This window comes from Pseudothauera rhizosphaerae (assembly GCF_004801305.1).
Lineage (GTDB): Bacteria > Pseudomonadota > Gammaproteobacteria > Burkholderiales > Rhodocyclaceae > Pseudothauera > Pseudothauera rhizosphaerae.
The window spans coordinates 55,308-102,294 of record NZ_SSOD01000018.1 but is presented as its reverse complement, the minus strand read 5'-3'; the positions used below and the strand labels follow the sequence as shown (position 1 = coordinate 102,294).

At 69.0% G+C, this 46,987-nt stretch carries 48 protein-coding genes and 1 pseudogene (1 of these 49 running past the window's edge); 31 read left to right on the top strand and 18 right to left on the bottom strand.

Going from position 1 to position 46,987, the window contains the following annotated elements; genetic code table 11:
• The first annotated feature begins 168 nt into the window (after nt 1-168).
• Nucleotides 169-987: an IS5 family transposase gene (locus E6O51_RS18505; RefSeq protein ID WP_136386494.1), complete on the top strand. Its 819-nt coding sequence runs from the start codon at nt 169-171 to the stop codon at nt 985-987.
• 167 nt (nt 988-1,154) lie between these two features.
• On the opposite strand, the gene sctV is transcribed toward E6O51_RS18505, so the two are convergent.
• The 7 genes from sctV to sctW all read right to left on the bottom strand — a co-directional run bounded on the left by sctV (nt 1,155) and on the right by sctW (nt 9,577).
• A complete protein-coding gene (gene sctV, locus E6O51_RS18500; RefSeq protein ID WP_136386493.1) occupies nt 1,155-3,281 on the bottom strand; it encodes a type III secretion system export apparatus subunit SctV in 2,127 nt (708 codons plus the stop codon).
• Nucleotides 3,278-3,628: a type III secretion apparatus assembly chaperone SctY gene (gene sctY / locus E6O51_RS18495; RefSeq protein ID WP_168735330.1), complete on the bottom strand. Its 351-nt coding sequence runs from the start codon at nt 3,626-3,628 to the stop codon at nt 3,278-3,280. Before sctY ends, sctV begins: the two co-directional genes overlap by 4 nt.
• 180 nt (nt 3,629-3,808) lie before the next feature.
• Entirely contained in the window at nt 3,809-4,255 is a 447-nt protein-coding gene (locus tag E6O51_RS18490; protein WP_136386491.1) for a type III secretion system chaperone, read from the bottom strand.
• A 43-nt stretch (nt 4,256-4,298) separates the two neighbouring features.
• Nucleotides 4,299-7,580: a hypothetical protein gene (locus E6O51_RS18485; RefSeq protein WP_136386490.1), complete on the bottom strand. Its 3,282-nt coding sequence runs from the start codon at nt 7,578-7,580 to the stop codon at nt 4,299-4,301.
• Nucleotides 7,581-7,656: 76 nt separating this feature from the next.
• On the bottom strand, nt 7,657-8,052 hold the full coding sequence (gene sctX, locus E6O51_RS18480; protein ID WP_136386489.1) for a type III secretion apparatus assembly protein SctX: 396 nt from the start codon (nt 8,050-8,052) through the stop codon (nt 7,657-7,659).
• A gap of 20 nt (nt 8,053-8,072) precedes the next feature.
• Nucleotides 8,073-8,444, bottom strand: coding sequence for a type III secretion chaperone SycN (gene sycN / locus E6O51_RS18475; RefSeq protein ID WP_136386488.1), 372 nt, complete (start codon nt 8,442-8,444; stop codon nt 8,073-8,075).
• On the bottom strand, nt 8,441-9,577 hold the full coding sequence (sctW, locus tag E6O51_RS18470; RefSeq protein ID WP_168735329.1) for a type III secretion system gatekeeper subunit SctW: 1,137 nt from the start codon (nt 9,575-9,577) through the stop codon (nt 8,441-8,443). Before sctW ends, sycN begins: the two co-directional genes overlap by 4 nt.
• 506 nt (nt 9,578-10,083) lie before the next feature.
• On the opposite strand from sctW, the gene E6O51_RS18465 reads away from it, so the two are divergent.
• The 23 genes from E6O51_RS18465 (at nt 10,084) to sctC (ending at nt 28,761) form a co-directional block, all read left to right on the top strand.
• Nucleotides 10,084-10,380, top strand: a complete 297-nt coding sequence (locus E6O51_RS18465; protein WP_136386486.1) for a hypothetical protein — start codon at nt 10,084-10,086, stop codon at nt 10,378-10,380.
• A gap of 38 nt (nt 10,381-10,418) precedes the next feature.
• On the top strand, nt 10,419-10,973 hold the full coding sequence (locus tag E6O51_RS18460) for a hypothetical protein (protein ID WP_136386485.1): 555 nt from the start codon (nt 10,419-10,421) through the stop codon (nt 10,971-10,973).
• Nucleotides 10,974-11,059: 86 nt separating this feature from the next.
• Nucleotides 11,060-11,533 carry a SycD/LcrH family type III secretion system chaperone gene (locus E6O51_RS18455; RefSeq protein ID WP_136386484.1) on the top strand — a complete coding sequence of 158 codons (474 nt, stop codon included), beginning with the start codon at nt 11,060-11,062 and terminating at the stop codon, nt 11,531-11,533.
• Between the two features lie 14 nt (nt 11,534-11,547).
• Nucleotides 11,548-12,666 carry a type III secretion system translocon subunit SctE gene (sctE, locus tag E6O51_RS18450; RefSeq protein ID WP_168735328.1) on the top strand — a complete coding sequence of 373 codons (1,119 nt, stop codon included), beginning with the start codon at nt 11,548-11,550 and terminating at the stop codon, nt 12,664-12,666.
• Between the two features lie 27 nt (nt 12,667-12,693).
• The gene (gene sctB, locus E6O51_RS18445) at nt 12,694-13,479 is read left to right on the top strand and encodes a type III secretion system translocon subunit SctB (protein ID WP_136386482.1); all 786 of its coding nucleotides are present in this window, start codon (nt 12,694-12,696) and stop codon (nt 13,477-13,479) included.
• Between the two features lie 10 nt (nt 13,480-13,489).
• The gene (locus tag E6O51_RS18440; RefSeq protein WP_136386481.1) at nt 13,490-13,930 is read left to right on the top strand and encodes a tetratricopeptide repeat protein; all 441 of its coding nucleotides are present in this window, start codon (nt 13,490-13,492) and stop codon (nt 13,928-13,930) included.
• A 69-nt stretch (nt 13,931-13,999) separates the two neighbouring features.
• The gene (locus E6O51_RS18435; RefSeq protein WP_136386480.1) at nt 14,000-16,579 is read left to right on the top strand and encodes an inositol phosphate phosphatase SopB; all 2,580 of its coding nucleotides are present in this window, start codon (nt 14,000-14,002) and stop codon (nt 16,577-16,579) included.
• A 28-nt stretch (nt 16,580-16,607) separates the two neighbouring features.
• Entirely contained in the window at nt 16,608-17,054 is a 447-nt protein-coding gene (locus E6O51_RS18430) for a type III secretion system chaperone (protein WP_136386479.1), read from the top strand.
• A complete protein-coding gene (locus E6O51_RS18425) occupies nt 17,051-17,449 on the top strand; it encodes a tetratricopeptide repeat protein (protein WP_136386478.1) in 399 nt (132 codons plus the stop codon). The genes E6O51_RS18430 and E6O51_RS18425 overlap by 4 nt, the downstream gene beginning before the upstream one ends.
• Before the next feature lie 107 nt (nt 17,450-17,556).
• Nucleotides 17,557-17,991, top strand: coding sequence for an EscI/YscI/HrpB family type III secretion system inner rod protein (locus E6O51_RS18420; RefSeq protein WP_136386477.1), 435 nt, complete (start codon nt 17,557-17,559; stop codon nt 17,989-17,991).
• Nucleotides 17,992-18,010: 19 nt separating this feature from the next.
• On the top strand, nt 18,011-18,808 hold the full coding sequence (gene sctJ, locus E6O51_RS18415; RefSeq protein ID WP_136386476.1) for a type III secretion system inner membrane ring lipoprotein SctJ: 798 nt from the start codon (nt 18,011-18,013) through the stop codon (nt 18,806-18,808).
• Complete coding sequence (locus tag E6O51_RS18410; RefSeq protein ID WP_136386475.1) at nt 18,801-19,451, top strand: hypothetical protein; 651 nt, start codon at nt 18,801-18,803, stop codon at nt 19,449-19,451. Before sctJ ends, E6O51_RS18410 begins: the two co-directional genes overlap by 8 nt.
• Nucleotides 19,418-20,041 carry an HrpE/YscL family type III secretion apparatus protein gene (locus E6O51_RS18405; RefSeq protein WP_136386474.1) on the top strand — a complete coding sequence of 208 codons (624 nt, stop codon included), beginning with the start codon at nt 19,418-19,420 and terminating at the stop codon, nt 20,039-20,041. The genes E6O51_RS18410 and E6O51_RS18405 overlap by 34 nt, the downstream gene beginning before the upstream one ends.
• A 12-nt stretch (nt 20,042-20,053) precedes the next feature.
• Nucleotides 20,054-21,385 (top strand): type III secretion system ATPase SctN, encoded by a 1,332-nt coding sequence (gene sctN, locus E6O51_RS18400; protein WP_136386473.1) that lies wholly within the window; start codon nt 20,054-20,056, stop codon nt 21,383-21,385.
• Nucleotides 21,382-21,879 (top strand): type III secretion system stalk subunit SctO, encoded by a 498-nt coding sequence (gene sctO, locus E6O51_RS18395; protein WP_136386472.1) that lies wholly within the window; start codon nt 21,382-21,384, stop codon nt 21,877-21,879. The genes sctN and sctO overlap by 4 nt, the downstream gene beginning before the upstream one ends.
• Nucleotides 21,872-22,618, top strand: coding sequence for a hypothetical protein (locus tag E6O51_RS18390; protein ID WP_136386471.1), 747 nt, complete (start codon nt 21,872-21,874; stop codon nt 22,616-22,618). Before sctO ends, E6O51_RS18390 begins: the two co-directional genes overlap by 8 nt.
• The gene (gene sctQ / locus E6O51_RS18385; protein WP_136386470.1) at nt 22,615-23,676 is read left to right on the top strand and encodes a type III secretion system cytoplasmic ring protein SctQ; all 1,062 of its coding nucleotides are present in this window, start codon (nt 22,615-22,617) and stop codon (nt 23,674-23,676) included. The genes E6O51_RS18390 and sctQ overlap by 4 nt, the downstream gene beginning before the upstream one ends.
• A 37-nt stretch (nt 23,677-23,713) precedes the next feature.
• Entirely contained in the window at nt 23,714-24,361 is a 648-nt protein-coding gene (sctR, locus tag E6O51_RS18380; protein ID WP_136386469.1) for a type III secretion system export apparatus subunit SctR, read from the top strand.
• Between the two features lie 7 nt (nt 24,362-24,368).
• Nucleotides 24,369-24,638, top strand: a complete 270-nt coding sequence (gene sctS, locus E6O51_RS18375; protein WP_136386468.1) for a type III secretion system export apparatus subunit SctS — start codon at nt 24,369-24,371, stop codon at nt 24,636-24,638.
• Between the two features lie 8 nt (nt 24,639-24,646).
• A complete protein-coding gene (gene sctT / locus E6O51_RS18370) occupies nt 24,647-25,444 on the top strand; it encodes a type III secretion system export apparatus subunit SctT (protein WP_136386467.1) in 798 nt (265 codons plus the stop codon).
• On the top strand, nt 25,441-26,505 hold the full coding sequence (sctU, locus tag E6O51_RS18365; RefSeq protein WP_136386466.1) for a type III secretion system export apparatus subunit SctU: 1,065 nt from the start codon (nt 25,441-25,443) through the stop codon (nt 26,503-26,505). The genes sctT and sctU overlap by 4 nt, the downstream gene beginning before the upstream one ends.
• A 70-nt stretch (nt 26,506-26,575) precedes the next feature.
• Complete coding sequence (locus E6O51_RS18360) at nt 26,576-26,977, top strand: CesT family type III secretion system chaperone (RefSeq protein ID WP_168735327.1); 402 nt, start codon at nt 26,576-26,578, stop codon at nt 26,975-26,977.
• Nucleotides 26,974-28,761 (top strand): type III secretion system outer membrane ring subunit SctC, encoded by a 1,788-nt coding sequence (gene sctC / locus E6O51_RS18355; RefSeq protein ID WP_136386464.1) that lies wholly within the window; start codon nt 26,974-26,976, stop codon nt 28,759-28,761. The genes E6O51_RS18360 and sctC overlap by 4 nt, the downstream gene beginning before the upstream one ends.
• A 27-nt stretch (nt 28,762-28,788) precedes the next feature.
• Here the strand turns inward: sctC and E6O51_RS18350 are convergent, their stop codons facing one another.
• The 3 genes from E6O51_RS18350 to E6O51_RS18340 all read right to left on the bottom strand — a co-directional run bounded on the left by E6O51_RS18350 (nt 28,789) and on the right by E6O51_RS18340 (nt 30,416).
• The gene (locus E6O51_RS18350; RefSeq protein ID WP_211091458.1) at nt 28,789-29,343 is read right to left on the bottom strand and encodes a sigma-70 family RNA polymerase sigma factor; all 555 of its coding nucleotides are present in this window, start codon (nt 29,341-29,343) and stop codon (nt 28,789-28,791) included.
• A gap of 8 nt (nt 29,344-29,351) precedes the next feature.
• Nucleotides 29,352-29,969, bottom strand: coding sequence for a BspR family type III secretion system anti-sigma factor (locus E6O51_RS18345; RefSeq protein ID WP_136386462.1), 618 nt, complete (start codon nt 29,967-29,969; stop codon nt 29,352-29,354).
• 108 nt (nt 29,970-30,077) lie between these two features.
• A complete protein-coding gene (locus tag E6O51_RS18340; protein ID WP_168735326.1) occupies nt 30,078-30,416 on the bottom strand; it encodes an STAS domain-containing protein in 339 nt (112 codons plus the stop codon).
• 284 nt (nt 30,417-30,700) lie between these two features.
• Here E6O51_RS18340 and E6O51_RS18335 point away from each other — a divergent pair, with 284 nt between their 5' ends.
• Together E6O51_RS18335 and E6O51_RS18330 are read left to right on the top strand one after the other, a co-directional pair.
• Nucleotides 30,701-31,126 (top strand): ATP-binding protein, encoded by a 426-nt coding sequence (locus tag E6O51_RS18335; RefSeq protein ID WP_168735325.1) that lies wholly within the window; start codon nt 30,701-30,703, stop codon nt 31,124-31,126.
• The gene (locus E6O51_RS18330; RefSeq protein ID WP_168735324.1) at nt 31,123-31,578 is read left to right on the top strand and encodes a type III secretion system chaperone; all 456 of its coding nucleotides are present in this window, start codon (nt 31,123-31,125) and stop codon (nt 31,576-31,578) included. The genes E6O51_RS18335 and E6O51_RS18330 overlap by 4 nt, the downstream gene beginning before the upstream one ends.
• 54 nt (nt 31,579-31,632) lie before the next feature.
• Here the strand turns inward: E6O51_RS18330 and E6O51_RS18325 are convergent, their stop codons facing one another.
• The 4 genes from E6O51_RS18325 to E6O51_RS18310 form a co-directional block, all read right to left on the bottom strand.
• Complete coding sequence (locus E6O51_RS18325) at nt 31,633-31,866, bottom strand: EscF/YscF/HrpA family type III secretion system needle major subunit (RefSeq protein ID WP_136386459.1); 234 nt, start codon at nt 31,864-31,866, stop codon at nt 31,633-31,635.
• 76 nt (nt 31,867-31,942) lie between these two features.
• Nucleotides 31,943-32,149: a hypothetical protein gene (locus tag E6O51_RS18320; RefSeq protein ID WP_136386458.1), complete on the bottom strand. Its 207-nt coding sequence runs from the start codon at nt 32,147-32,149 to the stop codon at nt 31,943-31,945.
• Nucleotides 32,146-33,429 (bottom strand): type III secretion system inner membrane ring subunit SctD, encoded by a 1,284-nt coding sequence (sctD, locus tag E6O51_RS18315; RefSeq protein ID WP_136386457.1) that lies wholly within the window; start codon nt 33,427-33,429, stop codon nt 32,146-32,148. Before sctD ends, E6O51_RS18320 begins: the two co-directional genes overlap by 4 nt.
• The gene (locus E6O51_RS18310) at nt 33,426-33,836 is read right to left on the bottom strand and encodes a hypothetical protein (protein ID WP_136386456.1); all 411 of its coding nucleotides are present in this window, start codon (nt 33,834-33,836) and stop codon (nt 33,426-33,428) included. Before E6O51_RS18310 ends, sctD begins: the two co-directional genes overlap by 4 nt.
• 478 nt (nt 33,837-34,314) lie before the next feature.
• On the opposite strand from E6O51_RS18310, the gene E6O51_RS18305 reads away from it, so the two are divergent.
• Genes E6O51_RS18305 through E6O51_RS18290 form a run of 4 tightly spaced genes read left to right on the top strand, consistent with a single transcriptional unit; the run spans nt 34,315 to nt 41,561 of the window.
• The gene (locus E6O51_RS18305; protein WP_136386455.1) at nt 34,315-35,844 is read left to right on the top strand and encodes a glutamate-cysteine ligase family protein; all 1,530 of its coding nucleotides are present in this window, start codon (nt 34,315-34,317) and stop codon (nt 35,842-35,844) included.
• A gap of 12 nt (nt 35,845-35,856) precedes the next feature.
• On the top strand, nt 35,857-37,884 hold the full coding sequence (locus E6O51_RS18300; protein ID WP_136386454.1) for a SpoIIE family protein phosphatase: 2,028 nt from the start codon (nt 35,857-35,859) through the stop codon (nt 37,882-37,884).
• Nucleotides 37,885-37,889: 5 nt separating this feature from the next.
• The gene (locus E6O51_RS18295; protein WP_211091457.1) at nt 37,890-39,059 is read left to right on the top strand and encodes an ABC transporter substrate-binding protein; all 1,170 of its coding nucleotides are present in this window, start codon (nt 37,890-37,892) and stop codon (nt 39,057-39,059) included.
• 33 nt (nt 39,060-39,092) lie between these two features.
• On the top strand, nt 39,093-41,561 hold the full coding sequence (locus E6O51_RS18290; protein WP_136386452.1) for an MFS transporter: 2,469 nt from the start codon (nt 39,093-39,095) through the stop codon (nt 41,559-41,561).
• On the opposite strand, the gene E6O51_RS18285 is transcribed toward E6O51_RS18290, so the two are convergent.
• Nucleotides 41,558-42,208 (bottom strand): dioxygenase family protein, encoded by a 651-nt coding sequence (locus E6O51_RS18285; protein WP_168735323.1) that lies wholly within the window; start codon nt 42,206-42,208, stop codon nt 41,558-41,560. The two genes, E6O51_RS18290 and E6O51_RS18285, sit on opposite strands and share 4 nt — an antisense overlap.
• A gap of 172 nt (nt 42,209-42,380) precedes the next feature.
• Here E6O51_RS18285 and E6O51_RS18280 point away from each other — a divergent pair, with 172 nt between their 5' ends.
• Nucleotides 42,381-44,285: a PhoX family protein gene (locus tag E6O51_RS18280; RefSeq protein ID WP_136386450.1), complete on the top strand. Its 1,905-nt coding sequence runs from the start codon at nt 42,381-42,383 to the stop codon at nt 44,283-44,285.
• A gap of 89 nt (nt 44,286-44,374) precedes the next feature.
• Here E6O51_RS18280 and E6O51_RS22315 read toward each other — a convergent pair.
• The 3 genes and pseudogenes from E6O51_RS22315 to hppD all read right to left on the bottom strand — a co-directional run.
• Nucleotides 44,375-44,695 (bottom strand): annotated as a pseudogene (locus E6O51_RS22315) (YqaA family protein); the annotation flags it as partial.
• An 88-nt stretch (nt 44,696-44,783) separates the two neighbouring features.
• Nucleotides 44,784-45,998, bottom strand: coding sequence for a chromate efflux transporter (gene chrA, locus E6O51_RS18270; RefSeq protein ID WP_136386449.1), 1,215 nt, complete (start codon nt 45,996-45,998; stop codon nt 44,784-44,786).
• Between the two features lie 139 nt (nt 45,999-46,137).
• Nucleotides 46,138-46,987 carry the 3' portion of a 4-hydroxyphenylpyruvate dioxygenase gene (gene hppD / locus E6O51_RS18265; RefSeq protein ID WP_136386448.1) on the bottom strand. 230 nt of this gene lie beyond the right edge of the window, so 850 of the gene's 1,080 nt are visible here — the last part of the coding sequence; the start codon falls outside the window, past its right edge; its stop codon occupies nt 46,138-46,140.

The following is a 46,987-nucleotide window of genomic DNA, read 5'->3' as shown; positions in this document are numbered from 1 at the left end:
GCAAAAACGGAGGGCAACAGCCCGAGGACGACCCGATCGGAAGCGAAAAACGCCATCAAAGTCGAAAGCCCGTCACTGATACGCGCTCGAAATCGGTCCGCGGGCATTTGTTCAGCACTTCCCTAGAGGATGTTCTGAACCATGCCATAGCCGTAAGATTGCGTGGCTATGGCAGAACGCAAACCCTACCCGACAGACGTCAGCGACGAAGAATGGGCCTTCGTTGCACCTTATTTGATCCTTTTTCCGCTCGATGCCGGCCAGCGTCGGCACGACCTACGCGAAGTATTCAACGCCTTACGCTATGTGGTGCGTACCGGTTGCCCGTGGCGGATGCTACCCAACGATCTGCCACCGTGGTCGCGTGTGCATCAGCAGATGCAGCGCTGGTTCAGGGCGGGCTGTTTCGAAGCCATCGTGCTTGACCTGCGTATGCTGTTGCGCTTGGCTGACGGGCGCACGCCTCATCCGTCGGCGGCCATCCTGGATAGCCGGACGCTCCAATCGACGCCCACCAGCGGTGGCCGTGCCGGCTACGATGGGGCCAAGCGCAAGAAAGGGTCCAAAGTTCATGTCGCCGTCGATACCCTGGGGCATTTGCTGGCCTTGCACGTCGCGCCGGCCAACGAACAGGACCGTGATCAGGTCGGCCAGTTGGCCCAAGCGGTGCAAGAGGTCAGTGACCAGGAAGTGACGCTCGCTTATGTCGATCAGGGCTACACCGGCCAAAAGGCTGCTCACGCGGCGCTTGAGCAAGGAATCGCCCTCGAAGTCGTTAAGCTGCCTCAGGCCAAGCGTGGCTTCGTACTACTGCCGCGCCGCTGGGTCGTTGAGCGCAGTTTTGGTTGGGCCGCGCGCTTTCGTCGTCTCGCCCGGGACTATGAGCGGCTGCCCGAAACTTTGGCCGGATTGCACTACTTGGCCTTTGCTTGCCTCATGTTGCCTCACCTCAAAGATGCCATGAACATCATTCAGAACATGCTCTAGCCTCCGTCCGGGGGGCGGGCGGAAAAAACGACGCCGCTCAGGAGTGCGGCGTGATGGTGCGTTCTGGGGGGTGTAGGAGCGGGCTTGCCCGCGATGCGGTGCCATTCGCACCCCCAACCGCCGCATCGCGGGCAAGCCCGCTCCCACAGGGTGGTCTTCAGGGCATATCAGGCCAGCTCGATGCGCGCCAGGGGCTGGATGTTGATCTCCTGCGTGAGCTCCTGGTAGGAGATCACCGGCAGATCGTAGAGGTCCTGCTCGATCATCTTGCGCACGTAGCGGCGGATGTCCATGGAGGTGAGCAGCACCGGGCGCTGGGCGGCGGCGGAGATGTCGCCCACGGTGCGCTTGATGCTGTCGAGCAGGCGGCGGGAGACGTTGGGGTCCAGCGCCAGGTAGCTGCCCGCCGAGGTCTGGCGGATGGCGCCGCGGATGGTGTCTTCCACGTTGGGCGCGAACAGGAAGGCCGGCAGCAGGTTCTGCCCGGCGGAATACTTGTACGACAGGTGGCGCTTGAGGGCGGCGCGGATGTATTCGGTGAGCAGCACCGAATCCTTCTCCTTCTGGCCCCAGTCGATGAGCGCTTCCAGGATGGTGCGCAGGTTGCGGATGGAGACGTCCTCCGACACCAGGCGCTGCAGGATCTCGGCGATCTTCTGGATGGCCATGACGCGCTGCACTTCCTTGACCAGGTCGGGGAAGCGGTCTTCCATGGCCGAGAGCAGGAACTTGGTCTCCTGGATGCCGACGAAGTCGGCGGCGTACTTCTTGAGCACGAAGGCCAGGTGGTAGGTGAGCACCTGGGTGGGTTCCATGACGCTGGTGCCGGCCTGGGCGAGCAGGCTGCGCAGCTTTTCCGGCGCCCAGATGGTGGGCAGGTTGGGGAGGAATTTCTTGTCCTTCTCGAATTCCACCCCCAGCGCCTTCAGGGTGTCCTCGCTTTCCCGCACGAAGAGCCAGCCGGGGCGCAACTGGCCCTGGGAGACGGGCACCTCGTGCAGCATGATGGCGTAGCTGCCCGGCGGCAGGTGGTCGTTGAAGCGCAGGTTGATGCCGGGGAAGGGCACGCCCAGGTCGAAGTACAGCGCGCGGCGGATTTTCAGCAGTTCGTCGTTGAGCACGTCGGCCTTGAAGCTGGCCGAGAGGCCGGCGGCCACGTCCATCAGCAGCGGCACGGTGGGGGCGAATTCGTTGCCCGGCTCGGAGCTGGGGCGCTGGGGCTTGGCCTGGCCGGCGGCGGCCATGGCGGGCACTTCGTTGAAATCCTCGCCGCCGCCCGCGCCGGCCAGGGCCATCGCCGGCTGGGTGGCGCTGCGGTGCAGGACGAAGCCCACCGTGCCGACGATGAAGAACAGGGTGATGAATACGGCCGTGGGCATGCCGGGCACCAGTGCGAAGCCGAGCATGACCACCGCGGCGATCATGAAGGCGCGGGGCTGGGACAGCACCTGGCGGCCGATGTCGCGGCCGATGTTGGACGGCGTGCCGTCGTCGTCCGAGACGCGGGTGACGATCATGCCCGCGCAGATGGAGATGAACAGCGCCGGAATCTGCGAGATGAGGCCGTCGCCCACGGTGAGGATGGAGTACTTCTGCAGCGCGTCGCCGGCCGTCATGCCGCGCTGCATGGTGCCGATCATCACGCCGCCGAGGATGTTCACCGCGACGATGATGAGGCCGGCGATGGCGTCGCCCTTGACGAACTTCATGGCGCCGTCCATGGCGCCGTAGAGCTGGCTTTCCTTTTCCACGATGCCGCGGCGGCGGCGCGCCTCGTCCATGTCGATGACGCCGGCGCGCATGTCGCCGTCGATGGACATCTGCTTGCCGGGCATGGCGTCCAGGGAGAAGCGCGCGCCCACTTCGGCGACCCGCTCCGCGCCCTTGGTGATGACCACGAACTGGACGATGGTGAGGATCAGGAACACCACCAGGCCCACCACCAGGTTGCCGCCGACGACGAAGTTGCCGAAGGTCTCGATGATGTGGCCGGCGTCGGCCTGCAGCAGGATCAGCCGCGTGGTGGCGATGGACAGGCCCAGGCGGAACAGGGTGGTGATCAGCAGCACCGTGGGGAAGGCGGAGAAGGACAGCGGCGACGGGATGTACATCGACACCATCAGCAGCACCGCCGACAGGCACATGTTCACGCCGATGAGCACGTCCACCAGCGTGGTGGGCAGCGGCAGCACCATCATGAAGATGACCGCCACCACGATGACCGCCAGCACGATGTCCGTGCGGTTGGCGGCCATCATGATCCACCGGGTGAGCTTCTGGTTCAGCGCATTCATGGGCGGCGGGGCTCCACGGGTTTGGCGGCGGCATCGCGCAGGGCGAGGAAGGCGCGCATGGCCACCTGCGCGTCGTCGTTCTGGTCGAGGCGGGCGAAGGCGCGGGCGCGCAGCAGTTGCACCACCGCGCCGGGCTCGCCGGGGCCGACGATGGTGTCCAGCACCTTGAGCGCGGCCTGCGGCTTGTCCGCTTCCAGGTGCGCCCAGGCCAGGCCCTTGGCGGCGTCGCGGTCGTCCGCGTCCAGCGCGCGCAGCGCGGCGAACAGCGCCACGGCCTTCTCGGGCATGCCGTTATGGAGATAGACGTAGGCGAGGAGGCGCATCAGCGCCCGGTCGTCATGCTGCACCGTGAGGGCTCCGCACAGGGGACGGCGGATTGTAGCAACCCCTCGTCCCATCTTCGTCAAGCTTTGCGCATGGATCGACTACCCCGTGACGGTAGGAGCGGGCTTGCCCGCGATGCGGCGGTTCCGGGTGCCGATGAGGCCGCATCGCGGGCAAGCCCGCTCCCACGGGGGCGGCGGCGCTCATGCGCGCAGCACCGCGGCCAGTTCGGGGGGCAGCGCGGAGGACGCCGGACTCGTGGCTCCGTTGCCGGCCAGCCGGCTACGCCAGTACGTGGCCTGGGTGACCAGGTCGCCGAGGGCGGCCAGGGCGTCCTGGACGTCGGTGCCGTCGTCGAAGGCCAGCCACAGCAGCAGTTCGCCGCGGGTGGAGTCCAGCGCCGGCGAGGCCCGCCCGGTTTCGGCGCCGAACAGGTTGGCGGCCAGCAGTTCGGCGAACAGCGCCTCGCGCCCGCCGCCGGGGGGCGTGCCGATCACCGCATAGGCCAGCAGGCGGTCCTGCCCGGCGTCGAGTTCGAAGTCGAGGGTGAGCTGGCCGTCCACGATGAGGCGGGCGAGGCCGGCATCGTCGAGGGCGAGCGGCACGCCCAGATGGCGGCCGAGTTCTTCGGTGAGGTGGCGGGGATGCATGGAGGAGGGGCTCCGGTGGCAGGAGGGATCGGAAGCGGGGCGGTCAGAAGCGGCCTTCGTTCACCGCGGCGGTCATGGCGGGCAGGATGTCCTGCTCCACGCGTTGGCACAGCACCCGGTTCGGGTCGTCGAACAGGGTCGGGGCCAGCGGCGTGTCGCGGATCTCGTCCAGGCGTTCGCGGATCGTGTCGCGGGTGGAATTGTCCAGGTTGAGCGTGTCGGACGGGGTTGCATCCACGTCGAACAGGCCGCCCTGGGGCGCGGGCTTGATGAAGCGTTCGAACAGCGCCTCGGCGCCTTCGAAGCCGGGCGCCAGGGCGAATTCCTGCAGCGCGCGCTTGAAGGCGATCATCTCCGGCGCGCGGGTGGGGTGGGCGATGTGGTTGTGCAGGGCTTCGATGGCCTGCTGGTTGCCGCTCTGCAGCAGGTCGCGGTAGGTCGGCGGCGGCTGGAAGCCGGCCGGCCAGCCGGGGAGGCTGCTCAGGGTGTGCTCGCGGCCGTTGTAGTAGTTGTCCTGGATCAGGCCGTCGATGTGCGTCAGCGTATCGTCGAAGGCCGCCACCAGGGCCTGGCGGGCGAGGGCGGCGGCCTGGTCCACGGTGTCGCGGATGCCGTCCGTGCCGGGCAGGCCGCCCACTTCGCCGGGGGCGCCGGGGCGCAGGTGCTGGTCCACCACTTTCAGCGCGCGTAGCAGCGTGGGCTGGGCGCGGAATTCGTCCATGGCGTACTGGGCCTGCACGAGCTGGCCGGACTGGATGCCCCGGGCGAAGTCCAGCACGTCGCCGCGCAGCGCCGTCTTCTTCGGGTCGCGCACGTCGTCCAGGGTGGGCGGGGCGTAGGGCTTCTGGAAGCGGCTGGGGTTCAGGGACAGGTCGTAGCTCGGCGCGCCGGCGAAGCTCAGCGTGCCGTCCTCGCCCAGGGCGGCGCGGTAGCGGTAGCTCATGCGGCTGGTTTCCGGGTCCAGCCAGACCATGCCGCCGTCCATGGTCTGCAGCATGCCGCCCTGCACGACCAGGCTGAAGTCGATCTGCGGGCGGCCGTTGCCGTCGCGCACGAAGCTCACCATGGGCACGTACTGGAAGTGGCCGGGCCAGCCCTGATCGACGATGCCGCTGCGGCCGTCGGGCAGGCGCACCGGATTGTCGTCCGGGTTCTGCACGCAGGCGCCAAAGAAGCCCGCGGCCAGGCCCTGGTGGGCGTGGCGGGTGAGCAGCAGGGCCATGTCCCCGTCGCCCTCGCAGAATTCCACCAGGCGCTGGAAGCCGCTTTCGATGCGGGCCTTGCGCTCGGTTTCGCCCAGGGTTTCCCAGTCGCCGTAGTCGATCAGCGACTCGCCGCCGGGCAGACGGAATTCGAAACAGCGCATCGCATCCTTGTAGAACTGTTCGCTGACCACCGCGCCGCCGGGCAGGGCGACGATTTCGGTGGTGGGCTGCTTCAGGATGCCTTCCATGGTGTTGCGCAGTTCGCCGCGCACGGTGCCCCGGTTGAGGCGGCCCGTGTCCCGGCCTTCGCCCAGTTCCACGGAGAGCAGGTCGCGAAAGACCTGGCGGGCGGCGGGGGTGAGGTTGCCCAGGGAGGGGCGTTCGCCGGAGGAGGGCAGCAGCAGGCGGCCGCTGTCGTCCCGGGGCAGGCTCACGCCGCGCTTTTCCAGTTCGGTGGCGACCTGGCCCAGGGTTTCTTCCAGGTAGGCGCCCATGACGTTGAGCTGGACGCCGTAGTTGTCCTGGCCGGCGCGGTCGGAGATTTCGCCGGCCACGTAGAGGCCTTCCAGCAGGGCCTTGTTCTCCGGCTTCTGCAGGGCGGCAAAGACTTCCATGAGTTCCTGGTCGGACAGCCCGGCCAGCGCCTCGCCGGTCAGCTTCTCCCGCAGGCGGGCCACTTCCGGCGCGCCCACCATGTCACGCACCAGGTCGTTGCGCAGGTTCTTGAGGCTGGAGAAGTTCGCTTCCATGTCCCGCAGGCCGGCCAGCACGCGGGCGGGGTCGCCGCTGCGCAGGCCGTCCAGCATGGCCCTGGCGGACTGGCGGTAGGCGGTTTCCTGCGGAGCCAGGCGGGTTTCGATCTCCTTCTGGATCGGGCCGTTGGCGCGCTCGATGCCGAGCAGCTTGAGGCTCTTGGCGAAGATGCCCAGGCGCTCGTTGGAAAGTTCGCCCAGGTTCAGGTTGCCCGGGCGCAGCAGTTCTTCCCCGTGGCCCATGATCTTCGCCAGCAGTTCGTCGGTGCGGGGCGGCAAGGGCAGGTTGTGGGTCTTGCAGTGGTCCCGCAGCAGTTGCAGGGCTTCGGCCAGGTCGGTGAGAGACCTGGCGAAGTTCACCGGATCGTGGAGGGGGCCGCTGGGGTCTTCCACGGCCTTGGCCGGATCGTGGGAGAGGAATTTGGCGCAGCCTTCTTCGTAGCGCGCCGTCAGGCGTTCGGTACGGGCGGCGATCTCCTTGTCCAGCGCGCCCGCCACGGCGCCTTCCGGGCCGGCCAGGGCGAGCCGGCGCAACTCGTCGGTGGGCGTCTTCTGCAGCAGTCGGTCGAGCTTGTCCTGGGGCAGGCGGGACAGGCTGTCCTGCACGGTGCGGGCCACTTCCCGGTCCACTTCCTTGTCGTCCAGCCCGCTGACGCCGCTGCTGCGCAGGCTGCCCAGTTCGTTGGTGGCGGGGTGGAAGGCGGCCTGCATGAGCCCGGCGATGCGCCCGTCGGATTCCCCCTTGTCCAGGGCTTCGAGGGCCTGGTCCACGACCCGGTCGGTGCCGCGGGTCATCTCGGTGCGGGCGCGGTCGCCCAGTTCGCGCACCACGGCGGTCTCGATGCGCATCAGCAACTGCTCGGCTTCCGGGTGTCCGCCCAGGTTGACCTGGGCCTGGGCCACGTTGTCGCCCCGCAGGGCCTTGGCCAGGGTGCGCAGTTCCTGGGTGGACATCTGCCCCAGGCGCTCGCCGAGCCGCTCGCCCAGCGCCCGTTCGCCGTCGCCGCCCGCGCCGGCGAGCTGAGCCTGCGCCCGCTCCAGCCTGTACAGGTTCACCCCCACTTCGCCGGATTGCTTGCGGGACAGGCCGCCCAGCAGTTCTCCCAGCCGGCCGTCGAGCTTGGCCACGGCCCGCTGCTCCGCCGCCTGCGCCCGCCCCGGACCGGGCTGGGCCGGGGTGAACACGCGGGCGATGGCGTGGCCGATGTCCGACAGGGCCTTGAGGACGGGATTGCGCGGGGCGCCGGGCTGGGCCACGCCGAGCTGGCGGCCGCCGAGGCCGACCGGGTTCTGCCCGCCGACGGGCTGGTTCTGTTGCGTGGGCTGCACGCCCTGGGGGCGGTGGCCGCCGATGATGGGTCCGGGCATCGTGTGTCTCCCTGGTATGAGGCGCCGCGCACAAGGCACGGCTCGCCGGTTGGGTAACCGGACGGCGGCGAAAGGTTCAGCCCTGGTAGAGCACGCTGCGGTACATGTTGAGCAGGTCGCGCAGATTGGCTTCCTCGCTGAGCACGCGGGCGGCCTTGCCGAGCAGCTTGGCGGTGTCGGCATCCACGCTGCCGTCCTCGGCTCGCTGGCGCAGTTCGGTCAGCGCGTCCTGCAGGGCGCGCTGGAAGCCCTGGGGGGTCAGCAGATCCTTGTTGTCGATGTCCGGCTTCAGCGTTTCGGACAGGAAATCGCCGAGATTGGGCAGGGCCAGCAGCTTTTCCAGTTCGGGGCGGCTGATGGCGTCCGAGGGCGCGAGCTGGCCGGCCTGGGGCAGGGGCACGCTGGTCTGGTCGTTGCGGATGATGCGGTCGATGCCGCGGTCGAAGGAAAAGCCGTCGAGTTTCATGGACATGGCGCTCTCCAGGGGGAGGTTCAGGCGCGCGCCTGCTCGTGCAGGCGGCGCAGTTGTTCGTAGGCCTGCTCCAGCAGCGGCAGGCGGAATTCCCGCGCCGGCAGGCGCAGGGTGAACACGAGCTGGCCGTCTTTCGTCAGTCCGGCCCGCGCCGGCAGGCTCCAGCCGTGGCGGCTGTGGCACAGGTCCAGCGCCTTGAGCTTTGCGGCCAGCCCGTCGCCGGGGGGCAGGGGCTGGGCGAGCAGTATCAACACGGCCTCCTCGCCCACCTGGAAGGCCAGCCGGCCGTCGGCGCCCAGGCGCAGGGACAGGCCGCCGCCGGCACCGGTGCGCAGGGGACCCACGCCGATGGCGCGGCCGAATTCCTCGAAGGTCTGGTCGATCCAGCTCATTCTTCCTCCTGGGCGATGATGTCATCCAGCGCTTCCTGGATGGCGCCGACGACGTTGAAACGGCTTTCCGGGTCCACGAATACCTTGACCGGCATCTCGCGGGCCAGCACTTTCACCGTGGTCAGGAAGTTGATCTGGGCGGTGAGGTCCCGCACGCCGTGCTTTTCGGCGATGGACACGAAGCGCCCGCCGGTGGTCCAGCGTTCCCCGGTGGCGGCCACCAGGTCCTGCATCAGTGCGCCGGGGTCGATGGGGCCGATGCCGTGCTCCTTGTGCATGCGCTCGGAGAGTTCGCGGCAACTGTCGAGCACGGTGGACAGCACTTCCAGCAGGTAGAGGTCCTGCAGCACGGCGTTGAGCCGGGTGGGCTCCGCGGAGGAGCCCTGCATGGCGGCGAGGTCGTCGCCCAGGGCGCGGATCATGTGCTCCACGGCGCGGCCGAAGTCCTGTTCGCCGAAGTGCTCCAGCGTCGCCCGCAGCATGCCGGAGAGGTTCTCGCCGCCCAGCACCGAATCCCGGTAGCCGGCCTGGAAACGCTCGGTCTCGCCGGGGTCGCCGCGGCCGAACTCGCCGGCCACGCCCACGGTGTTGAGATCCGCGCGGATGTGGCCGCCGAAGTCGTCGGAGAGGTCTTCCAGGTCTTCGCGGATGCGGTCCACGAGCTTCTCGTGGCCGCCCTCCCGGGACAGTTCCTCCACCGCGAAGGACAGCGCCAGGAACTGCTCGGTGACGTTGCCGAACTGGCGCCGCGCTTCCTCCCGCGGGCTGGCGCCGCCGCCTCCGCCGCCACCCTGGCCGTCGCGCTCGCGGTTCTTCAGCGTGGCGACGAAGTCCTGCAGCTTGTATTGCTGGCCGCCCTTGCCGACCTTCTCCAGGTACTGCTGGATCTGCTCGATGCGCGGCAGCATCAGGGAAGGCCGGTTGGAAATCTTGCGCTCATTGAGCTTCTTCGATTCCGCCTTCTCCGACTGGGACATGGTGATCTCTTCGGCCGCGTCGGTGAGGATGTCGCAGCCGTCGCCGGACACCTGCACCGACTCGCCGCGCCAGGCGCCGGTCTGGACCTGCGCGCGCACCTGCTGCCCGCCCATGTCCTGGGGGAGCGGCGTGGAGTTGAGGCCGTCGATCCGCATCGTCAAGAACCCGTGAAAGATGAAAGGACTGTGCTGCCAGCGGCGAAGGAGCGCGGAACCCGTCCGCGCCGTTCGCCCCTTGTGCTGACATGGTAACGAAGGGGTGGTGGAAAGTTCATTTCCCCGCCCCGGGGCGGCCTTCCTCCCCGTTGCCGCGCGGCCTATGCCGAAAGCCCTGCGGAACATACTTCTTTTCTGCGCTGGACGGAAAGTATCTGTTCAGAGACTATGCCTGCGCTCATACACCCGCTAGCATCGCCCGTCGGGCCGCTGCCGGTGGACGGGCCCGCAGGAGCAGCCTGGTGCGAACGCCGAGGAAAAAAGCGGACAGGAGGCAAGGTTGTCACAGGGAGCGCTGCAGGAAGCCTATACGATTCAGAGGTTTGCAGACATGCGCGGGCCCCCCGGAAAAATTTGTGCAAGGCCCGCGAACTTTTTTTCGCCCCCCCGTTACACAGCGGGTGTGGCGAGTCCGAACCGCCCATACCAGATCAAGGAGATACCCGATGAGCACTAGCCCCGAAGAGCAAAGCGTCAAGATCGTCGCCGAAGCCGAAGCGCTGTTGAAGAAGGCGCAGGAGTCCATCGACGACTCGTATGCGGCGATGCGCGCTGCCGGCATGGAGCCGGAGGCGTTTGCGAAATCCGTCGATGAGATGCTCGACGGCCTGCCGTCCGACAAGCGCGAGGAACTGATCCGCCAGGGCAAGGAAGCCGCCGAAGCCGATCTGGCCGATCTGAAGCATCTTGCGGTGCCGACCTCGACGACGGTCAAGCCCAAGAACGCGCATCGGATGATCTGAACCGCAACATCCTATTCAACTGATCAAGGGAGTCGAACATGGTAAGCAGCGTCGGGAATTCGAGCGGAATCAACTTCGTCACCAGCGTTGACATCAAGAACCTGGATATCGAGTCGGCGATGATGCTGGTGCAGTCGCAGCGCGCCCAGTTGCTGGAAGGCCAGTTGAAAACCCAGATGGAAGACGTGTCCAACCGCAACAAGGAGATCGCCAAGCTCAACGACCTGCTCGACAAGCTGCGGACGCAGCGTCCGGGCGGCACCGATCCGGAGAAGTGGGGCAACATGGGCGCGGACAAGGCTGCCGGCCGGGAGATTTACGCCGCGGTGAAGGAGGCAGGCCTGACCATGCCGACCGGCGACGACGAGGTCAATGAACCGGGCACCGGCATCTACGACGCCAAGCAGAAGACCTACGACACCTGGATCGAGGGCATCAAGGGAAAGATCGACAGCCTCAACTCCACCCAGCAACTGGACATGATCCGCCTGCAGAGCCTCACCAACAAACGCAACGAGGCCTTCGAGATCATGACCAACTTCATCTCGAAGATGAGCAAGTCGCGCGAATCCATCGTCGGCAACATGCGCTGAGCACGTCCGCCGCCGGATCGCCGTCCCGCCCGCAGCGCCCTGGGCGGGGCGGCCCGGTACCCGCACCGCATCAAGGGAGACTCCCCATGTCGCAAACCACTCCGCGCGACCTTAGCGGCGACATCGCCGAAGTCGTCGATTTCGTCGCCGACGGCGGCACGCTCGCCCAGGTCCTCCACATCGATGCCAAGGAGATGGAGGCCGTCTATGCCATGGCATACGGCTACTACCGCCAGGCCCGCTGGCAGGAGGCCCTGAAGGCCTTCACCTTCCTGGTGGCCCACGACCAGTGGGAGAAGCGCTACCTGGTGGGCCGCGCGGCCTGCCTGCAGATGCTCAAGCAGTACGACGCCGCCCTCAAGGCCTACGGCCTGGCCTACGTGCTGGACGCCACCGACGTGGATGTGCTGCTGCACATGGCCGAATGCCTGATCGGCCAGGGCAAGAAGGAAGAAGCCCTCGGCCTGCTGGAAAGCGTGGGCGAACTGGCCGAAGGCAAGCCCCAGTTCACCGGGCAGGCCCTGCGTGCCAAGGCCATGGCGGCCCTGCTGGTTTCCTGAGGGAGGACAGGATCATGGTGGATACGAGTTTCACGACCGGCAACAACTACGGCAACTACAACCTGGGCACGGGCGACAACTCCGGGGTGAACGAAAAGTTCACCAGGGAGATGCTGGAGCTGTACAAGGGTGCCGGCATCACCGAGGCCGATGCCACCCGGATGCTGGGCGAGGTTGCCAAGCTGATGGGCGAACTGGTGGGCGAATACAAGACCGGCGGCACGGGCGGCAAGAACACGCCCCAGGGGGCGCCGGTCCTGTCCGAGCCGGAGAGGGCGTTCTCCCCCGACGAGCTCGCCCTGATCATCGGGTCGATGCAGAACAAGATCACGGAACTGCAGGCCCAGAGCGCCAAGGAAGGCATCAAGCTTTCCGACACCCAGAAGCAGGAAGCCCACCAGAAGGCCATCGAGAAGATCGAGGAGGCCGCCAAGAAGATGGCCGAGGCCAACGAGAAGAACGGCCTGCTGAAGGTGTTCAAGATCATCGGCCTGATCCTGGCCGCGGTGGCCGCCATCGCCCTCACCGTCCTGACCGCGGGCGCCGCTTCCGGCGTGCTGGGGGTGGTCGCGGTGGCCTTCGCGGCCTATGCGGTGGCCGATTCGGTGATGAGCATCGCCAGCGAGATCAGCCAGGCCTGCGGCGGGCCGGACATCTCCATCAACGCCGGGCTGACCAAGATGTTCGAGGAGATCGCCCTGGCGTCCGGCATGAACAAGGAAGACGCGGAGAAGTTCGGCCAGATCGCCGCCATGGTCACCCAGATCGTCATCGCCGTGGCCGGTTGCGCGGTGGGCGGCGCGGCCCTGTTCAAGGCCGCGGACGTGGCGACCAAGGTCACCAAGATGGCCCAGATCGTGAATACCTGCGCCACCATCGCCGGCGGGGTGAATTCGGTCGGTTCGGGCGTCACCACCATGGCCAAGGCCGAGGACGTGAAGGCGGCGGAAATGGCCAAGGCGGACAAGGCCGAACTGGACAAGGTGATCCTGCAACTGATGAAGGCCATGGAAGACGACCGGGAGCGCATCAAGGAACTGGTGGCGAAGCTCGACGAGGCCATGCAGCAGTTGTCCTCCCTGATCGCCGCCGGCAGCGAAACCCGCCTGCAGCAGATCAAGAACATCGTCTGACGAAAGAAGAATACTTAGGAGATTCCCATGGTTGACGGCGTCAACAATCAATCCTCGCTGAACTTCAACATCCTGCGCCAGGGCGGCGATGCGGCGCTGGAAGAAATCCGCAGCAAGCTCTTCAGCGACATCGCGGACCCCGCCCTGGCCCAGAAGCTGGCCCAGCGGACGCTGGCGGAACTGGAAGCTTCCGGCGTGCTGAAGCTGGATCCGCCCAAGGGCGGATTCGGCTCCGGCGACGTGAGTGGCCTCGGCGGCTCCCTGAGCGGCGCGGGGGACAACCTGAGCACGGACATGCAGGCGGTGATGCTCCTTTTCGCCAAGATGGCCCAGTCCATGCGCGAAGTCTCCCGCAACCAGCGCCAGGCGGAACTGGGCGCCCAGGTGGAGGCGATGGGGGATGCGGCGCAGAAGATCCGCGATGCTGCGGAAAAGCGGTTCGCGGCAGCCATGGTGCAGGGGGCCTGCCAGATCGGTTCCGGGGTGGCGAGCATCGGCGGCGCGGCGGGCGGCATGATCAAGGGCGGCGACGCGGCCATGATCAGTGCCCGCACGCAGATCGGGTCGGGGACCGGCAACATCATCAGCGGCATCGGCACGATGGCTTCCGGCAGCCTGGAACGGGATGCCGGGCTGATCGACGCCGAAAAGGCCGAACTGGACAAGCTGGCCACGACGCACGAGAAGGCGCGGGAGTCGGACAACGACATGATGCAGAACATGCAGGACATCATCCGCGACATCAAGGACAAGCTCGCCGCCATCGCCCAGTCCCAGATCGAAACCAACCGCGGCATCGCCCGCAACATCTGAGGAGCGACGAATGACCGCCATCCCCGAAGCCATCACCGCCTTCCAGGCCGAATTCGCCGGCACCGACGTCGCCCGCCGCTTCACCGACGACGAACTGGAGCTGATCTATAGCCTGGCCTACAACCTCTACACCCAGGGCAAGTACGAGGAAGCGGTGCGCTACTTCAGCTTCCTCACCGTGTACCGGCCCACCAGCACGCGCTTCCTCAAGGGGCTGGGCGCCGCCCAGTTCATGGGCAAGCGCTACGTGGAGGCGACCGCCACCTACTCCTTCGTGATCCTGCTGGACCCGGCCGATGCGGAGGCCCTGTGCCTGAACGGCCAGGCCCTGCTGATGAGCGGCGAACTGGAAGACGCCCGCGCCTGCCTGGAATTCGCCACCCAGGTGCCGGGGGGCAAGCCGGAGTTCGCCGCCAAGGCGAAGGCGCTGCTGGAACTGATTTCGGCCTGACGTTACAGAAGCGGTGAATACGCGGCGCGCAAACGCCGCACCCCGCAAACGGACGCCCCGGAGACCCCCATGCCCCACCTGAACATCGGCACCCACCGCAGCCTGCTGCAGCCGACCACGCTGACCCCGAACAAGGATACGGATCTCACCACCGGGGACAAGCGCTGGAAAAGCCTCGGCCCCACGCCGCTGGGCAACCACAAGGTGGGGCTGTCTACGCCGCAGGGCGCGCCGGGCCGGATCGGCGGCGGCGACAACGGCGTGCGCAGGCTCTCCGAACTCAAGCTCGATTCCGTGCCGCCGGGGCAGATCGGCGGCAAGCGCGACCAGAGCGTGGGGCAGATCAACAAGATCATCAACGCCATCGAGGTCGAGCGCGGCGAGGACGGCAAGCTGAGCCCCAGGGGCGAGGCGTTGCGGGAGCAACTGGCCACCATTTCCGAAGCCTTCGACCTGCTCGGCGCCGGACCCATGGTGGGCGACAAGCTGACCGCGCAGATGGAAAGCCTGGGTGAAACCGCCCGGGACCTGAAGGAGCTGCTGAAGCCGGAGAACCTGGACAAGCTGCCCGAGGGCGTGCGCGCGCAGGTGAAGGAACTGGCCCAGAGCGTGCTGGCCCAGGTGGAGGACCGCGGCACCTACCTGGGCCACAGCGTGGTGGATTCGCCCTTCTCCATGTCGAAGATGTACGAGAGCAAGGCCCAGTTCTCGGAAGGCGCGATGCGCGTCATCGACAAGGAACTGGAACGCACCGACCTCACCACCGGGCAGCGCGCCAAGCTCGAACAGGCGCGCGACGAGATCTTCAAGGCGCGTTCCGAGCAGATGCACGGCAAGGCGCGCGACCACTTCGGCGAAATGGGCGATCCCAAGGAAGTCATCGGCAAGAAGTTCACGGGCGGCCTGGGCGGGCTCATCAGCGGGCAGACCAAGGCGCTCAAGGAGCACGTGAAGGACCTGGTGCAGGGCTTCGGCGGCCATCACCGGACGCCCGCCGAAACGCCCAAGGTGGACGAGCAGACCATCATCGAGGAGACCCTGAAGGCGGTCTTCAAGGAGGCCGGGCTGTCCAGCAAGCACGTGGGCCACGATTTCCACCAGGCCATGAACGACGTGCTGAACAATGGCCAGGAGTGGAAGCCCATCGTCAAGGAGATCCAGATCCAGTCCGGCTCCGAGACCCTGCTGACCTACAGCGAGACCACGCCGGCGGGCAATTTCATCGAGTCCTACCAGGGCAAGGGCTTCAACTCCCACAGCAGCACGGAGTACGAGCACTCGGTGAACCTGGCCCAGACCCGGCTGGTGGACGGCCAGGGCAAGGTGATGTTTTCCGGCATGCGCCACGGCGTGATCTCGGCCTTCGGCATCGTGCCCAAGGAAGTCGCCAAGATGGGCGACGAGGAACTGGGCCGGATGATCCAGGACCTGCTGCCCAAGGAACACTGGGTCAAGGAAGGCGAACGCCTGCAGCAACTGAACGACAGCCTGCAGAACCTGGGCCTGGGCACCGTGGTGGAGGGCGAGGTGAGCGTGGGCGAACCCAGCCTCGGCGAGACCATCCGGGAAGTGCGCAACAACCCCGAACTGGTGGACATCATGCGCGCCCAGGCCAACAAGAACCGCGCCATGGAAACCGTGCAGTCCACGCTGCTGACGGATGAAACCCTGCTGCGGGCCGCCCTCGACGGCGAGACGGTGCGCCTGGACATCCTGTCCATCTCGCTGCTGACGCCGGACCACGTGCGCAAGGGCACCAACTCCAACGAGCAGATGATGGTCAAGGACCAGGTCAAGGCGTGGAAGGACGTGTCCGGCATCCAGACCTTCCAGGTCAGGGACCCGGAAACCGGCCAGATGAAGGAAGTGAAGGTGGACGTGCGCCCGATCCCCTGCAACTACGGCGTCAACGAAGGCGCGGTGAAGGGCAAGTTCGGCCTTTCGTCGAGCAGCAGCCTCGGCTCCTCGGTCATGGGCTGGAACAACGTGGCGGGCCTCAACGGCGAAGCCATCGGCAAGCTGCTCGGCACCGACATGGACGGGCTGTTGCGGGGCGAGGTGCCGGGCGGGCTGATCGGCGAGGGCATCCACAAGCTGGAAGGTGAAGTCGCCAACGATCGGGGCTACCTCCGCCTGGTGGACCCGGACGGCACCAACGAACAATATGCCCCCATCCGGGCGCGGCTTTCCTCCAACGAAACCAAGCTCGCCCAGGCCCGCGAACTGGTCCAGCAGATCGTCCACATCCACCAGGACGAGAGCTACAAGGTGGCCGGCAAGGAACCCTACAAGATGCCGACGCGGCTGGCGGTGCTGGGCGACATGTTCGGCGTCAAGGTGATGTGGAACTGCAAGAGCGGCAAGGACCGCACCGGCGAGCTGGATGCGGAGATCAAGCACTTCAGGCTGCAGATGGCGCTCACCGGCCAGGTGCCCCACTACGAGCGCACCCGCTCGCCGTCGGAGATCACCCAGTTCCACGAAGTGGTCACCCACAGCGGCAACTTCGAGATGCAGCGCCTGAACACCGGCTTTGCCGGCTTCAAGCTCAAGGGTGTGGACGAGGTGTACGAGCAGTTCGGCGGCGTCAACAAGCACGACGAGATCAGCCAGAACTACCTGGGCCTGTCCGGCTACACCGCGAGCTGAAACGAACTTCGAACGGAGAGAACGTGCAATGAACGTACGTGAACAGGCAGGCGCCCTGTTGCGCGCCGTGGGCGGCGGCCTGGGGCTGGACCTGGCGCTGGATGGGGACGGCGCCTGCGGGCTGCGCATCGACGACCGCCTCGACCTGACCCTGCGCGTGGAGGCCGAACCGCCGGCCCTGCTGGCCTACGCCGTGGCCGGAACCTTGCCCGCGGAAGGGCGCGAAGCGGTGCTGCGCCGCCTGCTCGCCGCCAACCACCTGTGGGAATCCAGCCGCGGCGCCACCTGGGCGCTGAACGGGGACGACGTGGTGCTGGAGAAGCTGATTCCGCTCGCCGGCCTCGAGCCCGAAACCCTGGCGGGCGAGCTGGCGCGGTTCATCGACGTGGCTCGTGCCGAGCAGGAAGCCCTGGCCGGCGCCGCCTTCGTGCCGACCCTCGGCGGCGGGCTGCCGCCGGGGATGATCGCCGCATGATGACCGCGCTCCGGGAGAGCCCCGAGCTGGGCGCCGAGGAGGTCCGCAGCCTGGTGGCGATCGGCTTCCACGGCGCGCTCAACGGCAAGCCCCAGGCGGCCCTGCGGCTGTTCGAGGCGCTGGCGGAACTGCGCCCGGAACAGCCCTTCCCGCTCATCGGCCAGGCCCTCGCGCTGATAGGCGAAGGCAAGCCCGAAACCGCGGTCCAGTTGCTGGAGCGCTCCCCCCCGGAACTGGCGAAACATCATGATACTATTTCCGTGTTTCTGGGCCTGGCCCTGCGCCTGGCGCGGCGGGAACACCAGGCGCGCAGCGTGTTGACGGCGGTCGCCGAAGGGGAGGGCGACGAACAGGCCCGGCGCCTGGCCCGGCAACTGCTGGACCAGGCATCCTGAACATGAAACCCGTCGAACGATCGTCCGCGGGACGCCTCGAGGCCGGATGCGTCCCGGCAGACGAGTGCGCGGCGGATGGGTACGAGGCATAGGCAAGGCGGAATCCGATGGAAATCCACAGCAATCAGTTCCTGATCCTCGCACTGGCGCCGAACACCGTGGTGGCGCCCGATCCGGCGGGTGCCGCGGCAGCGGTCGACGCCACCCAGGCCGAACGTTTCCGCACCCTGGTGCAGGGGGAGGCCGTCGCTCCCGCCGCGGCCGAAGGCCACATGGCGGTGGGCATGCCCCCGCCGCCGCCCGGGCCGCCGGCCAACATGGGCGAGGCCATCCTGAAGGGGATGGACGAACTGCGCGCGGATTTCCGCAACACCTGGGAATCGGTCACCAAGCTGGGCGGACCGGAGCAGCCGGCGGTGAGCCCCCACGAGCTGTTCCAGTTCCAGCTCAAGGTGATCGAATCCAGCTTCCACTATGAAATGGTCGGCAAGGTCGTCTCCAAGGCCGAGCAGAACCTCGAACAGATCGTCAAGATGCAATGAGGCCGGCGGCCCAGCCTTCATGAACCTCTCCTCTCTCCTCCCCTTTCTGCCGGCCTTGCGCCGGTTCGTGCTGGCGGCTGCCGCCGGCCTCGTGCTGACCGCCTGCGGCGGCCAGGTGGAACTGCTGTCGCAGGTCTCCGAATCCCAGGCCAACGAGGTGCTGGCGGCCCTGCTCAAGCAGGGCATCGCCGCGCAAAAGATTCCTGGCAAGGAAGGCATGGTTTCGGTGAACGTGCCCCAGTCCGGGGTGGCGCAGGCCATCGAGATCATGCAGGCGCAGGGGCTGCCGCGCGAACCCCACGTGCGCATGGGCGACGTGTTCAAGAAGGAAGGGCTGATCTCCTCGCCGCTGGAAGAGCGCGCGCGGCTGATCTTCGCCCTGTCCCAGGAACTGGCCGGGACCATCTCGAAGATCGACGGCGTGATCCACGCCCAGGTGCACGTGGTGCTGCCCGAGCGCGGCAACTTCGGCGAGGCCGGCAACCCCTCGTCGGCGGCGGTGTTCATCAAGCACCAGGACACGGTGAATCTGGACGGCGTGCTGCCGCAGATCCGCCGCCTGGTGGCCAACAGCATTCCGGGGCTGAGCTTCGACAAGGTCTCGGTGGTGCTGGTGCCGTCGGCCGCCCAGGTGGAGGCCGCGGCGCCGGCGCAGAACCTGGAAGCGGTGTGGGGGCTGGAAGTGGCGCCGGATTCGGCGGCCGGGCTGCGCGTGCTGCTGGCGGGGCTGGTCTTCGCCCTGCTGGCGGCGCTGGCGGGTGCGGCCTTCCTGTTCTGGCAAGGCCGCCGCGCACGGCCCGGCAACGCCGATGCCTGAGCTGGCCGCGCCCGTCCCCCGGGAGGAGGCCCTGGGGGCTGCCCGCCTGCGCGAGGAAGGCGCGCTGTGGCCGTGGATCGCCCGTTTCCTGTGGGCGCCGGCGCTGGACCTGCATCCTTCCCGGCGCGCCTTGCTGACCCCGGGCTGGCCCGAGGAAGCCTGGCGGGGGCCGGCCAGCCTGCGCCACCTGTCGCGCCACCTGCTACTGGACGCCGGCCTCACCGACGTGCCGCGCTGGCATAGCGGCGCCACCGCCTTCCGCCTCGCCCTGCTGCCGGCCGAACCGCTGGCCGTGCTGGCGCGGCGCATGGCGCTGGCGCTGGCCGGGAACGGCTGGGCGGCGCGGGAAGGCGAACTGGACGAGGCGGAGACGCACTTTCTGGCCGAACGCGCGCCCCTGTACTGGCAGGACGCGGCACCGCTCGCGGCGGACGATCCGCTGCTGGCGGGGTGGAGCGCGCTGCGTACCGCCCTGGCCGGCCAGCCCGAGGCGATCCGCCGCCGTTTCGCGTGGAAGACGCCGCAGGAGTGCGACGCCGCCGCGCCCGGAACCGCCGCCGAGGCACTGCTGGCGCTGAGCCAGCGCATCCTGAGGGAATCCGAGGAACCATGGTCCTCTTTGTTCGCCAGTCCGGTCCACTGAGCCGCCCCGACCCGTCCGCCCGGGTGATCCCGGCCGCCGACCACCAGATCTGGCTGGAGGCCGGCGCGCTGATCGACGCCGCCCGCGCCGAGGCCGAGGCCATCCGCGAGCAGGCGCGTCAGGCGTACCAAGCGGAGAAGGAACGCGGCTACCAGGACGGCCTGGAGGAAGCCCGCCTGGAAGCGGCCGAGCAGATGATCGAGAACGTCAGCCGCACCATCGACTACTTCGGCAAGGTCGAGGAGCGCATGGTGGACCTGGTGGTGCAGGCCATGCGCCGCATCGTGGCCGAATACGACGACCGCGACCGCGTGGTGATGGTGGTCAAGGGTGCTCTGGGCGCGGTGCGCAACCAGAAGCAGGTCACGCTGCGGGTGGCGCCCGACCGCCTGGACATGGTCAAGCAGGCCACCAACGAGATCCTCGCCGCCTATCCGGGCATCGGCTACCTGGACCTGGTGGGCGACGCCCGCCTGAAGGGGGACGGCTGCATCCTGGAGACCGAGATCGGCATCGTCGAGGCCTCCCTGGACGGGCAGGTCGAGGCCCTGCGCCGCGCCTTCTCCAAGATTCTCGGCAGCCGCAAGTAAGAAGCCGACCCCATGCGCCAGTTCGACTACATCACCGACATGATGAGCCTGGCCCTGCAGGAGACCCCGACGCTCGCGGTGCGCGGCCGGGTGACGCAGGTCATCGGCACCATCATCAAGGCGGTGATCCCGTCGGTGAAGGTGGGCGAGGTGTGCATCCTGAAGAACCCCGGCGAAGCCTTCGAGATGCAGGCCGAGGTGGTGGGCTTCGCCCGCGACGCCGCGCTGCTCACCCCCATCGGCGACATGTACGGCATCTCCAACGCCACCGAGGTCATGCCCACCGGGCGCTCCCACATGGTGCCGGTGGGCTACGGCCTGCTCGGCCGCGTGCTCGACGGCCTGGGCCGGCCCATCGACCGGGACACCCAGGGGCCGCTGGAGGCCGACCAGTTCTACCCGGTGTTCGCCGAGGCGCCCGACCCGCTCACCCGGCGCCTGATCCATCAGCCGCTGGCGCTGGGCGTGCGCGCGCTGGATTCCATGCTGACCTGCGGCGAAGGCCAGCGCATGGGCATCTTCGCCGCGGCCGGCGGCGGCAAGTCCACGCTGATGGGCATGCTGGTCAAGGGCGCGGACGTGGACGTCACCGTGGTGGCGCTGATCGGCGAGCGTGGCCGCGAGGTGCGCGAATTCCTCGAACACGAACTGGGCGAGGAGGGGCGGCGCAAGTCCATCATCGTCTGCGCCACCTCGGACAAGTCCTCCATGGAGCGCGCCAAGGCGGCCTATGTGGCCACCGCCATCGCCGAGTATTTCCGCGACCAGGGCAAGAAGGTGCTGTTCCTGATGGATTCGGTGACCCGCTTCGCCCGCGCCCAGCGCGAGATCGGCCTGGCCGCGGGCGAACCGCCCACCCGGCGCGGCTTTCCCCCCAGCGTGTTCGCCACCCTGCCCAAGCTGATGGAGCGCGTGGGCATGAACGACAAGGGTTCCATCACCGCGCTGTACACCGTGCTGGTGGAAGGCGACGACATGACCGAACCCATCGCCGACGAGACCCGCTCCATCCTGGACGGCCACATCGTGCTGTCGCGCAAGCTCGCCGCGGCCAACCACTACCCGGCCATCGACGTGCTGGCTTCGGCCAGCCGGGTCATGAACGCCGTCGTCGCCAAGGAACACAAGGCCGCCGCGGGGCGCCTGCGCGAACTGATGGCCAAGTACGCCGAGGTGGAACTGCTGGTCAAGATCGGCGAGTACAAGCGCGGCGGCGACCAGACCACCGACGAGGCCATCGACAAGATCGACGCCATCCGCGCCTTCCTGCGCCAGCGCACCGACGAGCGGGTCGGCTTCGACGACACCCTGCAGGCCATGATCAAGCTGGCGGGCCGGGGATGAGCATGCTGCACGAACTGCTCCGCCTCAAGGAGCACCGGGAGAACAAGGCCGAGATGGCGGTCTCGGGCTGCCGCATGGCGCTCGCCGAGGCGGTGCAGCAGGAAGAGACGGCACGCGGCTCCCTGGTGGAATACCGCCACTGGAGCGTGGAGCAGGAGCGCGGCATGTACGCCGCCGTCTGCCGCCGCGTGGTGCGCGCCCGCGACCTGGAATGGCTGCGGGAAGACGTGCTGATGCTGCGCGTGAAGGAACGCGACCTGGAAGACGTGCTGCACCAGCGCGAGAAGCAGCGTGACGAGGCCGACCACCGCCTGCAGGACGCGCGCGAGGTGCACCGGCTGGCGAGCCGGGTCAAGGAAAAGTTCATCCAGCTCGTCGAGGTGCAGTCGGAGGAAATCCGCCTGGAGAGCGAGCGCAAGGAAGACGTGGAGATGGAAGACCTGTACGCGGTCCGCAAGGAGCGGGAAGACTGGGGAGGGGGCGGCGATGACTGATCGTCCGGTCCGGCTGAACCTGGATCTGCCCCGCATGGGCGGCGAACCCGCCGGCAGCCAGAACGGCGGCGGCCAGCCCGGCGCGGCGCGCGACGACGACGTGGCGCGCTTCCGCCAGGCCCTCGGCCGCGACGGGCAGCAGCCCGCCGCGGAAGGGGGGACGGGGCAGGGCGGCGAACGCCCGCAGGAGGAGGAGAAATCCTCGCCCTTCGGCCTGTTCGGCCGCTTGTCGGGTGGAGCTCAGGAGCGCGCGGATGCCGCGGCGGCGGGCCTGCCCGGTTTCCCGTCGCCTTTCCTGCCCGGCACGTCCGCCGCCGGCGCGGCCGAACCCGCCGCCCCTGCGGCGCCACTGCCGCGCGCGGCGGCCGAAGTGGTGGGCGCGGTGGCCGAACGCATCCTGGTATCCGCCGACGGCGGCCAGGAAATCCGCGTCCTGATCCGCAACGAGGTGCTGCCCGGCGTCGAGGTGCGCATCGTGCAGGAGCAGGGGCGCTGGGTGATGGACTTCGCCGTGGGCAACGCCGGCAGCCTGGCCCTGCTGCAGGGGGCGGGCGCCCGCCTGGCCGCCGAACTGTCGCGCCGCCTGCGGCGCGAGGTGGAGGTGCGCGTGGGCGATCCGCAGCGCGCGGACGAGGAAGGCGAAGCGCAGGTCTTCGTCGAGGATCGCAGCGGCGAGGCCACGCCGCTCGCCGGGCTGCCGTCCATCACGCTGGCCGACGAAGGGAGCAGGGAAGAATGAGCCAGGCGGTCTCCGAACGCATACAGCCGCTGGCCCTGCGCGCCATGAGCGGCGACACCGCCGGGCATCTGGATCTGGTCGCCGCCCGCCTGGGCAGCGGCGGCTTCGAACTCGGCGGTGGGGCCTGGCAGTTCGCCCTGGAGCCCGCCGCCGCGTCCGCGCCGTGGCCGGCGCAGGCCTTCGTGGTGACCCTGGAATGGGGCGGCGCGCCCTTCCGCCTGGTGAGCAGTCCGGCGCTGCTGGCGCTGCTGTACGCCCACCGCTTCCCGGAAACCGACCTCGCGCTGCTGCCCGAGGAACTGGCCCTGGCCGGCTTCGAGCTGGCTTGGGAGGAGGTGGCGGCGAACCTGGAACAGTTGTCCGGCCGGCGCGTGCGCCTGGTGTCCGCCGGGCACGCGGCCGAGGACGCGGCCCACGGCGAATACGCCTTCCGCGTGATGCTCGCGAGCGAGCGGGCCGCCGACGGCGTGTCCGGCCTGCTGCTCACCGACGCCCCCGGCCTGGCGCTGCTCGCCATTCTGGCCCGCCGCCGGCCGGCCGCCCCGGCCGCTGAACCCGATCCGCAAACCCCCGTGCGCCTGCGCCTGGAACTGGGCGAAACCCGCCTCAGCGTGGCGCAGTTGCGCGCCTTGGCCCTGCACGACGTGATCGTGCTCGACACCGCCCTGGACCCGGCCGACGCCGCGCTGATCCTGCGCACCGACGCCCGCCATGCCGTGCGCGCCCGCCTGCGCGACCACGTGCTGACGCTCGAATCCGCCCTGGAGAACATCCCCATGTCCGCGCCCGCCTCCCCACCCGAGAACGCCACTCCGGACGAAAGCCCGGTGAGTCTCGACGAAGTGGAAATCCGCCTGAGCTTCGATCTCGGCGACAAGACCCTGACCCTGGGCGAACTGGCCGCCCTGCAGCCCGGCCAGACCTTCACCCTGGACGCCCCGCCTGCGCGGCTGGTGGCCATCCGCGCCAACGGCCGGCTGGTCGGCCGCGGCGAACTGGTGCGCATCGACGATGCGGCCGGGGTGCGGGTGCTGGAACTGGCGGCGAGGGACGCATGAGGCACCGGCAGCCGCGCTGCGCGGGGGGAGGGCGCCGATGAAGGCGTTCGATCCGCTCAATCTGGCCTTTGCGCTGGCGCTGCTGGCGCTGGTGCCCATCCTGGTGGTGGTCACCACGTCCTTCGTCAAGATCGCGGTGGTGCTGTCGCTGGTGAGGAACGCCCTGGGCGTGCAGCAGATTCCGCCCAACATGGCGCTGTACGGCCTGGCGGCCATCCTGTCCTTCTACATCATGGCGCCGGTGGGCCAGCACATGTACGAGACGCTGCAGGCCCAGTCGGCCAGCATCGAATCCACCGGGGATTTCGCCCGCGTGGTGGTGGACGGGGCCGAGCCCCTGCGCGGCTTCCTGCTCAAGCACAGCCGCCCGCAGTTGCGCGAGTTCTTCCTGCAGACCGCCCACCGGCTGTGGGACCAGAAGCTGGTGGCGGATCTCTCCCACCAGCACTTCATCGTCCTGATGCCGGCCTTCCTGGTGTCGGAGCTGACCTCGGCCTTCGAGATCGGCTTCCTGCTCTACCTGCCCTTCATCGTCATCGACCTCATCGTCTCCAACATCCTGCTGGCGATGGGGATGATGATGGTGTCGCCGGTGACCATCTCCCTGCCGCTCAAGCTGTTCCTGTTCGTCATGGTGGACGGCTGGTCGCGGCTGATCCGCGGCCTGGTGCTGACCTACGTGTGAGGGCGCGATGACCGAGACCGATTTCGTCGGCTACATGAACCAGGGCCTGCTGCTGGTGCTGCTGCTGTCCATGCCGCCCATCATCGTCGCCTCGGTGGTGGGGGTGATCTTCTCGCTGCTGCAGGCGCTCACGCAGATCCAGGAACAGACCCTGTCCTTCGCGGTGAAGCTGATCGCGGTGGGCATCACCATGCTGCTGTCGGCGCGCTGGATCGGCGGCGAGATCTTCAACTACGCGGTGGTCCTCTTCGAGGCCTTCCCCTACACCGGACGCTGAGCGCCGCGATGGAACTGGAAACCGCCTTCTTCGCCGATGCCAAGCGCCTGCTGATGGCGCTGCTGCTGGCGACGGTGCGCATCCAGGCCGCGCTGGTGGTGATTCCGCTCTTCAGCAAGCAGGTGGTGCCGGGCATGATCCGCACCGCGCTCGGGGTGTGCCTGGCGGTGGTGCTGGTGCCGCCCATCGACGCGGCCATGGCTGCGGAACCGCCGGCCGCGGTGCCCTTCTTCCTCATCGTGGTCAAGGAAGCGCTGCTGGGCTTCCTGCTCGGCTATGCGGTGGCGGTGCTGTTCTGGGCGGTGGAGGCGGTGGGCTTCTTCATCGACAACCAGCGCGGCGCTAGCATCGCCAGCACGCTGAACCCGCTCACGGGCAACGACACCTCGCCGCTGGGCATCATGTTCAACCAGGCCTTCGTCGTGTATTTCCTGGTCGCGGGCGGCTTCCTGCTGTTCATGACGACGATCTACGAAAGCCACCGCCTGTGGCCGGTGCTGAGCTTCTTCCCGACCCTGCCGGAGCAGGGTGCCATGGTGTTCGGCGGGTTCTTCGCGGGCTTGATCCGCCTCGGCCTGCTGCTGTCGGCACCGGCCATCCTGGCCATGCTGCTGGCGGAGGTCGGCCTCGCCCTGGTGAGCCGCTTCGCGCCGCAACTGCAGGTGTTCTTCCTGGCCATGCCGGTCAAGAGCGGGCTGGCCTTCTTCGTGCTGGTGATCTATCTGCCCACCCTGTTCACCTACGTGCACAGCGAGATCGGGCGCCTGCCCGAACTGCTGGGCGCCGTGTCGGGAGCGGTGAAATGAGCGGCGAAAAGACCGAACAGCCCACACACAAGAAGCTGATGGATGCCCGCAAAAAGGGGCAGGTGGCCTACAGCAAGGATTTCACCCAGACCATCCTGATCCTGGCCATGTTCGGCTACATGATCGGCGGCGCCCAGGGCATCGTCGAATCCATCGGCCGGCTGATGCTGCTGCCCATGGATTTCATCCACCAGCCCTTCCAGGCCTCGCTCGATGCGGTGCTGCTGCCGCTGATGAAGGACGGCATCACCGTGCTGCTGCCCTTCGTGCTGATCGTGCTCGGCATCGGCATCTTCGCCGACGCGCTGCAGGTGGGCATCATGTTCGCCTTCGAGGCGGTCAAGCCCAGTGCCAAGAAGCTCAATGCGCTGGCCAACGCCAAGAACATGGTGTCGAAGAAGAACATGGTGGAGTTCCTCAAGAACTGCATCAAGGTGGGCTTCCTCACCGCGCTGCTGTTCATCGTGCTGCGGGACGAGATCCCGCGCCTGCTCACGCTGCCCCTGGCCGGCATCGTTGGCGTGGGAACGGCCATCGGCTCGCTGCTGTACGTGGTCATCGTCAACGTGGCCATGGTGTACGTGGTGCTGGCGCTGGCGGACTTCGTCTGGCAGCGCTTCAACCACAAGAAGCAGTTGATGATGAGCAAGGACGAGGTCAAGCGCGAATACAAGGAAGCCGAGGGTGACCCGCACATCAAGGGCGCGCGCAAGCAACTGCACCAGGAAATGATGATGTCCGGCATGGTGGAGAAGACCCGCAAGGCCTCCGTGGTGGTCACCAACCCCACCCATGTGGCGATCGCGCTGTACTACGACGAGGACAAGACCCCGCTGCCGGTGGTGCTGGCCAAGGGCACCGACCTGGTGGCCAAGCGCATCGTCGCCGTGGCCAGGGAAGAGGGCATCCCGGTGATGGAGAACGTGCCGCTGGCCCGTGCGCTGCTGGAGCAAGCACAGTTGGACCAGTACATCCCCTCGGACCTGCTCGAACCGGTGGCCGAAGTGCTGCGCCTGGTCGGGCAACTGGCCGAAGGCAAGCTGCCGGGAGAACCGCAATGAACCCCGTGGCACGCCAGGTTACCCATACGCAAGGGCGCCGCAACCCGCGGCGCGCATGGAGTCATCCCCGATGAGTACCGTTTCCCTGCCGGCCGGACTGGCCGCGCTGAGCACCCGTTTTGCGATCGATCCCGGCGACTGGGAGGCCAGCGGCCGGCTCGAACTGCGGGTGGACCGCTATCCCCGCGTCAGCCTGCGCCGCGGCCCCGCCCGCCAGATCGAGTTGGAAGCCCGCCTGGCGGCGCTGCCCGCCCTGGCCCAGGAGCGCGAAGCCCTGGTGGACCGGCTGATGCTGCGCGTGACCGCCGGCGCGGCGCGCCAGATCGGCGTGCCGGTGCTGGCACCGGACGGCGGCCACCTGCTGCTGCAGGCCGCCCTGGACGGCGAGGACGCACGCGCCTTCGAAGACGGCCTGGAAGCCTTCCTGAACGACCTGGACTACTGGGCGGCGGCACTCGGGGAGCGTTCATGAGGCGTTGCACACCCTTCCTGCGCGGCCTGGCCGCCATCCTCGTGCTGTCCGCGGCCGGCCTGGCCGCCGCCGCGCCGGCCCCGTGGCCGGAGGTCCCGTTCCAATACTTCGCCAGGCAGTTTCCGCTGCCCCGGGTGCTGGGCGATTTCGCCGGCGCCTTCGGGCTGAAGCTGGAACTGAGCCCGCTGGTGGGCGGCCAGCTCAACGGCAACTACTCGGCCGCCACGCCGACCCAGTTCCTCGATACCCTGGCCTCCAGCTACGGGCTGACGTGGTACTACCACGGCGGCGTGCTGCACGTGGCCAAGGCATCGGAATCCATCAGCCGCACGCTGCGGGTCGGCGCGAGCGACGTGGGGGCGCTCAAGGCCGCGCTGAACAACCTGGGCATCTTCGATGCGCGCTACGGCTGGGGCGAGTTCGCCGACCGCGGGGTGGTGATCCTGTCCGGACCGCCGGCCTACGTGGACCTGGTCATGGGCACCGTGGCCGAACTGGGCTCCGGCCCCAGCGGCGGGCGCGAGATCCGCGTCTTCCCGCTCAAGCACGCCCGCGCGGAGGACCGCAGCTTCAGCTACCGCGACCAGCAGGTGACCACGCCCGGCGTGGCGAGCATCCTGCGCGGCCTGGTGGCCGACCAGGAGACGGCAGGGGGCACGTCCTCCCTGACCACCACGCCGGCCGGCGGAACGGCGCCGTCGGCGCTGGGCGCGGACGCCCCCGCCGCGGCGGAACGGCCACCGGTGCGCGCGGCGGCCAACGCCCGCCGTGCGGTGATCGAGGCCGACCAGCGGCTCAACGCGGTCATCGTGCATGACGCGCCGGAACACATGGCCGCCTACGAATCCCTGATCCGCCAGCTCGACGTACCGACGCCCCTGATCGAGATCGAGGCGATGATCATGGACATCAACACCGACCGCCTCGATTCGCTGGGCGTCGCCTGGGCGGGGCGCACCGGCGACTTCACCTTCGGCTTCGGCGACACCTCGCCCGATCCGGGCACGTCCACGGTGACCATCGGGGCCGGGGACAACATCAACAAGACCACCATCCTGTCCAACACCACCAGCTTCTTCGTGGCCCAGGTCAACGCCCTGGCCTCGGACGGGGACGCGCGCATCCTGGCGCGGCCCTCGGTGCTGACCGTGGACAACCTGGTGGCCGTGCTCGACCTGTCGGAAACCTTCTACGTGCGCGTGACCGGCGAAAGGGTCGCCGAACTGGTCCCCATCTCCACCGGCACCCTGCTCAAGGTCACCCCGCGCCTGATCGAGGAAAACGGCCTGCGCATGGTGCAACTGGTGGTGGACATCGAGGACGGCAAGATCCAGCCCGGCCGCCAGGTGGACACCCTGCCCACGGTCCTGCAGAGCAACATCAGCACCCAGGCCGTGGTGCGCGAGAACGACAGCCTGCTGATCGGCGGCTATTTCCTCGACTCGGAGACCAGCAGCGAGGACCGGGTGCCGCTGCTGGGCGACGTGCCGGTGCTGGGCCTGCTGTTCCGCAACAGCCAGGCCGAACGCCAGCGCCGCGAGCGCCTGTTCATGATCCGCCCGCGCATCATCGACAACCCCTCCGTCTCCGCCGCCCGCACCCCGCCGGCCGCGGTGCCCCTCGCCGCAGCCGTACCGGGCGCTGCGGCGGCGGTCGTGCCGGCCCAGCCGTCCGTCGCGGCCGGGGTCGAGCCGGAAGCCACGCCGAAGGCGGCGGCGGAACAGCCGCCGGCGCCGGTCAGGGAGGTGGCGTGGCCCAAGGAACTGGAATTCGTGTCGAACTGAGAGCCGGCGCAGCGCACCGGACGCCCTTCAGTCCTTCAGCAGCTCCCGCAGTTCCGGACAGCGGGTCTTGATCGCGTCGCGGGCGCGGAACAGACGGCTGCGCACCGTGCCGACCGGGATTTCCAGCATCACCGCGGCCTCGTCGTAGGACAGGCCGTCGATGGCCACCAGCATGAAGATCTGCTGCAGTTCGGCCGGCAGTTGCTCCACCAGCCCGGCCAGTTGCGTCATCACCTGGGCGCGCCCGGTGAGCGCCTCGGGACCGTCGCCGCCGTCGGGCATGCTTTCCAGCACCTCGTCGGATTCGTACTCGCGCACCCGGTGCGGCGCGCGGTTGAGGTAGTTGCGCACCAGGTTCATGGCGATGCCGTACAGCCAGGTGGACAGCTCGGATTCGCCGCGAAAGCTGGCCATGGCGCGGTAGGCCTCGACGAAGGCCTGCTGGGCGATGTCCTCGGCGTCCGAATGGTTGCCGATGTTGCGCAGCACGAAGCGGTACAGACGGCTCTGGTGCTGCCGGACCAGCAGGCCGAAGCGTTGTTCGAGCCCGTCCTGGCGTCCAGCCGGGACGGCTTCACCCATGCCCTCGCTCATTGTCCGGACCCGCCTGCCGGACGGCCGTCGCGCACCCAGCCATCGAGCACCTGGCGCAGCAGGCGCTCACCCTGTTCGGGCGGCAGCGGCTCGTTGTTGGACGACGAAGCCTCGGCCAGCGCGGCGTGGAAGCGCTGGTCCAGGGACTTCAGGGTGTCCCGCCCCAGCGTGTCGGGGTTTATGCCGAGTTCCGTGCAGGCAGCGCGGAAAGCCGGCGTGCGGGCTTCGGCCGAGCAGTGCAGTTCGAGGAAGAAGTTGATGCCCGAGAACACCTCGCGCTCGGTCTCGGCCATGTGTACCGCACGCTCGACGGTGCGCGTGTCGAGGCCGCCGGAGGTGCGCTCCAGCCCCAGTTCGCGGGCGATGGAACTGGTGATGCGGGGGCCGAACTCCTCCGACACCGATTCCAGGAAACGCTCCACCACCTGGCTGGTGTGCACATCCTCGCTGCCCGGCCGCAGCCATTGGACCTCGCGTCCCGTGCTCGAGCGGCCGGTGGCGATGACCTGCGGCTGGCCGTCGTTGCCCTGGACGATATCGACCTTGCCTTCCTGTCCTTCGACCTTGCGGAAGGCATCCAGGGGAATGGAATGAGTGCCGTCTAGACGTATCACGGGCTTCCTCTTCGTTGGGGGGCATGCCGGCCTCGGGCCGGGAGCCTGCGGACTCTCTACCCGGTGAGTGGACGCGAGGCCGGAAAAAGTTCGCGGCCGGACGCCGGTTCACTCGAACTGGCGCAGGGCCGCATCCAGGTCCGCCGTGATCGCGAAGATCGCCAGGAAGCCGCTGATCTCGAAGACTTCCCGGATCTGCTCGCGCAGGGCGCACAGCACCAGCTTGCCGCCGGGCAGGGCGCGCGCCTTCTTGCCGGCGATCAGCACGCCGCGCAGGCCCGCGCTGCTGATGTATTCGAGTTGGGACATGTCGAGCACGACCCAGCGTGCGCCACTGTCGAAAACCTCATTGACGGTGCGGTCGAAAGCACTGGCGGTGGCGCTGTCGATGCGTCCGGTGGGCCGGATCACGCTGACTTCGCCACGCTTTTCGGTCTGAATGTTCAATCTGCTCCCTCTGTACCGTGGTCAAGGCGCATGCGCAATGCGTTGCGCCGGGGTAAGCGGGCCAAGTTGGCCGCATGTCCGGCGAATTGTAAAGCCATCCACGCATTACGCCATGAAAAGTGCAGAGATCGTGCCTCGACCGCCGGCAGCGCTACACACCGGCCCCGGCATCGCCTATATACTCCGCTCAGCAATCCAATCCCTTGGGAATGCCTGCTGCCGGTGATGGCGCGCCTTGCGCCGCGGCCCGCCGGCGCAGGCCATGCACTGCGAGCAGCGATGTCGTGAGTACCGATTTCGAACAGACCCTGAGCACCGACCTGGGCGCGATCCCCGCCCTGGCCGACGCCTTTGCCGAATGGGCCGAGGAGGCCGGCGTGGCTGCGGGCACGGTGTTCCAGGTCAACCTCGCGCTCGAGGAACTGATCACCAACGTCATCCTGCACGGCCTGGGCCCCGGCGCCCCGGGGCGGATTTCGCTGCGCGTGCGGCGGCAGGACGATGTGCTGGAGATGGAACTGCGCGACGATGCGCCGCCCTTCGATCCGTTCCAGTTGCCGCCGCCGGTGCTGACGCAGGGCATCGAGGAGCGGGAGGTCGGCGGGCTGGGCGTGCACTTCGTGCGCACGCTGATGGACGAGTGGCATTACGCCCGCGAGGACGGCCACAACCTGGTGCGCCTGCGCAAGGTGCTGGAGGCCGCGCCGTGAGCCTGCGCGAGCGGTGTGCGCGGCTGCTGGAGGCGCTGGGCCGGCGTTTCGGCATCGAGGGTCTGGCGTTCGATGAGCGCGGCTTGTGCGCGCTGGCCTTCGACCGCCGCATGACGGTCTACCTCGCGGCCGACACGCGCCTGGGGGGCATGGTGCTGTTCGCCACGCTGGGCGAGTTCGAGCCGGCGGAGCGGCCCGATCTGCTGCTGGCCATGCTGCGCGGCAATTTCATGTGGCGCGTCACCGAGGGCGCGACGCTGGCGGTGGACCCGGAAAAGGATGTCGCCCTGCTGGTGCAGTGCCTGTCGCCGCAGGGACTGGAAGCCGATCAACTGGAAGCCCGGCTGGAGGGCTTCGTCAATGCCGCGCTGAGCTGGGCCGAACGCCTGCAGCGGCCGCCGGCCGGGGCGCCGGAGCGCGCCGGACTGGCGGGGATGATGCTGCGGGTGTGAACGCATTCCCGCCCTGCGGCGGGGGCAGGGCGAACGGAAGGTCTTTCCGGCGGCTCAGCCGGCTTTCTGCACGATGCCCTTCAGGGTATCGCCGAGTTCCTTCACCATGGTGCTCTGGGCCTGAACCATCAGCGTCCATTGCTGCATCGAGCGCTGCATCTCGTACAGATCGGTCGTGTCGGGATTATCCTTGCCGGCGATCGTATCCAGCGTGGTGCGCAGATCGTCTTCCTTCCGCTGGGTGATCTGGCGCAGGGTCGCGTCGATGCTGTCGAAAGTGATGGACATTTCGCTACTCCTTGGTCTGCAGGTTGCCGGCGGGGGCCGGCAGTGAATGGTCGATGATTCGAAGCCCGGGACGCCCTCAGGCGCCGAGGATGTCCAGTGCGGCCTGCAAGGCACTGCGGCTCGCCTGCCAGCGCCTATATTCTTCCCGTCCGCCGCCGGCCGCAATCGCCTGGTCGAATTCCTCCAGGCGCGCGCGCAGTGCCGCGGCGACGGCCGGATCGTCCACCTGCGGCGCGAACAGCGCCGACAGCGCTTCGGCTTCGGCAGGGGGCTGTTCGGTCATTGGGGCAGGTCCTCCGTGCTGCGTCCTTCCTTGTCGCCGTTGGCGAGCACCACGTAGGGTACCTTGCCGCGCACGGCGAGCACCACGTCGTTGCGCTGCGGCGATACGGTGCGGAAATTCTCGACGATCTCCAGCGCCGCGCCGAAGCGCGCCGCCAGGCGGCGGCGGATGTCGTTCCAGGTCCGGCGTTCGGCGTCCGACGGGCTGCCGCCGACGACGAGCCGGTTGCCGTCCAGGCGGCCGGCTATGTGCCCGTCGAGACCGGCTTCGGCGAGCAGGTCGCGCATCGTCACCAGTGCATCGTCGGCGGCGCTGACGTTGGCATGGATCAGGCGCAGGCCGGGCACGTCGTCGAACAGGGTCTCGCCGACGCGGTCGCGCAGCGCCGCGGCGGCGACGTGGCCCTGGAGCGTCAGTTCGCCGAAGCGCAGGCCCGCGAATTCGATGCCTTCGCCGTCGAAGCGCGCCAGGGTGTCGCGCACCAGCCCCTCCATGTCCTCGTCGGCACTGACCTGCAGCAGCAGCGAGGGGGCGATCGCGCGCGCGGCGCGCGCCAGTTCGGCCTTCTGTTCGCGCGTGGCGACGTAGCCGGCGAGCTTCAGGCGTCCGCCGGGCTGGGGTTCGAGGCGCAGTTCGGCGTGGCCGCGCGTGGCGGCGATCAGTTGTTCCAGCGCCAGCGCGATGCGTCCCGGGTCGGGCCTGTCCGGTGCGGGAGCCGGGCGCAGCGACAGGAACAGCACCAGTATCCCTACGCCCAGGAACAGCGCGGTGCCGCCCAGCCACAGCGCCCAGAACGGCAGGTGCCGGCGCGGGGCGTCCGACGGGGTGATCGCGACCGGCGCGGGCGCCGGTTCGGCTGCGGGTTCCTGAGGGGCGGCAGGCGTCGCGTCGGCTGGGGCCGCCCCGGGCGTCTCCTGCCGTGCTTCGTCCACGGTCTCGGCGGGTGTTTCGGCGATGGTGACGACGGGATTTTCCGGCCAGGCCTCGCCGGGGTGGTCCACCGCGAACAGCCGTTCACCGAGGGCGAAGACCTGCCCCGGAGTCAGCGGACGCAGCCCCTGGGCCGGCTGTCCGCCCAGGCTCAGTTCGCCGTCCACCGCCTCCAGCGCCACTTCCTGGTGGCCGACGTAGAGCACGAAGGCGATCTGCCCCTGCGGATAGCGTTCCAGCAGAATGTCGCAGGCCGGCCCCGCGCCGGCCCGGTACAGGCCGGGCTTGAGCGGCAGCCGGCAGCCCGCCTGGCCGCCGGTGAAGACGCGGAACTCGAGGCCGCCGCTCATCCCCTGCACAGCCAGGCCAGCACCGCTTCTTCCGCCGAGCCGGGCACGACCTCGGCGGCGCGGCCCAGGTGGCGCCCGCTCAGGGGGCTGCCTTCGAAATCGTGCACCAGGTAGCTGCGCGCGCGGCAATCCACGCTGGCCCGTTCCTTGATGTCCGCCTGCAGACGCGGCCCGTCGTCGCGGCGGAACAGCCAGGTCCAGTACCCGCGCCGGACCGGCTGGTACCACACCCAGGCCGAGACCCGCCCGTCGTCGCGGGCGATGGAGGCGGTGTCGACGAGGGCCACGAACTGCGGGCCGGCGCTCGCTTCCTGCCAGTCGGCGGCGGACGCCGGGGCGGCGGCCAGGCTGGCCAGCAGCATGGTGGCGATTCCCCATCGGCGCGACCGGTCCCGGTAGCAGGTCATGAGCGCGATTCCTCGTCTGTATAGGTCATTCGTCTGAGGCCGGCGGATCGTCCGCCGGACCGTGGCCGAACGTGGGTAACGGCGGCCGCGAAAAGGTTCCCGGCCGTTTCCCGCCGGCTGGCGGGAGATTATCAGAGCCCGCGCGGCCGTGGGCGTGCAGGGGCGGAAAAAATGCCAACTCTGGTACGCTGTGGCAGCCACCGCGTGCCCGCGGGCGCGTTCTTCCGTCAAGCTCGCCGCGCCCGCTGCGGACTTCCGACGAAAGTCGTGCCATGAAGATGTCGCGGCGGCTGCGGTCCGCACCGGGGGATGATGCCAGCCGTGGCTGCTCTCGCCCAGTCTCTGAACAGAGACTATGGCTGTGCCATGCCTTCCGTTATCTTGCCGTCGATATGTAAATGAACGTAAATGACCGCAGGCTTACGGAAGCGGTAACGCGCGGACCGTGACGGCGGCGAATCTGGGAAACGACATCGACATGGTGGCATTGACTTCGCTCGGGGTGGAACTGGAAATGGTGATCGCCGATCGGGCGTCGGGCGCATCCCATTGCGTGGGGCCGTTCTTCGCCAACCTGCGGGCACTCAAGCGCGCGCGCGGCATGGCCGCGGTGCTCGACGTCGCCTACGACGGGCGCGATCTGGCGGTCAGCAGCGCACGCGGCTGCACCTCGCTCGACAACGGCTACAACAACATCGAAAGCGCGATCGGCCCGGTGGGGCTGGACGGGCGCCGCGACGGGCTGCACCAGCTCCATGCCTGGACGTGCGCCGAACTCGCCGAGGTGCGCGAGGCGCTGGCGGCCGAAGGCGCGGCGGTGCTGAACTTCTCCCAGCATCCCGCGCTCGCCATCGACGACGAGGGGTACCGGCGCATCCGTGCGCCCAAGCCGATCTACGACTACTGGATCGAGCACCGCGGCTGGGACCACAAGGCCGGCATCGACGCCAAGGCGCAGAACGGACCGACCACCGGCGTCGGCATCGGTGACGCGGTGTTCGCCCTCAACGCGGTACTGGCGGCGAGTCCCGCCTTCATCGCGCTGTTCGGCAATAGCCCGTTCGAGAACGGCCGCGTCACCGGCCTGCGCGAGTCGCGCCTGACCATCTGGCCGCGCATGTTCCGCCAGGCGCGCTTTGCCGCCGACGACCGCCTGCACCGCGTGCCGGCGCGGCCTTTCACCGATCTGCGCGACTATTTCGAATGGATGTTCGGCGAGGGTACCCGCATGCAACTGGTGCCCTGCCGCATGGACAGCGACTACAAGGGGCTGCGCGATACCGCGTGGGTGGCGGGACATCCCTCGCTGCTGGAGTTCCTGCGCGGCCGCTCGTGGCCGGCCACCCACCTGGGGCACGGCGGCAGCGTGAGCGTGGAGCCGTCGGTGGGGCATCTCGCCTTCCAGCAGTTCGCCCATTTTCTCGACGCCCGGATTCGCTTCGGCTTTGTCCGCGAACCGTCGCTGGAAGCCTTCTTCGAGGCCTGGGAGCGCCCCCATGGCATGGAAGAGCTGCTTGCCTCGACACTAGACTTTTGTTATATCGAAGGGCGCTCTCCGGGGGCCAATTTCGCCGACCGCGAAATTGTCGATCTGGCGGGCGAGGAAGTGGCGCGATCGATCACCATCGCCCCCAGCGCGTTGCAGGCCGGGTTGCTGCGCAATGCGGCCGCACTGCGTCCCTGGCTGGCGCGCCAGCCGTGGGCGGCGCTGGCCGAACTGCGCGAGGCCGCCGTGCGCGACGGGCTCGCCGGACGGGCGGGGGAGTGGCCGGTGCGCCGTTTGTGCGAGGAAGTGGTGGCGATCGCTGCCGACGGACTGGAAGCGGATGAACAATGGATGCTGGCTTATCCGCTGCACGTGCTGCGCAGCGGCTGCAACGGCGCGGATCGTGCCCTCTCTGCCTACGAGCGGCTCGCGGGCAGTCCGGCGCAGCGGATCGGACGCCTGATCGAGATGCGTGAAGCCCTGTTTTTCCCCGCGGCGGCGGAGGCCGTGCAGCGCGTCTGAGCCCCCGTCACCATGGACAACATACCGCTGCTGTATTCGATCAAGACCCGCATCTTCTTTGCCGTGACCCTGGTCGTGGCGGCGGTGGCCGGGGTGGTGATGAGCTCCTCGCAGAGTGCTCTCGAACGGGAGAGCATCGCCGCCGAGGAACGTTCCGCCGGCAACGTCCTGAAGCTCGTGGAAGACAACATTCGCGGGCGCTACCGCAGCCTGCTCAAGGACAAGGTGGCCACCGTCGAGGCGCGCAAGCAGCAGTTCCGCGAGTTCCAGTCGGTGCTGCGTTCCACCCTCGGCCACTTCGCCGGGCTCGCCGAGCGCGGCGCGATCAAGGAAGAAACCGCGCGCGAGATGGCGCTGCGCTGGCTGGCGACGACGCAGCCGGTGGAGGGCGATTTCCTGCTCGTATTCGACGAGCAGGGGCGTGTGCTGGTGTCGCCCGACCCGGATCAGCGCGATCTTCCCCTCCAGGCCGTGTTCGACCTGAAGGGGCGGCCGCTGGCGCAGGCTGCGCGCGACGAGAGCGCACGTTTCGGCGAGAGCTTCCTGTCCTTCACGTGGGTGGATAGCGGCGGCGTCGCCGAGCCCAAATTCGGCCATTTCGTCGCCTACCCGCGCTGGGGCTGGGTGCTGGGTCTGGTGGGCGACGTGGGCCGGGTCGAGCGCGAGGTGGAGCGCCAGCTCGACCAACTGCGCACCGAACTGGCCGAAACCCTGCCGCAGATTCGCAGCAGCGGCCGCGGCGGCGTGTTCATCTTCGACGGCGGCGGCCGGATGGTGGTCGCGCCGGGCGACGACGGCCATGCCGCGGCCGTCACCGACGGGGCCCGGCGCGGGCTGATGACGCTGGCGCACACGCCCGGCGAGCAGACGCTGACGCTCGCCGGTGCCGGCGGCGAGGAACTGGAGGGGCGGGCGACCTACATCAAGCCCTTCGACTGGTACATCGCCTCGCTCGCCTCGCGCGACGCCATGCGCGAACCGGCGCGCCGCCTGGTGGCGGGGCAGGCGGGCATCTTTCTCGCCGCGCTGGTCGCGGGCCTGCTGATCGCCTTGTTCCTGGCCCACCGCATCACCCTGCCGCTGAACCGCCTGTCCGACTATGCGCGGCGGCTGCCGGAAACCGATTTCACCTCCGGCGCCCGCGTCGCGGATGCCGCCGCGCTGCCCACCGCGCGCCGCGACGAGATCGGCCGCCTGGCGAAGGCCTTCGCCTTCATGGAGGACAGCCTGCACGCCAACGTGAACAAGCTGATGCAGGCGGTGTCGGCGCGCGAACGCATCGAAGGCGAGCTGAACATCGCGCGCGACATCCAGATGGACCTGCTGCCCAAGATGTTCCCCCCCTTCCCGGACCGGCCGGAGGTGGACCTCTATTCGTCGCTGGTGTCGGCGAAGGAGGTGGGCGGCGATCTGTACGACTTCTACTTCCTGAGCAAGAACCACCTGTGCTTCACCATCGGCGACGTGTCCGGCAAGGGCGTGCCCGCGGCGCTGTTCATGGCCATCACCCGGACCCTGATCCGCGCCGCCTCGGAGCGCGAATCCGACCCCGCGCGCATGCTGGACAAGGTCAATGACGACCTCTCCCGCGACAACCCGAACTGCATCTTCGTGACCCTCGTGGTGGGGGTCATGGACGTGCGCAACGGCCGCACGCTGTACGCCAATGCCGGTCACAATCCGCCGCTGGTATTGCGCCGGGCGAGCGGGGTAGAGTGGCTGCCGGGGCGCAGCGGTCCGGCGGCCGGGGTGGTCGAAGGAGCGAGTTTCGAGCTGCTGGAGACCACGCTGGAGCCGGGCGACTGCCTGCTGCTTTACACCGACGGCGTCACCGAGGCGATGGACACGGCCGGAAGCCTGTACGGCAACGAGCGCCTGTTCCGGCTCATGGAAGGCGCCACCGGGGAATCCGCCAGGGCCGTGGTCGCACGCATCACCGAGGACGTCCATCTCCACGCCGGCGCCGCGGAGCAGTCCGACGACATCACGGTGCTCGCGGTGGGGTATCGTGGAGCGCAGCAAAACACTGAGGAAGCATGAAGAGCATGAAGAAACTGTTGGGGCTGTTGCTGGCCTGCTGCACGCTGTTGATCGCCCCGGCCGCCGCGGCGCAGGGCACGGACGCGGACCTGACCTCCACCGCGCCCCGGCACAAGGCCGGAGGCAAGTGGCGCATCGGCTACTACGAAGGGGGCCAGTACCCCGACTACGAAATCATCCTCAAGGCCACGCTGCGCGGGCTGGTCGCGCTGGGCTGGATGGAGCCGCTGGAACTGCCGTCCGATAACAACCCCGAGCCGGGCGGCTTCTGGGCCTGGCTGGCGAAGAACGCGCGCAGCGACTACGTGGAGTTCGTGCCCGACGCCTGGTACGCCGCCGGCAATTTCGACCGCGACCTGCGCCCGCAGGTGCGTGAGCGCCTGATCCGCCGCCTGACGGGCGATGGGCGGGGCAAGGGCGACATCGACCTGGTGATCGCCATGGGCACCTGGGCCGGGCAGGACCTCGCCAACGACGGGCACGCGGTGCCCGTCATCGTCGCTTCCACCAGCGACCCGGTCGGCGCGGGCATCGTCAAGAGCGCCAAGGATTCGGGCTTCGACCACCTGCACGCCAAGGTCGAACCCGACCGTTATGCGCGCCAGATCGAGCTGTTCCACGACATCATCGGCTTCGGCAAGCTGGGCGTGGTGTACGAGGATTCGCCCGAGGGCCGCACCTTCGCCGCGGTGGAAGCCATCGAGCGCACCGCCGCGGCGCGCGGCTTCGAGGTCGTGCGCTGCTTCGCCCCCTTCAACGATGTGCCCCAGGAGGAATCCGAGCGCCGTGTCGTGGCCTGCTACGAGGAGATCGCGGCCAAGGCCGATGCGGTCTATCTGACGGTGCACCGCGGGCTCAACGCCAATTCCCTGCCGCAGGCCACCGCGCCGCTGATCGCCGCCGAACTGCCGTCCTTCTCCATGCTCGGCGAAACCGAGGTCAAACGCGGCGTGCTGATGAGCGTGGCGCAGGGCAACTACGTCTACGTCGGCCACTTCCATGCCGAGACCATCGCCCGCATCTTCAACGGCGCTCGGCCGCGGGCGCTGACCCAGGAATGGCTGGCGCCGGCCAAGATCGCGCTCAACCTGAAGGTGGCGGAGCGGATCGGCTACAACCCGCCGGTGGACATCCTGCTCGCCTGCGACGAGATCTACCAGGCCATCGAACAGTAAAACCGGTCCGCCACCGCCCTCGGAGTTGCAAACTTGACTGCTGTCCCATCCGTGTTGCCCGCCGCGCCGGCGCCCCGCTCGCGCGGGCTGCTGCGCCTGTTCCTGGCCTTCTTCGCGGTGCTGACCGTGGTGCTGGTGCTCAACGGCGGCCTGACCCTCGGCGCCATGCGCAAGGTCCAGTTCGAATCCACCTCGGCCGCGGTGCGCGTGGTCGGCCACGACTGGGCGCAGCGCATCCAGGGTGCGATCCGCTTCGGCAAGCCCATCGCCCAGTTCTACGGCCTCAACGAAACCCTGGCCGAGATCGCCCGCGACCTCCCGGCGGTGTCCACGGTGGCGCTCACCGACGCTGCCGGCCACGTCATCGGCAGTCACGGCGACGCCCTGCGCACGGGTGATCTGGCCGCGGCAGTGAAGCGTACCCTGGCCGCGCCCGGCATGCTCGCCCACGAAGTCGGCGGGCGGCATTACCTGAGTTTCCCCATCAAGGGCCGCGACGATGCCGTGGCCGGCGCGCTGGTCATGGTGGTGGACGGAGCGACCATCACCGGCGCCCTGGAACCGCACGTGGAAAGCAATCTGGCCCTGCTGGCGATGGTGGCGCTGGGCGGTTCGGTGCTGCTGCTCGGCGGCCTGCTGCTGATCAACCCCATGCGCGGCGAGGCCGGCATGTCGGGCTGGCGCCTGTACGCGCTGCCCATCGCGGTGATGGTGCTGGCGCAGGGGGTGTATTCGTGGGAGAGCATCGCCACCTTCCGCACCCAGTACGTGGATGCGGTGCAGGACACCGCGCGCATCGCGCTCTCCCGCCTGGAGCGCGACCTGGAACGCCTGTTCGCCAAGGGCGTGCAGATCGAACGCCTGGTCGGCATCGAGGCGCCGTTCGGGCGCATCATGGGCGAGGCCGCCGAGATCGGCTTCATCGAGGTGCGCGCGGCTGACGGGCGCGTGCTGGCGCGGGTGCACCGCGACGGCAGCGTGGAGCGCGATGCCGTGCCGCTGCCGGAAGGCGACCGGCTCGACACCGTCGCCGGGCTGGACGTTCCGGCCGCGGGCGGCCCGCTGCGCGTCGGCAGCCTGCGCCTGCACTTGGAAGAGGGTGCCATCGCCGCCGGCGCGCGCCAGCGCCTGCTCGATTCGGGCACGCTGGTGCTGATTTCGGCGCTGTTCGTGGTGGAACTCTTCGTGCTGCTCGCGGTGCTGCTGCGCCAGCAGCGCGCACGCGGGCAGCAGGCCGTCGAGGGCGCGGCGCCGGTCGACTACGGCCGCCACGTGCTGGGCCGGCCGAGCGCCTTCCTGCTGCTGTTCGCGTGGGCGCTGCCGCTGTCCTTCATCCCGCTGCGCATGCGCGAGCTCTACGTGCCCATCGCCGGCCTGTCCGAGCATGTCGTGCTGGCGCTGCCGCTGTCGGCGGAGATGCTGTGCGCCCTGGTCACCGCGCTGTTCGCCGGCGCGCTGACCGACCGGCGCGGCTGGCATCTGCCCTTCCTCGCCGGGGTCGTGGTCACCGTGGTCGGCGCCCTGCTGTCCACGCTGGCCAATGGCCCGTGGTCCTTCGTCGGAGCGCGCGCGGTGGTGGGCGCCGGCTACGGGCTGGCGTGGATGGGCATCCAGGGCTTCATCTTCCTGTGGGCCACGCCCCAGACCCGCGCGCGCGGGCTGGCGCATCTGGTGGCGGGGATCTTCGCCGGCCACATCTGCGGCAGCGCGGTGGGCGCCATGCTCGCCCAGCAGCTCGGCTACGTGGCGGTGTTCGGCCTGGGGGCCGCGTTGAGCGTGCTGCCGGCGGTGTTCGTGCTGTCCTTCATGTGGCCCTATTTCGGCAAGCCGGCGGAGTTGCCGGGCGTGGCGGCGGAACCGTCGCGCAACCTCGACCTGGCGAGCGTGTGGCGCCTGCTGCGCGACCGCAATTTCACCTGGCTGCAGCTCGGCAGCGTGGTGCCGTTCTCCGTGGCCCAGGTCGGCCTGCTGTACTTCACGCTGCCGCTCTTCCTCGCCGACCAGGGCGTGAGCCAGTCCACCATCGGACGCATCATGATGATCTACGGCCTGTCGGTGATCTATCTCGGCCCGATGCTCGGCCGCTTCGTGGACGACACGCACAACAAGAAGACCTTCATCGTGCTCGGCGGGCTGATCGGTTCCCTGGGCATGATCTATCTCTTCTTCGACAAGAGCCTGTTCGCGATCACCCTGTCGGTGTTCGCGCTGGGGCTGGGCAGCGCCTTCGCCGGTGCGGCCCAGTCGGCCTTCGCCCTCAACCTGGACGCGGTCAAGGAAATGGGCATGGGCAAGGCCATGGGCGTGCAGCGCGCGGCCGACAAGCTCGGGCAGATGATCGGCCCGCTGCTGATCGGCGCGCTGTTCGCGTCGGTGGGCGCCGCCTCCGGGCTCGCCATCACCGGCACGCTGTACCTGGCGGCGACGCTGCTGTTCCTGCTGATCGCGCGCACGCCCGGCACGGCGGAGGAACTGCAGCCGGCGGAGGCCGCGGCGCGCTAGGTCTGCGCCTGCAGCACCACGTCGAAACGCCCTTCGGCGGCGCCGTCCGCAGCCTGGGTGAAGGCGAGCCAGCGGCAATCCTCCGTGTCGCGGTCCACCCAGTCGCGCCGCGCGATGGCGGTGCCGCGCTCCTCGACCCAGTACGACTGGGTGACGAGCGCCCGGTGGCCGGGCGCGGTGATGCGCCAGTGCAGGTGGCGCCGCCGCGTGCCGTACTGGGCGGGCACGATGCTGTCGAAGCGGAATTCGCCGCGCGCGTCGGTGACCGCGATGCCGCGCAGGTCGATCTCGTCGTCCGCATAATCGGCCACGTCGCCGCTGCCGGCGGGGTGGTAGTGCCCGGCGGCGTCGCAATGCCACAACTCGACCTGGGCGCCGGCGAGCGGTGCGCCGTCGCCACTGGATACCGTGCCTGAAACGCGCATCGGCGTGCCCGGCACGCCGTGCCGGTTGATACGGGTCAGCCGCGGCGCGTTGCGCACGTAGAACGGCCCGGCCGTGGTCGATGCGGTCGGCCCGCACAGGGCGCCGCCCGCATGGGCGCGCGAAATGGCGGCGGCCAGCGCGCTCACGGCCAGGCCGCCGAGCAGCCGGCGGCGGGTTTGGTCATGGCCGCGGGGCCGGGCGGGAAGCTGGGGTCCGGACATGGGAACACCTCCGCAGGGGCAAGGAAACGGACGCCGGCGCACGCTTGCCGGCCGGCTGTCCAATTCGACCGCCGGCGGCCGCCACCGTTCGGCGGGGCGGTTTAGCGAAGCTGTCATGCAGGTCTGCTATCAAGTGCGCTCACCCGGCAACCCAGAGCGACAGGACCAGACCATGAACCCGCGCAAGAACACCGAGCAGGAAAACCACCCCGAACTCGAACACTGCGATTTCGATCGCCTCATCGAGCCGGCGCTCAGCCGCCGCACCTTCCTGCAGACCAGCGCCGCCGCGCTGGGCCTGTACTTCGCCACGACGCCGGTGGCGCGCGCCGTGGCCGCGGCTACCCGCAGCCCGCTGCTGGGCTTCGAGGCGGTGGCGGCCAGCACGGCGGACGGCTTCGCCGTGCCGGCGGGCTACGTGGCCCGCCCGCTGATCTCCTGGGGCGACCCGCTGCTGCCCGGCGCGCCGGCCTTCAATCCTTCCGGCACGCAGGATGCCGCGGCCCAGGCCGCCCAGTTCGGCGACAACACCGACGGCATGAGCCTCTTTCCGCTGGCCGAGGACCGCGCGGTGCTGGCGGTGAACAACGAATACACCAACTACGAATACCTCTACGCCCACCAGGGCGAGGCGGAACTCAGCGCCGACGACGTGAAGAAGGCCCAGGCCGCCCACGGCGTGTCGGTGTTCGAGATCGCCCGCAACAGGCAGGGCGACTGGCAGCCCGTGGCCGGTTCGCGCTACAACCGCCGCATCACCGCCTACACGCCCATGGAAGTCACCGGCCCGGCCGCCGGCCACGCGCTGCTGAAGACCGCGGCCGACGCCTCCGGCCGCAAGGTGCTGGGCACCTTCAACAACTGCGCCAACGGCCGCACGCCCTGGGGCACCTATCTGACCTGCGAGGAGAACTTCCACGGCTATTTCGGCAGCGCGGATGCGCAATTCAGCCCCGACCGCCGCCAGAAGCGCTACGGCCTGGCTGCCAAGAGCGACTACCGCTGGTTCGGCCACGACGAGCGCTTCGACCTCGCCCGCCACCCCAACGAACCGCACCGCCACGGCTGGGTGGTGGAGATCGACCCCCTGGACCCCGCCTCCACGCCCAGGAAGCGCACCGCCCTGGGCCGCTTCAAGCACGAGAATGCGGAGCTGATCGTGGCCGCAGACGGCCACGTGGTGGTGTATCTGGGCGACGACGAGCGTGGCGAGCACATCTACCGCTTCGTCTCGAAAGGGCGCTACGACCCCGCCAACCCGGCCGCCAACCGGGAGTTGCTGGCCGAGGGCACCCTGTACGTGGCCCGCTTTGGGGCCGAGCCCGGGGAACTGAAGGGCCGCGGCGAGTGGATCGAACTCACCCATGGCAAGAACGGCCTCACCGCCGCCAACGGCTTCGCCGACCAGGCCGAGGTGCTGGTCTTCGCCCGCGAGGCCGCCACCCGCGTCGGCGCCACCACCATGGACCGCCCCGAATGGGTCGCCATCCACCCGGACGGGCGCAGCGTCTATTGCACGCTCACCAACAACAGCAAGCGCGGCTCGGACGGCCAGCCCGTGAGCGGCCCCAACCCGCGCGCAGCCAACAAGTACGGCCAGATCGTGCGCTGGCGGCCGGCCGGCGGTGACCACACCGTGGCCGGCTTCGAGTGGGATCTCTTCGTGCTCGCCGGCAACCCCGCGGTGCATGGCGGCACGCCCTACGCCGGCAGCGCCAACGTGAGCGCGGACAACATGTTCAACAGCCCGGACGGCATCGGTTTCGACGCTGACGGCCGGCTGTGGATTCAGACCGATGGCGACTATTCCAACGCGGGCGACTTCGCCGGTATGGGCAACAACCAGATGCTCTGTGCCGACCCGGCAAGCGGCGAAATCCGCCGCTTTGCCACCGGCCCGGTGGCCTGCGAGCTCACCGGCATGGCCTTCACGCCGGACCGCCGCACCCTCTTCGTTGGCGTCCAGCATCCGGGCGAGGACCTGAAGCCCTCCCATTTCCCCGGCGGCGGCAGCGCCAAGCCGCGCTCGACCATCATGGCGATTCGCCGCATCGACGGCGGCGTGGTGGGTACATGAGCGGCGCCTGACGCGCGGCGCCGCCGTGTCCTTCCGGGCATGGCGGCCCGTGCCCAGAGCAGGCCGAGGGTGAGCGCGGCCACCGTCAGGTAGCGTCCGGCCTTGGCCACCAGCACGATGAGCAGGAAGCTCCCCAGGGGCTCGCGCATCACGCCGGCCACCAGGGTCAGGGGATCGCCGATCACCGGCATCCAGCTCAGCAGCAGCGACCAGCGCCCGTAGCGGTGGTAGGCGTGCTGGGCGCGCGCGAGCGTGTCCGCGCCGGCAGGGAACCAGCGCCGGTGGCGGAAGTGCTCGATGTAGCGGCCGAGCAGCCAGTTCACCACCGAGCCGAGCACGTTGCCGGCGGTCGCCACCGCCAGCAGCAGTCCGGCCGGGTATTCCCCCAGCGCGAGCAGGCCGGCCAGCACGGCCTCCGACTGCAGCGGCAGCAGCGTGGCCGCGCCGAAGGCGCTGAGGAAGAGGGTGAGACAGGCAGCGAGCACGGCCGGGAGAAGTTCAGCCGGCGAGCGCGAACAGCCAGCCGCCGCCCGCGCAGGCCAGCACTACCAGCCAGGGCGGCAGCTTCCAGAACATCAGCGCGATAAAGGCCGCCAGCGCGAGCACGAAGTCCTGCGCGCGGTGTATGGCGCCGGTCCACACCGGGTCGTAGAGGGCGGCGAGCAGCAGGCCTACCACCGCGGCGTTGATTCCGCCGAGCGCCGCGCGCATGGGCCGCGCGCCGCGCAGGCGGGCCCAGAACGGCAGCGCGCCGAACACCAGCAGGAAGGAGGGCAGGAAGATGGCCGCCAGGCCCAGCAGGCCGCCCGTCCAGCCCGCCGGCCCGGTGACCGTGGAGGCACCGAGGAAGGCGGCGAGACTGAACAGCGGGCCGGGCACGGCCTGGGCGGCGCCGTAGCCGGCGAGGAAGATGTCCCGGTCCACCCAGCCGGTGTGCACCACCTCGGCCTGCAGCAGCGGCAGCACCACGTGGCCGCCGCCGAACACCAGCGAGCCGGCGCGGTAGAAGGCGTCGGCCTGGGCCAGCGCCGGGCTGGCGGCGAATTGCGCGGCGAGCGGCAGGCCGGCGAGCAGGGCGAGGAACAGGGCCAGCCAGGCGAACCCCGCGCGCCGGTCGATGCGCACCGGCAGCGGGTCGCGGGGCTCGACCGCGGGCGGAGAGAACAACGCCAGCCCGGCCACGGCGGCGGCCAGGATCACCGCCACCTGCACCCAGGCGGAAGGGGCGAGCAGCACCACGGCCGTGGCCGCCGCCATGATGCTTACCCGCGGCGCGTCCGGGCACAGGTCCCGCGCCATGCCCCGCACCGCCTGCGCCACCACCGCGACCGCCGCCACCTTGAGGCCGTGCAGCGCGCCCGGGGCGAGCGCGTCCCCCAGCCCGGCGAGGCCGACCGCGAAAAGGATCAGCGCGACCGCCGACGGCAGCGTGAAGCCGGCCCACGCCGCGAAGGCCCCGGCATAGCCTGCGCGCCCGAGGCCGAGCGCCAGCCCCACCTGGCTGCTGGTGGGGCCGGGCAGGAACTGGCACAGGGCCACCAGGTCGGCGTAGGGGCGCTCCGCGAGCCAGCGCCGGCGCACGACGAATTCCTCGCGGAAATACCCCAGGTGGGCGACCGGGCCGCCGAAGGAGGTCAGGCCCAGGCGCAGGAAGACCAGGAAGACGGCCCAGGCGCTGCGGTGGTGCTCATCGGCGGGGGCGGCGGGAGGCATCGGGCTGTCCGGGCGGGTTGGGTCGAAATGCCGGATGATAGCCCGGCCCCATGACGTCTCTTCGATGAATTGTGGGAGCGGCCTTGGAAAAATGAATACCGCATCGCGGCCAAGGCCGCTCCCACAGGACGGGGACCGTTCAGCCGTCCGCCTTGATGATCCCCCGGCGCAACTGGTCGCGCTCCATGGATTCGAACAGGGCCTTGAAGTTGCCCTCGCCGAAGCCGTCGTCGCCCTTCCTCTGGATGAACTCGAAGAACACCGGGCCGAGCAGGCACTGGGAGAAGATCTGCAGCAGCAGGCGCCGGCCGCCGCTCCCGGTGCTGCCGTCGAGCAGGATGCCGCGCGACTGCAGGGCCGCCGCGTCCTCCCCGTGGCCGGGCAGGCGCTCGTCCAGCATCTCGTAGTAGGTGCCGGGCGGGGCCGTCATCAGCGGCACGCCGGCCGCGCGCAGGCGGTCCACGGTGGCGACGAGGTCGTCGGTGAGCAGGGCCACGTGCTGGATGCCCTCGCCGTTGAACTGCATCAGGAATTCCTCGATCTGCCCGGTGCCCTGGGAGGCTTCCTCGTTGAGCGGGATGCGTATCCTGCCGTCCGGCGCCGTCATCGCGCGGGAGGTGAGCCCGGTGTATTCGCCCTTGATGTCGAACCAGCGCAGCTCGCGGAAGTTGAACAGGCGCTCGTAGAAGGCCGCCCAGTGCGCCATGCGGCCGCGGTAGACGTTGTGGGTGAGGTGGTCGATGAGCTTGAGGCCGTGGCCTTCCGGGTGGCGGTCCACGCCGTCGAGGAAGTGGAAGTCGATGTCGTAGAGGGAGGCGCCGTCGCCGAAGCGGTCGATCAGGTACAGCGGCGCCCCGCCGATGCCGCGGATGGCGGGCAGGCGGAGTTCCATCGGACCGGTGGGCATGTCCACCGGCTGGGCGCCCAGTTCCAGGGCGCGGTGGTAGGCGTGGTGGGCGTCGCGCACGCGGAAGGCCATGCCGCAGGCC

Coding starts and splice junctions, on each gene's coding strand:
- sctQ (WP_136386470.1), top strand. CDS start 22,615: ATGAGCCAGGCGGTCTCCGAACGCATACAGCCGCTGGCCCTGCGCGCC.
- sctS (WP_136386468.1), top strand. CDS start 24,369: ATGACCGAGACCGATTTCGTCGGCTACATGAACCAGGGCCTGCTGCTG.
- E6O51_RS18420 (WP_136386477.1), top strand. CDS start 17,557: ATGGAAATCCACAGCAATCAGTTCCTGATCCTCGCACTGGCGCCGAAC.
- E6O51_RS18410 (WP_136386475.1), top strand. CDS start 18,801: ATGCCTGAGCTGGCCGCGCCCGTCCCCCGGGAGGAGGCCCTGGGGGCT.
- E6O51_RS18320 (WP_136386458.1), bottom strand. CDS start 32,149: ATGACCGAACAGCCCCCTGCCGAAGCCGAAGCGCTGTCGGCGCTGTTC.
- E6O51_RS18485 (WP_136386490.1), bottom strand. CDS start 7,580: ATGCCCGGACCCATCATCGGCGGCCACCGCCCCCAGGGCGTGCAGCCC.
- sctO (WP_136386472.1), top strand. CDS start 21,382: ATGAGCATGCTGCACGAACTGCTCCGCCTCAAGGAGCACCGGGAGAAC.
- E6O51_RS18460 (WP_136386485.1), top strand. CDS start 10,419: ATGGTAAGCAGCGTCGGGAATTCGAGCGGAATCAACTTCGTCACCAGC.
- sycN (WP_136386488.1), bottom strand. CDS start 8,444: ATGAGCTGGATCGACCAGACCTTCGAGGAATTCGGCCGCGCCATCGGC.
- E6O51_RS18350 (WP_211091458.1), bottom strand. CDS start 29,343: ATGGGTGAAGCCGTCCCGGCTGGACGCCAGGACGGGCTCGAACAACGC.
- E6O51_RS18425 (WP_136386478.1), top strand. CDS start 17,051: ATGATGACCGCGCTCCGGGAGAGCCCCGAGCTGGGCGCCGAGGAGGTC.
- E6O51_RS18305 (WP_136386455.1), top strand. CDS start 34,315: ATGGTGGCATTGACTTCGCTCGGGGTGGAACTGGAAATGGTGATCGCC.
- E6O51_RS18390 (WP_136386471.1), top strand. CDS start 21,872: ATGACTGATCGTCCGGTCCGGCTGAACCTGGATCTGCCCCGCATGGGC.
- E6O51_RS18360 (WP_168735327.1), top strand. CDS start 26,576: ATGAGTACCGTTTCCCTGCCGGCCGGACTGGCCGCGCTGAGCACCCGT.
- sctU (WP_136386466.1), top strand. CDS start 25,441: ATGAGCGGCGAAAAGACCGAACAGCCCACACACAAGAAGCTGATGGAT.
- E6O51_RS18465 (WP_136386486.1), top strand. CDS start 10,084: ATGAGCACTAGCCCCGAAGAGCAAAGCGTCAAGATCGTCGCCGAAGCC.
- E6O51_RS18440 (WP_136386481.1), top strand. CDS start 13,490: ATGACCGCCATCCCCGAAGCCATCACCGCCTTCCAGGCCGAATTCGCC.
- E6O51_RS18405 (WP_136386474.1), top strand. CDS start 19,418: ATGGTCCTCTTTGTTCGCCAGTCCGGTCCACTGAGCCGCCCCGACCCG.
- chrA (WP_136386449.1), bottom strand. CDS start 45,998: ATGCCTCCCGCCGCCCCCGCCGATGAGCACCACCGCAGCGCCTGGGCC.
- sctD (WP_136386457.1), bottom strand. CDS start 33,429: ATGAGCGGCGGCCTCGAGTTCCGCGTCTTCACCGGCGGCCAGGCGGGC.
- E6O51_RS18310 (WP_136386456.1), bottom strand. CDS start 33,836: ATGACCTGCTACCGGGACCGGTCGCGCCGATGGGGAATCGCCACCATG.
- sctN (WP_136386473.1), top strand. CDS start 20,054: ATGCGCCAGTTCGACTACATCACCGACATGATGAGCCTGGCCCTGCAG.
- sctB (WP_136386482.1), top strand. CDS start 12,694: ATGGTTGACGGCGTCAACAATCAATCCTCGCTGAACTTCAACATCCTG.
- E6O51_RS18435 (WP_136386480.1), top strand. CDS start 14,000: ATGCCCCACCTGAACATCGGCACCCACCGCAGCCTGCTGCAGCCGACC.
- sctX (WP_136386489.1), bottom strand. CDS start 8,052: ATGTCCATGAAACTCGACGGCTTTTCCTTCGACCGCGGCATCGACCGC.
- sctV (WP_136386493.1), bottom strand. CDS start 3,281: ATGAATGCGCTGAACCAGAAGCTCACCCGGTGGATCATGATGGCCGCC.
- E6O51_RS18280 (WP_136386450.1), top strand. CDS start 42,381: ATGAACCCGCGCAAGAACACCGAGCAGGAAAACCACCCCGAACTCGAA.
- E6O51_RS18455 (WP_136386484.1), top strand. CDS start 11,060: ATGTCGCAAACCACTCCGCGCGACCTTAGCGGCGACATCGCCGAAGTC.
- sctJ (WP_136386476.1), top strand. CDS start 18,011: ATGAACCTCTCCTCTCTCCTCCCCTTTCTGCCGGCCTTGCGCCGGTTC.
- E6O51_RS18430 (WP_136386479.1), top strand. CDS start 16,608: ATGAACGTACGTGAACAGGCAGGCGCCCTGTTGCGCGCCGTGGGCGGC.
- E6O51_RS18325 (WP_136386459.1), bottom strand. CDS start 31,866: ATGTCCATCACTTTCGACAGCATCGACGCGACCCTGCGCCAGATCACC.
- E6O51_RS18505 (WP_136386494.1), top strand. CDS start 169: ATGGCAGAACGCAAACCCTACCCGACAGACGTCAGCGACGAAGAATGG.
- E6O51_RS18295 (WP_211091457.1), top strand. CDS start 37,890: ATGAAGAAACTGTTGGGGCTGTTGCTGGCCTGCTGCACGCTGTTGATC.
- sctT (WP_136386467.1), top strand. CDS start 24,647: ATGGAACTGGAAACCGCCTTCTTCGCCGATGCCAAGCGCCTGCTGATG.
- E6O51_RS18300 (WP_136386454.1), top strand. CDS start 35,857: ATGGACAACATACCGCTGCTGTATTCGATCAAGACCCGCATCTTCTTT.
- sctC (WP_136386464.1), top strand. CDS start 26,974: ATGAGGCGTTGCACACCCTTCCTGCGCGGCCTGGCCGCCATCCTCGTG.
- sctW (WP_168735329.1), bottom strand. CDS start 9,577: ATGCGGATCGACGGCCTCAACTCCACGCCGCTCCCCCAGGACATGGGC.
- sctR (WP_136386469.1), top strand. CDS start 23,714: ATGAAGGCGTTCGATCCGCTCAATCTGGCCTTTGCGCTGGCGCTGCTG.
- E6O51_RS18285 (WP_168735323.1), bottom strand. CDS start 42,208: ATGTCCGGACCCCAGCTTCCCGCCCGGCCCCGCGGCCATGACCAAACC.
- E6O51_RS18490 (WP_136386491.1), bottom strand. CDS start 4,255: ATGCATCCCCGCCACCTCACCGAAGAACTCGGCCGCCATCTGGGCGTG.
- sctE (WP_168735328.1), top strand. CDS start 11,548: ATGGTGGATACGAGTTTCACGACCGGCAACAACTACGGCAACTACAAC.